General features: G+C 72.9%; 45 protein-coding genes, 2 tRNA genes, 1 rRNA gene and 1 riboswitch. Of the genes, 36 read left to right on the forward strand and 12 right to left on the reverse strand.

Annotated features, from left to right (window positions below; all coding sequences use genetic code 11):
* The 5 genes from rrf to ACFY00_RS34830 form a co-directional block, all read left to right on the forward strand.
* Positions 1–79, forward strand: a 5S ribosomal RNA gene (rrf, locus tag ACFY00_RS34810); the annotation flags it as partial.
* 133 nt (positions 80–212) lie between these two features.
* Positions 213–902: a SigE family RNA polymerase sigma factor gene (locus ACFY00_RS34815; protein ID WP_388037381.1), complete on the forward strand. Its 690-nt coding sequence runs from the start codon at positions 213–215 to the stop codon at positions 900–902.
* Positions 895–2,028, forward strand: a complete 1,134-nt coding sequence (locus ACFY00_RS34820; protein ID WP_388037383.1) for a hypothetical protein — start codon at positions 895–897, stop codon at positions 2,026–2,028. The genes ACFY00_RS34815 and ACFY00_RS34820 overlap by 8 nt, the downstream gene beginning before the upstream one ends.
* A gap of 355 nt (positions 2,029–2,383) precedes the next feature.
* A complete protein-coding gene (locus ACFY00_RS34825; RefSeq protein WP_388037464.1) occupies positions 2,384–3,232 on the forward strand; it encodes an ABC transporter ATP-binding protein in 849 nt (282 codons plus the stop codon).
* 11 nt (positions 3,233–3,243) lie between these two features.
* Entirely contained in the window at positions 3,244–3,909 is a 666-nt protein-coding gene (locus ACFY00_RS34830; protein WP_388037466.1) for an ABC transporter ATP-binding protein, read from the forward strand.
* A gap of 86 nt (positions 3,910–3,995) precedes the next feature.
* Here the strand turns inward: ACFY00_RS34830 and ACFY00_RS34835 are convergent, their stop codons facing one another.
* Complete coding sequence (locus tag ACFY00_RS34835) at positions 3,996–4,826, reverse strand: patatin-like phospholipase family protein (protein ID WP_388037386.1); 831 nt, start codon at positions 4,824–4,826, stop codon at positions 3,996–3,998.
* Between the two features lie 139 nt (positions 4,827–4,965).
* On the opposite strand from ACFY00_RS34835, the gene ACFY00_RS34840 reads away from it, so the two are divergent.
* From ACFY00_RS34840 to ACFY00_RS34855, 4 genes are all read left to right on the forward strand, one after another.
* Positions 4,966–7,590 carry an ATP-binding protein gene (locus tag ACFY00_RS34840; RefSeq protein ID WP_388037387.1) on the forward strand — a complete coding sequence of 875 codons (2,625 nt, stop codon included), beginning with the start codon at positions 4,966–4,968 and terminating at the stop codon, positions 7,588–7,590.
* Entirely contained in the window at positions 7,587–8,267 is a 681-nt protein-coding gene (locus tag ACFY00_RS34845) for a response regulator (protein ID WP_388037389.1), read from the forward strand. Before ACFY00_RS34840 ends, ACFY00_RS34845 begins: the two co-directional genes overlap by 4 nt.
* A 66-nt stretch (positions 8,268–8,333) precedes the next feature.
* Entirely contained in the window at positions 8,334–8,744 is a 411-nt protein-coding gene (locus ACFY00_RS34850) for an OB-fold nucleic acid binding domain-containing protein (protein ID WP_285737881.1), read from the forward strand.
* A complete protein-coding gene (locus tag ACFY00_RS34855; protein ID WP_388037392.1) occupies positions 8,741–9,499 on the forward strand; it encodes a DUF3159 domain-containing protein in 759 nt (252 codons plus the stop codon). The genes ACFY00_RS34850 and ACFY00_RS34855 overlap by 4 nt, the downstream gene beginning before the upstream one ends.
* Before the next feature lie 49 nt (positions 9,500–9,548).
* On the opposite strand, the gene ACFY00_RS34860 is transcribed toward ACFY00_RS34855, so the two are convergent.
* On the reverse strand, positions 9,549–10,205 hold the full coding sequence (locus ACFY00_RS34860) for a TrkA family potassium uptake protein (protein WP_285737883.1): 657 nt from the start codon (positions 10,203–10,205) through the stop codon (positions 9,549–9,551).
* The gene (locus ACFY00_RS34865) at positions 10,205–10,873 is read right to left on the reverse strand and encodes a potassium channel family protein (RefSeq protein ID WP_388037395.1); all 669 of its coding nucleotides are present in this window, start codon (positions 10,871–10,873) and stop codon (positions 10,205–10,207) included. Before ACFY00_RS34865 ends, ACFY00_RS34860 begins: the two co-directional genes overlap by 1 nt.
* Before the next feature lie 245 nt (positions 10,874–11,118).
* Here ACFY00_RS34865 and ACFY00_RS34870 point away from each other — a divergent pair, with 245 nt between their 5' ends.
* The 9 genes from ACFY00_RS34870 (at position 11,119) to ACFY00_RS34910 (ending at position 21,790) form a co-directional block, all read left to right on the forward strand.
* Positions 11,119–13,197, forward strand: coding sequence for an APC family permease (locus ACFY00_RS34870; RefSeq protein WP_388037468.1), 2,079 nt, complete (start codon positions 11,119–11,121; stop codon positions 13,195–13,197).
* Between the two features lie 467 nt (positions 13,198–13,664).
* Positions 13,665–14,996, forward strand: coding sequence for a class I SAM-dependent RNA methyltransferase (locus ACFY00_RS34875; protein ID WP_388037471.1), 1,332 nt, complete (start codon positions 13,665–13,667; stop codon positions 14,994–14,996).
* A 133-nt stretch (positions 14,997–15,129) separates the two neighbouring features.
* Complete coding sequence (locus ACFY00_RS34880; RefSeq protein ID WP_388037397.1) at positions 15,130–16,995, forward strand: TerD family protein; 1,866 nt, start codon at positions 15,130–15,132, stop codon at positions 16,993–16,995.
* Positions 16,996–17,137: 142 nt separating this feature from the next.
* Positions 17,138–17,374, forward strand: coding sequence for a toxin-antitoxin system HicB family antitoxin (locus ACFY00_RS34885; RefSeq protein ID WP_388037400.1), 237 nt, complete (start codon positions 17,138–17,140; stop codon positions 17,372–17,374).
* A complete protein-coding gene (locus tag ACFY00_RS34890) occupies positions 17,371–17,784 on the forward strand; it encodes a hypothetical protein (RefSeq protein ID WP_033216979.1) in 414 nt (137 codons plus the stop codon). Before ACFY00_RS34885 ends, ACFY00_RS34890 begins: the two co-directional genes overlap by 4 nt.
* Before the next feature lie 140 nt (positions 17,785–17,924).
* Positions 17,925–18,755: a putative RNA methyltransferase gene (locus ACFY00_RS34895; protein WP_388037403.1), complete on the forward strand. Its 831-nt coding sequence runs from the start codon at positions 17,925–17,927 to the stop codon at positions 18,753–18,755.
* A gap of 98 nt (positions 18,756–18,853) precedes the next feature.
* Positions 18,854–20,233, forward strand: a complete 1,380-nt coding sequence (locus tag ACFY00_RS34900; RefSeq protein WP_388037406.1) for an AAA family ATPase — start codon at positions 18,854–18,856, stop codon at positions 20,231–20,233.
* Positions 20,234–20,286: 53 nt separating this feature from the next.
* The gene (locus tag ACFY00_RS34905) at positions 20,287–20,658 is read left to right on the forward strand and encodes a nucleotide pyrophosphohydrolase (protein WP_388037473.1); all 372 of its coding nucleotides are present in this window, start codon (positions 20,287–20,289) and stop codon (positions 20,656–20,658) included.
* A gap of 202 nt (positions 20,659–20,860) precedes the next feature.
* Positions 20,861–21,790, forward strand: coding sequence for a DUF6099 family protein (locus ACFY00_RS34910; protein ID WP_388037409.1), 930 nt, complete (start codon positions 20,861–20,863; stop codon positions 21,788–21,790).
* A 337-nt stretch (positions 21,791–22,127) separates the two neighbouring features.
* Here ACFY00_RS34910 and dapD read toward each other — a convergent pair whose 3' ends face one another.
* The gene (gene dapD / locus ACFY00_RS34915; RefSeq protein ID WP_388037412.1) at positions 22,128–23,117 is read right to left on the reverse strand and encodes a 2,3,4,5-tetrahydropyridine-2,6-dicarboxylate N-succinyltransferase; all 990 of its coding nucleotides are present in this window, start codon (positions 23,115–23,117) and stop codon (positions 22,128–22,130) included.
* Between the two features lie 101 nt (positions 23,118–23,218).
* On the opposite strand from dapD, the gene ACFY00_RS34920 reads away from it, so the two are divergent.
* The 3 genes from ACFY00_RS34920 (at position 23,219) to argF (ending at position 28,719) form a co-directional block, all read left to right on the forward strand.
* Positions 23,219–24,934, forward strand: coding sequence for a 3' terminal RNA ribose 2'-O-methyltransferase Hen1 (locus tag ACFY00_RS34920; protein WP_388037415.1), 1,716 nt, complete (start codon positions 23,219–23,221; stop codon positions 24,932–24,934).
* Positions 24,931–27,537 (forward strand): polynucleotide kinase-phosphatase, encoded by a 2,607-nt coding sequence (locus tag ACFY00_RS34925; protein ID WP_388037417.1) that lies wholly within the window; start codon positions 24,931–24,933, stop codon positions 27,535–27,537. Before ACFY00_RS34920 ends, ACFY00_RS34925 begins: the two co-directional genes overlap by 4 nt.
* A gap of 180 nt (positions 27,538–27,717) precedes the next feature.
* Positions 27,718–28,719: an ornithine carbamoyltransferase gene (gene argF, locus ACFY00_RS34930; RefSeq protein ID WP_388037420.1), complete on the forward strand. Its 1,002-nt coding sequence runs from the start codon at positions 27,718–27,720 to the stop codon at positions 28,717–28,719.
* Between the two features lie 105 nt (positions 28,720–28,824).
* On the opposite strand, the gene ACFY00_RS34935 is transcribed toward argF, so the two are convergent.
* The 4 genes from ACFY00_RS34935 to ACFY00_RS34950 all read right to left on the reverse strand — a co-directional run bounded on the left by ACFY00_RS34935 (position 28,825) and on the right by ACFY00_RS34950 (position 31,528).
* Entirely contained in the window at positions 28,825–29,376 is a 552-nt protein-coding gene (locus ACFY00_RS34935) for a superoxide dismutase family protein (protein ID WP_388037422.1), read from the reverse strand.
* Positions 29,377–29,551: 175 nt separating this feature from the next.
* The gene (locus ACFY00_RS34940) at positions 29,552–29,953 is read right to left on the reverse strand and encodes a type II toxin-antitoxin system VapC family toxin (RefSeq protein ID WP_388037424.1); all 402 of its coding nucleotides are present in this window, start codon (positions 29,951–29,953) and stop codon (positions 29,552–29,554) included.
* A 65-nt stretch (positions 29,954–30,018) separates the two neighbouring features.
* Positions 30,019–30,933: a hypothetical protein gene (locus tag ACFY00_RS34945; protein ID WP_388037426.1), complete on the reverse strand. Its 915-nt coding sequence runs from the start codon at positions 30,931–30,933 to the stop codon at positions 30,019–30,021.
* A gap of 73 nt (positions 30,934–31,006) precedes the next feature.
* On the reverse strand, positions 31,007–31,528 hold the full coding sequence (locus ACFY00_RS34950) for a SigE family RNA polymerase sigma factor (RefSeq protein ID WP_388037428.1): 522 nt from the start codon (positions 31,526–31,528) through the stop codon (positions 31,007–31,009).
* A gap of 384 nt (positions 31,529–31,912) precedes the next feature.
* Here ACFY00_RS34950 and acnA point away from each other — a divergent pair, with 384 nt between their 5' ends.
* The 5 genes from acnA (at position 31,913) to ACFY00_RS34975 (ending at position 39,921) form a co-directional block, all read left to right on the forward strand.
* Positions 31,913–34,630 carry an aconitate hydratase AcnA gene (acnA, locus tag ACFY00_RS34955; protein WP_388037430.1) on the forward strand — a complete coding sequence of 906 codons (2,718 nt, stop codon included), beginning with the start codon at positions 31,913–31,915 and terminating at the stop codon, positions 34,628–34,630.
* 168 nt (positions 34,631–34,798) lie between these two features.
* On the forward strand, positions 34,799–36,130 hold the full coding sequence (locus ACFY00_RS34960) for a glycoside hydrolase family 18 protein (RefSeq protein ID WP_388037432.1): 1,332 nt from the start codon (positions 34,799–34,801) through the stop codon (positions 36,128–36,130).
* A gap of 369 nt (positions 36,131–36,499) precedes the next feature.
* On the forward strand, positions 36,500–37,897 hold the full coding sequence (gene ngcE / locus ACFY00_RS34965) for an N-acetylglucosamine/diacetylchitobiose ABC transporter substrate-binding protein (RefSeq protein ID WP_388037434.1): 1,398 nt from the start codon (positions 36,500–36,502) through the stop codon (positions 37,895–37,897).
* A 127-nt stretch (positions 37,898–38,024) separates the two neighbouring features.
* Positions 38,025–38,957 carry a carbohydrate ABC transporter permease gene (locus tag ACFY00_RS34970; RefSeq protein ID WP_388037436.1) on the forward strand — a complete coding sequence of 311 codons (933 nt, stop codon included), beginning with the start codon at positions 38,025–38,027 and terminating at the stop codon, positions 38,955–38,957.
* 10 nt (positions 38,958–38,967) lie between these two features.
* Entirely contained in the window at positions 38,968–39,921 is a 954-nt protein-coding gene (locus ACFY00_RS34975; protein ID WP_388037439.1) for a carbohydrate ABC transporter permease, read from the forward strand.
* 61 nt (positions 39,922–39,982) lie between these two features.
* On the opposite strand, the gene pepN is transcribed toward ACFY00_RS34975, so the two are convergent.
* Entirely contained in the window at positions 39,983–42,577 is a 2,595-nt protein-coding gene (gene pepN / locus ACFY00_RS34980) for an aminopeptidase N (RefSeq protein ID WP_388037442.1), read from the reverse strand.
* A 182-nt stretch (positions 42,578–42,759) separates the two neighbouring features.
* Here pepN and ACFY00_RS34985 point away from each other — a divergent pair, with 182 nt between their 5' ends.
* Positions 42,760–43,395: a disulfide bond formation protein DsbA gene (locus ACFY00_RS34985; protein WP_388037444.1), complete on the forward strand. Its 636-nt coding sequence runs from the start codon at positions 42,760–42,762 to the stop codon at positions 43,393–43,395.
* A 57-nt stretch (positions 43,396–43,452) separates the two neighbouring features.
* On the opposite strand, the gene ACFY00_RS34990 is transcribed toward ACFY00_RS34985, so the two are convergent.
* Positions 43,453–44,853, reverse strand: coding sequence for an amino acid permease (locus ACFY00_RS34990; protein ID WP_388037446.1), 1,401 nt, complete (start codon positions 44,851–44,853; stop codon positions 43,453–43,455).
* A gap of 277 nt (positions 44,854–45,130) precedes the next feature.
* On the opposite strand from ACFY00_RS34990, the gene ACFY00_RS34995 reads away from it, so the two are divergent.
* Positions 45,131–45,727 carry a biotin transporter BioY gene (locus ACFY00_RS34995; RefSeq protein WP_388037447.1) on the forward strand — a complete coding sequence of 199 codons (597 nt, stop codon included), beginning with the start codon at positions 45,131–45,133 and terminating at the stop codon, positions 45,725–45,727.
* A gap of 71 nt (positions 45,728–45,798) precedes the next feature.
* A complete protein-coding gene (locus tag ACFY00_RS35000) occupies positions 45,799–46,284 on the forward strand; it encodes a ribose-5-phosphate isomerase (RefSeq protein ID WP_388037450.1) in 486 nt (161 codons plus the stop codon).
* 45 nt (positions 46,285–46,329) lie between these two features.
* Here ACFY00_RS35000 and ACFY00_RS35005 read toward each other — a convergent pair whose 3' ends face one another.
* A complete protein-coding gene (locus ACFY00_RS35005) occupies positions 46,330–46,758 on the reverse strand; it encodes a GNAT family N-acetyltransferase (RefSeq protein ID WP_388037452.1) in 429 nt (142 codons plus the stop codon).
* Between the two features lie 160 nt (positions 46,759–46,918).
* On the opposite strand from ACFY00_RS35005, the gene ACFY00_RS35010 reads away from it, so the two are divergent.
* The 3 genes from ACFY00_RS35010 to ACFY00_RS35020 all read left to right on the forward strand — a co-directional run bounded on the left by ACFY00_RS35010 (position 46,919) and on the right by ACFY00_RS35020 (position 50,281).
* Positions 46,919–48,130: a PP2C family protein-serine/threonine phosphatase gene (locus ACFY00_RS35010; RefSeq protein WP_388037454.1), complete on the forward strand. Its 1,212-nt coding sequence runs from the start codon at positions 46,919–46,921 to the stop codon at positions 48,128–48,130.
* A 409-nt stretch (positions 48,131–48,539) separates the two neighbouring features.
* Positions 48,540–48,734 (forward strand): hypothetical protein, encoded by a 195-nt coding sequence (locus ACFY00_RS35015; RefSeq protein WP_285737908.1) that lies wholly within the window; start codon positions 48,540–48,542, stop codon positions 48,732–48,734.
* A gap of 402 nt (positions 48,735–49,136) precedes the next feature.
* Positions 49,137–49,256, forward strand: a riboswitch (cyclic di-AMP (ydaO/yuaA leader).
* 5 nt (positions 49,257–49,261) lie between these two features.
* Positions 49,262–50,281 carry a peptidoglycan DD-metalloendopeptidase family protein gene (locus tag ACFY00_RS35020; RefSeq protein WP_388037457.1) on the forward strand — a complete coding sequence of 340 codons (1,020 nt, stop codon included), beginning with the start codon at positions 49,262–49,264 and terminating at the stop codon, positions 50,279–50,281.
* 143 nt (positions 50,282–50,424) lie between these two features.
* Here the strand turns inward: ACFY00_RS35020 and ACFY00_RS35025 are convergent.
* Positions 50,425–50,498 (reverse strand) — tRNA-Gly (locus ACFY00_RS35025).
* 151 nt (positions 50,499–50,649) lie between these two features.
* Between ACFY00_RS35025 and ACFY00_RS35030 the strand changes: the two genes are divergently transcribed.
* The 4 genes from ACFY00_RS35030 (at position 50,650) to ACFY00_RS35045 (ending at position 53,918) form a co-directional block, all read left to right on the forward strand.
* A tRNA-Pro gene (locus tag ACFY00_RS35030) sits at positions 50,650–50,723 on the forward strand.
* Between the two features lie 211 nt (positions 50,724–50,934).
* The gene (gene tig, locus ACFY00_RS35035; RefSeq protein ID WP_388037459.1) at positions 50,935–52,335 is read left to right on the forward strand and encodes a trigger factor; all 1,401 of its coding nucleotides are present in this window, start codon (positions 50,935–50,937) and stop codon (positions 52,333–52,335) included.
* Positions 52,336–52,581: 246 nt separating this feature from the next.
* A complete protein-coding gene (locus ACFY00_RS35040) occupies positions 52,582–53,211 on the forward strand; it encodes an ATP-dependent Clp protease proteolytic subunit (RefSeq protein ID WP_285738023.1) in 630 nt (209 codons plus the stop codon).
* Positions 53,212–53,255: 44 nt separating this feature from the next.
* Positions 53,256–53,918: an ATP-dependent Clp protease proteolytic subunit gene (locus ACFY00_RS35045; protein WP_388037462.1), complete on the forward strand. Its 663-nt coding sequence runs from the start codon at positions 53,256–53,258 to the stop codon at positions 53,916–53,918.
* The last annotated feature ends 129 nt before the right edge of the window (positions 53,919–54,047 follow it).

Here is a 54,047-nt window from a genome sequence, read left to right on the forward strand (position 1 = left end):
TCCGAACCCGGAAGCTAAGCCTCACAGCGCCGATGGTACTGCAGGGGGGACCCTGTGGGAGAGTAGGACGCCGCCGAACAATCTTTCAGAGAAAGGGCTCCAGCCATACGGCTGGGGCCCTTTCCGCATTTCCGGTCCGGGCACGGCGGGGCCGGAACGAGGGGCAGTGTTGCCGGGTGGTGCGGTGCACGGCACACTGTGGCGTCATGGTCGTGGAGCAGGGCGAGGGGGCCGGCGACAGAGCCGGTCAGGGCGACGGCGACTTTCGGGCGTTCTACGAGGCGGCGTACGGGCAACTGGTGGCGCACCTGTACGCGCTGACGGGGGATCTGGGTGAGGCGCAGGACGCTGCCCAGGAGGCGTTCGTGCGGGCGTGGAACCACTGGGGGCGGCTGGTGTCGCACGAGAATCCGGTGGCCTGGGTGCGGTTGACGGGGCAGCGGATCGCGATCAGCCGGTGGCGGCGGGCCCGGACGGCGTTACAGAGCTGGATCCGGCACGGGGACGGGCAGCAGTCGCCGGTTCCGGGGCCGGGGCCGGAGACGGTGGCGTTGGTGGAGGCGTTGCGGCGGTTGCCGGAGGCGCAACGGTCGGCGTTGGTGTGGCACCACATGGGTGGGCGTTCGGTGGCGGAGATCGCTGCGGACGAGGGGGTACCGGTGGGGACGGTGAAGGCGCGGTTGCACCGGGGGCGGCAGGCGTTGGCGGTGCTGTTGGGGGAAGAGTCGGCGGCCGCGGAGGAGCCGGTGGTCGCCCCGCTGCGGCCGGTTCGGGCGGCTGCCGCGGGTGAGGTGCGGGGACGGGGGGAGTCGGCGGGCGGCAGTGCGGAACGGGGGCCGGTGGACGTGGAGTTGGCGGGGGATCGGACGCGGGTGGCGGAGGACTGCGGGTCGCATGTCTAGGCCCGAGGTTCCGGAGTTGGACGAGGCGGAGAACCGTCCGGCGATCGGTGCTGCCCGGTTGGAGGCGATGTTCGACGGGCTGCGGCGCGAGGTGGCGTCGGGGGTACCGGCACCGGACGCTGTCGAGGTGGTGCGGCGCGGGGCGCGGCGTCGGCAGCGGCGTCGGGTGGGCGCGGTGGCCGGGGTCGGGGTGTTGGGGGCTGCGGCGCTGTGGACGGTGGCGACGGTGGTGCCGTTGCAGCCGAGGCACGGGGTGGCGGGGGTACCGGTGGAGCAGTCGGCGGCGCCGGGTCCGGGGCCGTCGAAGGCGCGGGCGTCCTCTCCGGCTCCGGCGCCCTCGTTCCCGGCGGAGCCGACGCCGAGTGGCGTTGCATCGGTGTGGGTGTGGACGCTGCTGCCGTTGGAGGGGGCGGATCCGGAGGTGCGGGCGCTGGCGCTGGGGGCGCGGCGGATGCCGAGCGTGCTGGGCTGGTACGGCCCGTGGACGGCGGTGGCGTCGTCGACGGGCGCGTCCCCTTCCCTGTCCCCGTCCCCTTCCCTGTCCCCGTCCGACTCGGCGTCCCCCTCTGGCTCGGCGTCCGTGCCGTCGGGCGGGGCGACGGGCGCGGTGGCGGTGCTGCCGATCCTGTTGTCGCCGGAGGAGGAGTTCGCGGACGGCTGCGTGGCGGGGCTGGTGGCGCGGATGGGGGCCTCGCGGGCGTGGGGGGAGGCGTACACGGACGGCTCGGACGGCTCGGACGGCTCGAACGGGGAGGGCGGGAAGGACGCGGAGGAGGCGACGGCGCGCCAGTACGTGCTGGACTTCGGGACGCCGGGGGCGGCGAAGGCCGCGGCGGCCCGGTTGTTGGCGGGCGGGGGGTGCGTGGCGCCGGGGGCGGGGTGGACGGTGGAGGACCAGGGGGTCGGCGTGGTGGCGCTGGGGACGCGGCAGTCGGGGCCCGCCGCGGAGGAGGTCGCGGTGCACGTCAGCGGATCGGTGGTGGCGGTGCTGACGGTGCGGCGGAGCGGGGGCGGGGTGGTGCCGGAGGCGGGGTTGTCGGACTCGTTCCTGCGGGCGGCGGCGGAGTTCCTGACGTTGGGGCAGCCGACGCCGACGGGTTCCCCGACGAGTTCTCCGAGGGGCTGAGCGGCGGTCCGGACGGGGTGCGGACGTTCGAAAAAAGTTCGGAACCCCGTGCAACCTGTCTGTTCCGGGCGGCGTTGGAGTGTTGAGACCGTCGTCGTGTGGGCGCCGGTCGACGGGGGGAGCATCGGGCCGGTCGGCGGGGGCAGAACAGGGGACTGCCCCGGCCGGCCGGTTCGGCGCCCGCCCGGCGGGAGAGGCTGCGAGTGGCCTTGGCGAGCCGCGCGGCTCGGGCCGGAGGGGGAGTGGCGTGGGGGTCGAGGCCGTGGGCGTCGAAGGCGTGGGTACGGGGGTCGTGCCGGATCTGGAGGAGTTGCGCAGGCACGCCTCCGGGGAGGGCCCGCCGCCCGCGGAGGGCATGGTGGTGTGCGAGAACCTGGTGCGGATCCACCGGTCCGAGGGAGTCGAGGTGCAGGCCCTGCAGGGGCTGGACCTGGTGGTGGAGGACGGTGAACTGCTCGCGGTGGTCGGCGCCTCGGGGTCGGGGAAGTCGACGCTGCTGGGCATCCTGGCGGGGCTGGACGTGCCGACCGCGGGCAGTGCCCGGGTGGCGGGGCACGACCTGCTGGCGATGGGCAGGCGCGAGCGGCTGGAGTTCCGGCGCCGGACGGTCGGGTTCGTCTGGCAGCAGACGGCGCGCAACCTGCTGCCGTACCTGACGGCGGTGGAGAACGTGATGCTGCCGATGGGGTACGCGGGCGTGCCGCGGGGTGAGCGGCGGCGGCGGGCGGGGGAGTTGTTGGGGCTGCTCGGGGTCGGGCACCTGGCGGGCCGTCGTCCGGCCGAGATGTCGGGCGGTGAGCAGCAGCGGGTGGCGATCGCGGTGGCGAACGCGAACTCCCCGGCGCTGCTGCTGGCGGACGAGCCGACGGGCGAGCTGGACAGCGCGACCGGCGAGGAGATCTTCGCGGCGCTGCGTTCGGTGAACGAGGAGCTGGGGGTGACGGTGCTGATCGTCACCCATGACCTTATGGTGGCGCAGGAAGTGCGCCGGACGGTGCGGATCCGCAACGGGCGGACCTCGACGGAGGTGCTGCGTCCCGAGCGGGGCGAGCCGGGCGTGGAGTACGCGGTGCTGGACCGGGTGGGCCGGTTGCAGCTGCCGCCGGACTTCACGGAGGCGTTGCAGCTCAGCCGTCGGGTGCGGTTGGCGTTGGAAGAGGACCACATCGGGGTGTGGCGGGCCGAGGAAGAGGTGTGCGGGTGAGCGGCGACGCGATGGTGGTCGTGGAGGACGTGCACCGGACGTTCGGCGAGGGCGACCGGGCGGTGCACGCGGTGCGCGGGGTGTCGTTCACGGCGCGGGCCGGGGAGTTGACGGCGCTGCGGGGCCGGTCGGGCTCGGGCAAGACGACGCTGTTGAACCTGGTGGGCGGGCTGGACACGCCGTCCGCGGGGAAGATCAGCATCGCCGGGACGGACCTGGCGGGGCTGGACGAGGCGGGCCGGTTGGAGCTGCGGCGGGACCGGATCGGTTTCGTGTTCCAGTCCTTCGGCCTGATCTCGGTGCTGACGGCGGCGGAGAACGTCGGGGTGCCGATGCGGCTGCGCAAGGTGGCGGTCAAGGAGCGCGAGGAGCGGGTCCGGACGCTGCTGGCGATGGTGGGGCTGGCGGAGCACGCGGAGCAGCGGCCGTCCGAGATGTCGGGCGGCCAGCAGCAACGGGTGGCGGTGGCGCGGGCGTTGGCGAACGAGCCGACGCTGCTGATCGCGGACGAGCCGACCGGCCAGTTGGACTCGGACACCGGGTTGGCGATCATGCAGCTGCTGCGGGCGGTGGTGCGCAGCGAGGGCGTGACGGCGCTGGTGGCCACGCACGACCCGCAGTTGATGGAACTGGCCGACCGGGTCCTGGAGTTGCGGGACGGGAAGATCGTCGAGTAGTCGGCGGGCGGTCCGGGCGGCCGTGTGGGGCCGCCCGGGCCGATCGGCCCCGGCCGGTGGTCAGGGCCGGTGGTCAGGGCCGGTGCTCAGGGCGTCCAGAGCGCGCGGACCTGATCGGCGATCCGGTGGCCCTGGGCCCGGCCGGCTTCGGCGGAGGGGGTGCGGACGGCGCTGTCGAGCGGGTTGGGACCGGCCGCGGCGAGGGAGGCCTCGTCGGGGGTGACGGCGAGGACCTTGCCGGTGCTCTCCAGTTGGGCGAGTTCGGCGGCCAGGAACGGGTCGGTCATCGGGGCGAGGACCAGGACGGCCTGCTGCCCGGTCATCAGGTCGGCGTTGTTGGAGCTGCGGATGCCGCCGTCCATGTAGCGGCGGCCGTCGATCTCGACGGTCGGCCAGATGCCGGGGACGGCGCAGCTGGCGGCGACCGCGTCGAGCAGCGGGACGCCGCTGTGGCGGTCGAAGGTGCGGGGTTCGCCGGTGGCGGCGTCGACGGCGGTGAGGGTGAGCGGCCAGGCGGGCCAGTCGCGGCCGGGGAGGCGTCCGGCGATGACGGCGAGCCGGTCGGCGGCCGGGACGGTGTCGGCGGCGAGGGCGAGTTCGCCGATGCGGCGGCGCAGTTCGGTGGGGTCGTCGATCTCGGTGACCAGCTCGCCGATGGTCTCGAAGAGCGCGCCGAGGGTTTCGGCGGGCGGGGTGATCTCGTGGTTCTGCAGGGCGGGTTCGGTCTGGCGGCGGTAGAGCTCGGCGAGCGGGAGGCCGGAGGCGAGCTGTCCGGCGACGGTGGCGCCGGCGGAGGTGCCGAGGACGTGGTCGGCGGTGCCGGGGACGTCGAGGCCGGTTTCGGCGAGGCCGTGCAGGAGGCCGGTCTCCCAGGCGATGCCGGCGAGTCCGCCGCCGCCGAGTACGAGTCCGCGCATGGTGGTTCCCCCTCGAATCGTTCGTTCCGGGTGGCATTGTGGCCCGGGCGGCGGGGAGAGGCGTCAAGAATTCGACAATTCTTCGCCGGTGATCGTCTGATCAGCGGATGTTGCGATGAGCGGCCGTAGTCTCTGAGTCATGGTGCACACGGCCCGCGGCAGGCTGCGGATCTACCTCGGGGCGGCCCCGGGCGTCGGCAAGACCTACGCGATGCTGGCCGAGGCGCACCGCCGGAGCGCCCGCGGCGCGGAGGTGGTGGTCGGCCTCGTGGAGACCCACGGCCGGGCCCGCACCGCCGAGTTGCTGGCCGGCCTGGAGACCGTCCCGCGCCGGACGGTGACCCACCGGGGCGCCGAGTTCACCGAGTTGGACCTGGACGCGCTGCTGGCCCGGGACCCGGCGGTCGCGCTGGTCGACGAGCTCGCGCACACCAACGTCCCCGGTTCGCGCAACGCCAAGCGCTGGCAGGACGTGGAGGAGCTGCTGGCCGCCGGGATCGACGTGGTCTCCACCGTCAACGTCCAGCACCTGGAGTCGCTGGGGGACGTGGTCGAGGGCATCACCGGCGTCCGGCAGCGGGAGACCGTCCCGGACGAGGTGGTGCGCCGGGCCGAGCAGATCGAGCTGGTCGACATGTCCCCGCAGGCGCTGCGCCGCCGACTGGCGCACGGCAACGTGTACGCGCCGGAGAAGGTGGACGCGGCGCTCGCGCACTACTTCCGGCTCGGCAACCTGACCGCGCTGCGCGAGCTGGCGCTGCTGTGGACGGCAGACCGGGTCGACGAGTACCTGCAGCGCTACCGGGCCGAGCAGGGCATCCAGGGCACCTGGCAGGCCCGGGAGCGGATCGTGGTCGGCCTGACCGGCGGCCCGGAGGGCGCCACGCTGATCCGCCGGGCGGCCCGGATCGCGGCCCGCAACAGCGCGGGCGAGCTGCTGGCGGTGCACATCTCGCGCTCCGACGGCCTGTCCGGCTCCTCCCCGCAGGCGCTGATCGAGCAGCGGGCCCTGGTGGAGAGCCTCGGCGGCAGCTTCCACCCGGTGCTGGGCGAGGACCCGGCGGCCGGGCTGCTGGACTTCGCGCGCGGCGTCAACGCCACCCAGATCGTGATCGGCACCAGCCGCCGCCGGGTCTGGCAGTACGTGTACGGGCCGGGCGTGGGCTACGCGGTGACCCGGGACTCCGGGGACATCGACGTCCACATGGTCAACCACGAGCACGCGGCGCGCGGCCGCGGCCGGATCCCGATCCGCCGGGTGACCGACCTGGGCCGGACCAGGACGGTCGCGGGCTGGGTGATCGGCGTGGCCGGACCGCCGCTGCTGGCCCTGCTGCTGACCGGCTTCAGCGGGCCGGGGCTCTCCACCGACATGCTGCTGTTCCTGTCGCTGACGGTGGGCGCGGCGCTGGTCGGCGGGCTGTACCCGGCGATCGCCTCGGCGCTGGTCTCCTCCTCGGCGCTCAACTACTACTTCGCGCCCCCCGTCCACACCTTCACCATCGCCCAGCCGGAGAACATCGCCGCGGTGGCGATCTTCGCCGCGGTCGGCATCGCGGTCGCCACGGTGGTCGACCTGGCCGCCCGGCGCAGCCACCTCGCGGCCCGCGCCCAGGCCGAGGCGCAGACGCTGTCCGCGCTGGCGGGCACCGTGCTGCGCGGCGCGCCCAGCGGCGAGGGGGTGCTGACGGCGCTGCTGGAGCAGGTCCGGGAGACCTTCCAGCAGGAGGCGGTGGCGCTGCTGGAGCGCACGGGCCCCCACGGCGGGCACGGCGCCTGGCACGCCGCCGCCGCGGTCGGGCCGCGTCCGCCCGCCGGGCCGGAGCAGGCCGACGTGGACGTCCCGGTCGGCGAGCGCCTCGCGCTGGTGCTGCGCGGCCGGGTGCTGCCCGCCGCGGACCGGCGGATGCTCGGCGCCTTCGCCAACCAGGCCGCCGTCCTGCTGGAGCGCCGCCGGCTGGCCGGGGAGGCGGCCGCGGCCCGCCGGGAGGCCGAGGGCAACCGGATCCGCACCGCGCTGCTGGCCGCCGTCTCGCACGACCTGCGCACCCCGTTGGCGGGGATCAAGGCCGCGGTCTCCTCGCTGCGCGCCGAGGACGTCGAGTGGGGTCCGGAGGACGAGGCCGAACTGCTGGCCGGGATCGAGTCGGGCGCGGACCGGCTCGACCACCTGATCAACAACCTGTTGGACATGAGCCGCCTGCAGACCGGCACGGTCACCCCTCTGCTGCAGCCCACCGACCTGGACGAGGTGGTCCCGTTCGTGCTCGGCGGCGTCCCGCCCGGCAGCGTGCGGCTGGAGGTGGCGGAGTCGCTGCCGATGGTGCGGGCCGACGCCGGGCTGCTGGAGCGGGTGCTGGCCAACCTGGTGGAGAACGCCGTCAAGTACGGGCCGCCCGGTTCACCCGTCCTGGTGAAGGCGGATCTGCTGGAGCGCGCCGGACGGGTCGAACTGCGGGTGGTCGACCGCGGCCCCGGCGTCCCCGAGGAGGCCCGGGAGCGGATCTTCGCCCCGTTCCAGCGGCACGGCGACGCCCCGCGCGGCGCCGGGGTCGGCCTCGGCCTGGCGGTGGCCCGCGGCTTCGCCGAGGCGATGGACGGCACCGTCACCGCCGAGGACACCCCCGGCGGCGGGCTGACCGTGGTCGTCTCGCTGCCCGCGGTCCCGCCCGGGCGGCACCCCGACGAAGCACCCGAGAGGCCCGGGACGCCGGAGACGCCCGGGGCACCCGACGCACACGAGCGAAAGGCCGGTCCCGCATGACCCGGGTCCTGGTGGTGGACGACGAACCGCAGATCGTCCGCGCCCTGGTGATCAACCTCAAGGCCCGCAAGTACGAGGTGGACTCCGCGCCCGACGGCGCGAGCGCCCTGGAACTGGCCGCCGCCCGCCACCCCGACGTGGTCGTCCTCGACCTGGGCCTGCCCGACATGGACGGCGTCGAGGTGATCCGCGGCCTGCGCGGCTGGACCAGGGTGCCGATCATCGTGCTGTCCGCCCGGCACGCCTCCGACGAGAAGGTCGAGGCGCTGGACGCCGGGGCCGACGACTACGTCACCAAACCGTTCGGCATGGACGAGCTGCTGGCCCGGATGCGGGCCGCGGTGCGCCGGGCCGAACCGGTCACCGCCGAGGGCGAGGCGGTGGTCACCACCGAGGGCTTCACCGTCGACCTGGCCGCGAAGAAGGTCAACCGGGGCGGCGCGGACGTCCGGCTCACCCCCACCGAGTGGCACCTGCTGGAGGTGCTGGTGCGCAACCCCGGGCGGCTGGTCAGCCAGACCCAGCTGCTCCAGGAGGTGTGGGGCCCGGCCTACCGCAAGGAGACCAACTACCTGCGGGTCTACCTGGCGCAGCTGCGCCGCAAGCTGGAGGCGGACCCCTCGCACCCCCGGCACTTCGTCACCGAACCGGGCATGGGCTACCGCTTCGAGCCGTGACCCGGCCGTGACCGGGGCCACGCGCGGCCCTGCCGCCGGGCACCGGCGAACCGGTACCCTTCCGGCATGAGTGGTGACAACACCGGCGACCAGCCGCAAGGCCGTTTCCGCCGCATGCTGAACCGGCTGACCTCCTCCTCCGAGGAGCTGGAGGCCGAGGAGCTGCGGCAGGACACCGCGGAGGCGGGCTGCACCCCGATCGCCGCCTGCGGCGACCGCGAGGTCGTCACCGTCACGGGCACGCTGCGCACCGTCACGCTCCGTCCGCGCGCGGGGGTGCCCGCGCTGGAGGCCGAACTGTTCGACGGCACCGAGGCGCTGGACGTGGTGTGGCTGGGGCGGCGCTCGATCGTGGGCATCGAACCCGGCCGCCGCCTGATCGCCAGCGGCCGGATCAGCCACGCACGCGGGCGCCGCGTGCTCTTCAACCCCCGCTACGAGCTGCGTCCGGTGGGACACGGGAGCGAGTCCGCGTGAGCGACGAGGCGATCAGGGTGGGCGCGCACGGCCCGCAGGGCCCGCGGGACGACGAGCAGCCGGGCCCCGGGGTGTACGAGCCGGCCGGGCAGCCGTCGGCCGAGCCCGAGCGGGACGCCTCGAAGGAGGCCGCCGAGACGGTGCTCAAGGCGTTCGGCGGCGTGCGCGGCATGGTCGACATGACGCTGCCGGGCCTGGTGTACATCGTCGCGTTCAACATCACCCACAAGGTGCCGACGGCCGCCTGGTCGGCGCTGGCGCTGTGCGCGGTGTTCGTGGTGGTCCGGCTGGCCCGCCGGGAGACCATCCAGCACGCCTTCTCCGGCGTGTTCGGGGTGGCGATCGGCGCCTGGATCTCGATGAAGACCGGCAAGGCCGAGGACTTCTACCTGCCGGGCCTGCTGTGGAACGTCGGCTACTGCCTGGCGCTGGCGGTCTCCGCGCTGGTGCGCTGGCCGATGATCGGCCTGATGCTCGGCCCGATCACCGGCGAGATGTTCACCTGGCGCAAGCAGAACCCGGGCCGGCTGGCCGCCTACACCAGGGCGACCTGGGCCTGGGTGCTGATCATGGGCCTGAAGCCGGTGATCCTGTTCCCGCTGTACTTCACCCACAACATCAACCTGCTGGGCTGGCTGAAGGTCGCGCTCGGCATCCCGCCGCTGCTGCTGGCGATGTACGTCACCTGGCGGATCCTGCTGACCGCGCCGCCGCCGATCAAGGCGGAGCTGGACGAGGAAGAGCCGGAGGAGTGACGAAGGGCCCCGCGCGGTGCGCGGGGCCCTTCGCCGTGCGGGGGCGGGATCAGCCGGCCAGCAGCGTCTCCAGCTCCTCCTCGCGCTCCTGGGCGGCGACGAACAGCAGCTCGTCCCCGGCCTCCAGGGTGTCGTTGCCGCTCGGGACCAGCACCCGGCCCTCGCGGATGATGGTGACCAGCGCGGTGTCCACCGGCCAGGCGACGTCGCCGACCCGGGTGCCGACCAGGTCGGTGTCCGCGGCGAGGGTCAGCTCGACCAGGTTGGCGTTGCCCTGGGAGAAGCGCATCAGGCGGACCAGGTCGCCGACGCTCACCGCCTCCTCGACCAGCGCCGACATCAGGCGCGGGGTGGAGACCGCGACGTCCACGCCCCAGGACTCGTTGTACAGCCACTCGTTCTTCGGGTTGTTCACCCGGGCGACCACCCGCGGCACGCCGTACTCGGTCTTGGCGAGCAGCGACACCACCAGGTTGACCTTGTCGTCACCGGTGGCGGCGATCACCACGTGGCAGCGCTGCAGCGCCGCCTCGTCCAGCGAGGTGATCTCGCAGGCGTCGGCGAGCAGCCACTCGGCGAGCGGGACGCGCTCGACCGAGATGGAGTTCGGGTTCTTGTCGATCAGCAGGACCTCGTGGCCGTTCTCCAGGAGCTCCCCGGCGATGGAACGGCCGACGGCTCCGGCTCCGGCGATGGCGACGCGCATCAGTGACCCTCCTCCTCGGGGCCCTTGGCGAAGGCCGCCTCGACCGCGGTCAGTTCGTTGCGGCGCAGCATCACGTGCACCAGGTCGCCCTCCTGGACCACCATCTGCGGGGTGGGCAGCAGGCCCTCGCCGACCCGGGTGACGAACGCCACCCGGACCCCGGCGGCCTCCTCCAGCTCGGCGAGCCGGTGGCCGATCCAAGACGGGGCGAACGCGACCTCGGCCAACTGCACGGCGCCCGACGGGTCCTGCCAGAGCGGCTCGGCGCCGCTGGGCAGCAGCCGGCGCAGCATCTGGTCGGCCGTCCAGCGGACGGTGGCGACGGTCGGGATGCCCAGGCGCTGGTACACCTCGGCGCGGCGCGGGTCGTAGATGCGGGCCGCGACGTGCTCGACGCCGAAGTTCTCGCGGGCCACCCGGGCCGCGATGATGTTGGAGTTGTCACCGCTGGAGACGGCGGCGAAGGCGCCCGCCTCCTCGATGCCGGCTTCCTTCAGGGTGTCCTGGTCGAAGCCGACGCCGGTGACCCGGCGGCCGTTGAAGCCCGCGCCGAGCCGGCGGAAGGCCGTCGGGTCCTGGTCGATGACCGCGACCGAGTGACCTTGTTTCTCGAGCGTTCTGGCGAGGGCGGAGCCCACGCGTCCGCAGCCCATGATGACGATGTGCACGCGCCTACCTCACCCGGTCCGTTGGGGTCGTGACCTGCGTAAACATCGTTCATCGTCCTTCCGTGCCCCCGATTTGGGGGGCGTTCTGTCGACCGCGCCTGTGATCCGACGCGAGGGGCAACTCGGTGTTGCCCGCAAACCCTTCTGTCGACACGCTAGCCGGTCCGCCGAACACAGTCGCGACCAAGGTGGCCCCGCGAGGCATCCGGTGCCATCAGGAGCCCTTACGATTCCTTGCTGTGCCTATGCCTGCTGACCTACCGAAACGCATCCTGATCGGGCGTGCGCTGCGCAGCGACAAGCTGGGGGAGACCCTCCTCCCCAAGCGGATCGCGCTGCCGGTGTTCGCCTCGGACGCGCTCTCCTCCGTCGCGTACGCGCCCGAGGAGATCCTTCTGACGCTGTCGCTGGCCGGTGCCTCGGCCATCCACTTCTCGTGGCAGATCGGCGTCGTGGTCGCCATCGTGATGCTCGCGGTGGTCGCGTCGTACCGGCAGAACGTGCACGCCTATCCCAGCGGAGGCGGTGACTACGAGGTCGCGACCGTCAACCACGGGTCGAACTCCGGCCTGGTGGTGGCGAGCGCGCTGATGGTCGACTACATCCTCACCGTGGCGGTGTCGACCACCTCCGGGGTGGCCAACGTGGTCTCGGCGGTGCCCGCGCTGCGCGGGCACGAGATGACGCTGTCGGTGTTCCTGGTCATCCTGCTGATGGGCATGAACCTGCGCGGCGTGCGCGAGTCCGGCTCGGCCTTCGCCGTGCCGACGTACGCCTTCATGGTCGGCGTGATCGGCATGGTGGTCTACGGCCTGGTCCGGCACTTCGGGTTCGGGGCCGAACTGCCCGCGGAGAGCGCCTCGTACCACCTGGCGGCGACGCCCGGAAACGACTCGCTGGCCGGGTTCGCGCTGGTGTTCCTGCTGCTGAAGGCGTTCTCCTCGGGCTGTGCGGCGCTGACCGGTGTGGAGGCGATCTCCAACGGCGTGCCCGCGTTCCGCAAGCCGAAGAGCAAGAACGCGGCGACCACGCTGCTGATGATGGCCACCATCGCCGTGACGATGTTCATGGGCATCATCTACCTCGCCCACCTGACCGGCACGCAGATGGCCGAGAACCCGACCGAGCAGCTGATCGGCGCGCCCGCCGACTACCACCAGAAGACCGTGCTGGCGCAGATCTCCGAGGCGGTGTTCTCCAACTTCACGCCCGGCTTCTACTTCGTCGCCGCCACCACCGGCCTGATCCTGGTGCTGGCCGCGAACACCGCGTTCAACGGCTTCCCGGTGCTGGGATCGATCCTCGCCCAGGACCGCTACCTGCCGCGGCAGCTGCACACCCGCGGCGACCGGCTCGCCTTCTCCAACGGCATCGTGCTGCTGGCCGGCGCGGCGATCCTGTTCATCGTGGCGTTCGGCGCCGACCCGAACCGGCTGATCCAGCTGTACATCGTCGGCGTCTTCGTGGCCTTCAACATGAGCCAGTCCGGCATGATCCGGCACTGGACCAGGCTGCTGCGCACCGAGACCGACCCGAAGAAGCGCGCCCACATGCAGCGCAGCCGGGCGATCAACGCCTTCGGCCTGGTGATGACCATGGCCGTGCTGATCGTGGTGCTCGCCACCAAGATCGGCCACGCCTGGATCGCGATCGCCCTGATGGTCGTGCTGTTCGTCGTGATGAAGGCGATCCGCCGCCACTACGACCGGGTCAGCGCCGAGCTCAAGGCCGCCGAGGAGCCCGACGACGTCGCCCCGCCGACCCGGGTGCACGCCATCGTGCTGGTCTCCAAGCTGCACAAGCCCGCGCTGCGCGCCCTCGCGTACGCCCGCCTGGCCCGGGCCCAGACCCTGGAGGCCGTCACCGTCAACGTCGACCCGGCGGACACCGCGGCGCTGCGCCAGGACTGGGAGGAGCGCGGCCTCGACGTGCCGCTGAAGGTCCTCGACTCGCCCTACCGCGAGGTCACCGGGCCGGTGCTGGAGTACGTCAAGAACCTGCGCCGCTCCAGCCCGCGCGACGTGGTCGCGGTCTACATCCCCGAGTACGTGGTCGGCCACTGGTACGAGCACCTGCTGCACAACCAGAGCGCGCTGCGGCTCAAGGGGCGCCTGCTGTTCAAGCCCGGCGTGATGGTGACGTCCGTACCCTGGCAGTTGGAGTCCTCGGAGCGGCGCAAGGCACCCAAGGCGTGGTCCGCGCCCGGCGCGGTGCGCCGCGGCGAGCCGCGGCGGCGGCCGACGGCGGGCGGATCGGGCGATCCGGCCGGTTCCGGCGGCCGGGCCGACGGGTCGGGCGGGGCGGACACCGCGCCGCGCGACTGAGCGCCCGCGCTGCCCGTCCGGCCCCCGGATGGCCTTCAATGGGCCCGTGGCGGATCGTTCCCGGTCCGCCGCGGGCCGCCGTGTTCGCGCCCGCCGCACGGTGCTCCACCCGTTTGTGTCCCGCTGTCTCCCGTAAGGAAGCGACCCCCGTGACCCGCAACAACCCGCCCCGCTCCTCCGGTCGCCAGGGCCGCCCCGGCCGCACGTCCGGCGCCAAGCCGGGGCAGGTCGCGCACCCGCGCTGGAGCAGCCGACCCGCCCGGCCCGAAGCCACCGACCGGGAGGGCAACACCGCCCGCAGCCTGCCGCCGGTGCCGGGCGAGCAGCGCCCGGAGAAGCCCGCGAAGCCCGCGAAGGCCGCTCCGCAGGAGCGCGCCCCGAAGCAGCAGGCCGCCGCGCCGGGCGAGGGCGGGCGGAAGCAGGCCCGGCAGGGGCGCAAGCCCGGGGCGGTGCGGCCGCCGAAGGCGCTGCGGCCCGCGCAGCCGGTGCTGCGGCAGCCCTCCGGGGACCCGCTGGTCGGCGAGCGCTACGAGGTCGAGGTCGGGCCGGTCGCGCACGGCGGGCACTGCGTGGCCCGGCACGAGGGCCGGGTGCTGTTCGTCCGGCACGCGCTGCCCGGCGAGCGGGTGGTCGTGCAGGTCACCGACGGCACCACCACCTCGCGCTTCCTGCGGGCCGACGCGGTGGAGGTGCTGGAGGCGTCCAAGGACCGGATCGAGGCGCCCTGCCCGTTCTCCGGCCCGGGCCGCTGCGGCGGCTGCGACTGGCAGCACGTCACCCCCGGCGGGCAGCGCAAGCTCAAGGCCGCCGTCCTCACCGAGCAGCTCGCCAAGCTGGCCGGCCTCACCCCCGGGGAGGCGCACTGGGACGGCTCGGTCGAACCGGTCGGCGGCAAGCTCCCCGCGGGCGAGGTCCCGGCCTGGCGGACCCGGGTCCAGTACGCGGTGGACGAGGAGGGCGTGATCGGCCTGCGCAAGCACCGCTCGCACGACATCCAGCCGATCGACCGCTGCCTGATCGCGGCGCCCGGGGTCAGCGAGCTCGGCGTGGAGTCCCGCGACTGGACCGGGGTGGCCGCCGTCGAGGCGATCGCCGCCTCCGGCTCCTCCGACCGGCAGGTGATCCTGCGGCCGCGGCCCGGCGAGCAGCTGCCGCTGGTCGAACTGGACCGCGAGACCTCCATCGCCCGGATCGACGAGCAGGACCTGTTCCACCGCGTCCACGGCCGCACCTTCGTCCGCGAGCGCGCCGCCGGCCGCACCTGGCGGGTCTCCGAGGGCGGCTTCTGGCAGATCCACCCCGAGGCCCCCGACACCCTGGTCGACGCCGTCCTCACCGGCCTCGACCCGCAGTGGGGCGAGAGCGCGCTCGACCTGTACTGCGGCGTCGGCCTGTTCGCGGGCGCGCTCGCCGAACGGGTCGGCGAGGAGGGCGCGGTGCTCGGCATCGAGTCCGGCAAGCAGGCGGTGGCCGACGCCCGGCACAACCTGGCCGCGCTGGAGCAGGTCCGGATCGAGTGCGACAAGGTCGAGACCCTGCTGCCCCGCACCGGCATCACCTCCACCGACCTGATCGTCCTCGACCCCCCGCGCTCCGGCGCGGGCCGCGACACCGTCGCCCACCTCAGCTCCCTGGAGGCCCGCCGGATCGCCTACGTCGCCTGCGACCCGGCCGCCCTCGCCCGCGACCTGGCCTTCTTCCGCGAGGGCGGCTACCGCCCGGTCTCGCTGCGGGCCTTCGACCTGTTCCCGATGACCCAGCACTTCGAGTGCGTCGCCATCCTGGAGCCGGTCCGCTGACGGCCGACGGAGCCACTCCGCACGGGCGCGGGAGCCCTTCCCGCGCCCGTGCGGCATTTCCCGGGGGCGTTTCCCGGGGGACAAATCGGCGTTCGGCTTGAACGACGGCCGGGCTCGGCCCATCCTTGCGGCCATGCCGCTCGCTTCCCCGTCCGACGTGTCACACCCGTCCGACTACGCGCACGACTGGGCCCTGGTCGACGTCGAGACGTCGGGCCTGGTCGCCCGGCGCGACCGGGTCCTGTCGATCGCGGTGCTGACCTTCGGGCCGGACGGCGTCCAGACCGGCGAGTACGCGACCCTGCTCAACCCGGGCTGCGACCCGGGGCCGGTGCACGTCCACGGTCTGACGGCCGAGCGGCTGAGCGGCGCCCCGACCTTCGAGCAGGTGGCCGGCCGGATCGGGGCGCTCCTCCAGGACCGCGTCATGGTGGCCCACAACGCCCAGTTCGACTACGACTTCCTGGCCCACGAGTTCGCCCGCGCCCGCCTCTACCTGCCCGTCGCGCAGCGCCTGTGCACCCTGGCCCTGAACCGACGGGTGGAACCACCGGTCGCCGGCCTCAGCCTGGCCGCCCTCGCCGAGTACTACGGCGTGCCGCAGACCAGGGCGCACGACGCGCTGGACGACACCCGCGTCCTCGCGGGGATCTTCCGCTCCTCGCTGGCCGAGGCCGCCCGGCTGGGCGTTCCGCTGCCGCTGGTGGCCTGCCCGCCCCGGCAGGACGCGCAGTTCGCACCGAAGCCGCCCAAGACCCCGTGCGGCTACCGGAACCCGGGGCGCCCGGCGCCCGGCGAGCCGCTGGTGCAGGGGATGAAAATCGCGATCACCGGCGAGACCGCCACCTCCCGGGCGGAGCTGGTGTCCCGGTCCGTCGACGCCGGTCTCAACATCATGTCGTCGGTCAGCCGGCACACCGGTGTCCTGGTCACCAACGACTCGGCGTCGGGCTCGGCGAAGGCGCGGAGGGCGGCCGCGGAGGGCGTCACGATCGTCGACGAGCACACCTTCCTCCGGCTGCTGGCGGACGTGCGGCCGGGGACGCCGCACGAGGGGCCGACGGGGAGGAGGACGTCGGTGGCGGAGCGCCCTGCGGCCTCCGTCGCGCCGCCCGCGCCCGTACCTGTCGCGCCGCCCGCACCCGCTGTGCCGTCCGCGCCCGTCGAGGCGCCCCCGCGGCGGCCCGCCGCCCCGCGCGCGGCCAGGCCGTTCGGCCGTCGGCGGGTCCTGGTCCTGGGCGGTACCCACGAGGAGGCGTCCGTCGTGCGGGCCCGGGTCGTCGAACTGGGCGGGGCTGCGGCGATCAACCTCTCGGCCGGTGTCACCGACGTCGTCCTCCTCCCGGGCGCGGAGCTCGACCGCCGGATGGCCCGCGTCACCGCGCTGGGGCTGCCGGTGCATCCGCAGGGCTGGCTCGGAACGCTCGCGGCGGAACCGGACGACGTCCAGGTCGACGTCCCGGCCGTGGAGGACGCGGTGGCCGAGGTCCTGTCGCGCGGCGGGGTCATCGACCTCCCGGCCGAGGGGCAGTGGCACGTGGCCGCCTCCTGGGCGCAGCTGGCGGACTGCGAGATCGACGTCGTCGCCTTCGTGCTCGACGAGGACGAACAAGTCTCCTGCGACGAGGACTTCGTCTTCTACGGCGCGCCGGAGAGCCCCGACGGATCCGTCCGCCTCCGCTGCGACGGTCCCACCGAGCAGAGCGTCGCCGTCGACCTCGCGGCGCTCCCGCCCGCCGCCCACCGGATCGCGATCGCCGCGGCCATCGACGGGGTCGAGACCTTCGGGGACATCGGGGCGGTCCAGGTGTCGATCGCCCCGGGCGTCGACGCACCGGCCCTCGCCCAGGCCACGCTGGACGCCGCCACCAGCGAGCGCACCCTGCTCCTGGCCGAGGTCTACCGCCGGGGCCCGCGGTGGCGCTTCCGCGCCGTCGGCCAGGGCTACGACCACGACCTGGAGGCGCTGGTGCGCGGGTACGGCGTCGAGGTGGAGTAGTTCCGGGACGGTCCGGGCGTTCGTCGGCGGATCGGGACGCGTGGCCGGTTTTCGCGGGGGCGCGGGCGGACATGGTGGGGGAGCGGGGGAGCGGCCGGTTTGCGCCCTTGTTGTGCTAGCACCTTGGCGCTAGCGTTGAAGGATGGCCAAGAAGCAGCTGAACGTCAGGGTGGACGCGACCACCGCCGAGATGGCCCGTGAGCGGGCCGAGCAGCAGGGGATCAGCATGAACCAGTACATCGAACGACTGGTGCAGCAGGACATGGGTGAGGCCGGACGCAACTTCGTGGACGCCGCGGCGCAGTTCATGAAGGAGCACGAGGCGGTGTTCCTCGCCGAGTTCGGGTCGCCCGGTGAGCTCCAGGAGGCGCGCCGTTGAAACTTGAGGTCGACCTCTCGTGGCTGCTCATGACCGCCGAGCAGTACACGCCCGGTGACCCGCAGGTCACCGACTACGGGTCGCTGCTCGCGGCGATCACCAGGCACCAGGCCGAGATCTTCGACATCGCGGTCTACCCCGAACCGCAGGACCGGGCGGCGGCGCTGATGCACCAGCTGATCCGGGTGCCCGCGCTGGAGCGCAACAACGAGCTGTTCGCCACCGCCGTGGCCTACGCGTACCTGGTGGCCAGCGGCTGCCGGGTGGCGACCACGGCGCGCGAGGTGCGCAGCCTGGCCCGGGCGATCCGGGAGGGCAAGCTCGGCATCACCGGCGTGGCGGAGCGGCTGGCGATGTGGGTGGTCGACGAGTCGGAGGAGGAAGAGGTCGGCGACGACGGCGAGGAGTGAGCCGCCGCCGCGGGCGGCGTCAGGGGCCGGGAGAGCGACGAGGCGCCCGCGGGCGGGATACCCTCGACGTTCCCCCGGCCCCTGACGGCCCCCGTCGGCCCGCGGGGCACCGAACGATCTGCGCCGAGGATGCGAGCGAGTTGCTGCAGGACATCGAGCCCTACCTGGTCTGCCCGCACTGCGCCCGCCCGCTGGCGCTGGACGGCCGCACCCTGCGCTGCGCCGACGGGCACGGCTTCGACCAGGCCCGGCAGGGCTACGTGAGCCTGCTCGCGGGGGACGCCAGGGCGGGCACCGCCGACACCGCCGACATGGTCGCGGCCCGCAGCGACTTCCTGGCGGCCGGCCACTACGCCCCGCTGGAACGGGCGTTGGCCGCGGCCGCCGCCGCGACCCCGGCCGACAGCGGACTGGTCGCGGACCTCGGCGCGGGCACCGGCCACTACCTGGCCCGGGTGCTGGAGACCCGGCCGGACGCGGCGGGCGCGGCCCTCGACCTGTCCAAGTACGCGCTGCGCCGCGCCGCGAAGGCGCACCCGCGGATCGGCGCCGTGGTCTGCGACGCCTGGCGCCCGCTCCCGCTGCGGGACGCCGCCGCGGACGTGCTGCTGAACGTGTTCGCGCCGCGCAACGGCCCCGAGATGCGGCGGGTGCTGCGCCCCGGCGGACGGCTGCTGGTGGCCGCCCCGACCTCCCGGCACCTGCGCGAACTGGTCGGCGCGCTGGGCCTGCTGTCGGTCGACGAGGACAAGGACCGGCGGATCGAGCAGAAGCTCGGCCCGTGGTTCACCCCGGTCGGGCGCACCGAGGTGGAGTTCGCGCTGCGGCTGTCGCGGACGGACGCCGCCGCCGTGGTCGGCATGGGACCGAGCGCCTGGCACACCGACCGGGCCGCGCTGGCCGCCGCGCTGGCGGCGCTGCCCGAACCGGTGGAGGTCACCGGTTCGGTGCTGGTCACCGCGTACGAGTGACGCCCCGTCCGGCCGTCCGGGTCGGTTGGGACTCGAAGGGGTGAAAGGGCGTCAGGAGAGACGTTTCTGCAGCTCAGGGCGCACCTAGAGTGCTCCGGGTGACCAGCGAAGCCCCCTTGGCCCCGCCCCCGGCGGCGGCCGCCGCCCGCGAGGTGCGGCCCGTGTCCGTCCGCGACGAACGGCCCGTGTCCGTCCGCGAGGTGCGGCAGGCACCCGTCCCGACGGTGAAGCGGCCCACCGTCGAGGAACTGCGGCTGACCTCCTTCAAGTCCTACCGGCGGGCCACCCTGTCGATGTCGCCGCTGACCGTGCTGCACGGGCCGTCCGGGGCGGGCAAGTCCAACGCGCTGGACGCCCTGACCGTGCTCTCCCGGCTCGCCCTCGGCGAGGAGATCCGGCCCTCGCTGGACGGCCTCGGCGGCCCGCGCGGCCCGCTCGCCGCCCCGGTGCGCGGCGGCCTGAACGGCTGCGTCCCGCACGGGCGCAACGCGATCATCCTCGGCTGCACCGTACGCTCCGGTGTCGGGACGATCCGGCTCGAAGTCGTGGTCCGCACCGACGGACGCGTCCGGATCGCCCGGGAATCGCTCACCCTGGACGACCGCACCCTGATGGAGACCGGCGAACAGGACCTCACCCGCGGCCGGGTCAACGTCACCTGGCACAACGACTCCCGGCAGGGCGACATCCGCGCCCCGCTGCCCAGCGGCAGCCTGATCACCGCCCAACTCCCCTTGCGGGTCGCCGGATCCTCCAACGGCGAACGCAAGGTGCTGGCCGCCGCCGAACAGGTGCTCACCGCGCTGCGCGAGGTGTTCGCGCTGCACCCCGTGCCCGCCGCGATGCGCGGCTGGAACCGACCCGAACCGCAGGCCAGGCTGCTCGGCACCGCCGCCAACGTCTCCGCCGTCCTCGACCGGCTGGCGCACGAGTGCCCGCGACGCTGGGCCCGCCTGCTGCGCGCCGTCCAGGCCGCCGCCCCGCACCCGTTGCTCGGCCTCGGCGTCGCCCGCCGCGGCGACGGCGACCGGCAGCGCCTGCTCGCCGTCTTCGACGAGGGCGTGCTCGGCCGCACCGGCGCCGACCAGGCCGCCGACGGCATGCTGCGCCTGCTCGCCTTCGCCGCCGTCCTGCTCACCGGCGCCGCCGTCCTCGACGTCGACCCAGCCATCGAAGTGCCGGACGCCCACCGGCAGTTGGTCCTGCTCGCCGAGGACCTCGGCGCGGGCCTGGCGAGCGACCAGGTCGCCGCCCTGCTGGCCCTGGCCCGCGAGGTCACCGGCAAGGGCGACATCCGGCTGCTCGCCACCCTCCAGGAGCCCGGCCCGGCGCTGGGCCCGGACGGCGTCGAACTCGTCGAGTGCCGACGCGATCCGGCCACCGGGCACAGCCTGCTGCGCCGCACCGACCCCGCCGCCCGGGTGCCGGTGCAGGGGGCGGCGCGCGGCGAGGGCGCGGTGGTAGACCTGGGGGAATGAGCGACGAAGAGGAACCCGCGACCGTGGCGGACCGGGCGGACCGGGCGGATCGGCTGGGCGGGGCGGATCGGGCAGGCAGCGCGGATCGGGCGGACCTGCCCGAGGCCGGGCTGACGGTGCCCGAACTGCAGCGGCGGCTGGCCGAGTTCGCGGCCGTCCGGCACTGGCAGCAGTTCCACACCCCGAAGAACCTGGCCTCGGCGCTGACCGTCGAGGCGGGTGAACTGCTGGAGGTGTTCCAGTGGTTGACGCCCGAGCAGGCCGCGGACGTGATGTCGGACGCGGACTCGGCGCACCGGGTCCGTGACGAGGTCGCCGACGTGCTGGCCTACCTGCTGCAACTGTGCACCGTGCTGGAGGTGGACCCGCTGCGGGCGCTGGCGGAGAAGATCGAGCGCAACGAGAGCAGGTTCCCGGCACCCTGAGCGGGTTCCCGGTGCCCTGAGCGGGTTCCCAGTGGCGGGGGAAATCATCCGGAATTCCCCCCTGCGGGGGACCCCGGTTGTCCACAGGGCCGGGTTGTCCACAGGCCGGCCGAACCCGCTGGGAGCGCCCGGCGCCCGGCGGCACGCTGATCCCCGTGACCGACCGCCGAAGGACGGCGGCGGTGAGCGAGGGGAGCGCACCGTGGAGGCGCTGCGACTGATCAAGACCGTCCGGCACGCCCTGGCCGAGGCCCGGACGACCGGCGACATCCTGCACGAGGCCTGGCAGTCCGGGCTGCTCACCGAAGCGGTCGGGGCCCGGATCGCCGACCACGAGGAGGAGGCGATCGCCACCCTCGGGCAACTGCTCTGCGAGGCCGGCGCGCACACCGCGAGCTGCCTGCGCCAACCGCCCGAACCGGGCCTGGACGACCTGCCCGGCGGCCCGGTCGGCGTCTATCCGGAGTGGACCGGGCCGACACTGGTCGAGCGGTTCGGCGCGCTCGGCGAGCTGGAGCCGGTGCTGGCCGAGCTCGCCCTGCTGCTGGGGGACGCCAACGAGAGCCTGGTGGTGCTCGCCTGCGGGGCGGACACCGAGAGCCTGTACTGGAGCTGCATCGACGGGCTGGACGCGGGCTCCGAATGCCGCGACCTGGTGGCCCAGCTCCTGCGCGAGCAACGGAGGCTGACGGGCGCGCGGGCCCCGGACGACGGGCCGGGCGAGGAACCGCGGGACGGTTCGGGCGGCGGGCCGGGCGGGCCGTGGGACGGGTCGGGGGAGGGCGAGGCCGGGGAGCTGGGAGCGGCGGTCGGGGCGGGGGCTCCGGGCGCGGCCCGGCGGGAGGAGACGAGGCTCGTGATCCCGCTGGGTCCGCCGGTCCCGGCGGTGCGCGGCGCTCAGGCGCGAGGCGAGTCGTCCGCCGGGGAGTCCTGCCCACCGCGGGCGGTCGAGGAGCGCAGGTCGGAGTCGAATCCGGCCAGGTCGGTGTTGATCGAGGCGATCAGCTCCTGCATCTGCTCCAACAGCGACTTCGGAGTGGCGGACGCGCCGCCCGCGGCAGTGTCCGCGGTGGGCGGCTCGGTCCAGGGCTCGGACATGAGGGGGCCCCTTCAGCTCGGTGGTGCGGTGTGAAGCGCCAGGGTCGGCGCCGCCGGTCCAACGAGCCCCCGCCGCGCGCGGTCACCCCGGACCACCCGTTGAGGTCCAACCGGCGGGTCCGGTCAGCCGCAGGAGTGAGCCGAGTTTGCGGGGGCCGCCCCCGCTCGGCTACGGCCCCGGACCGCTACCGGGGCCGGACCGTCGGAGGCCACCGGGTCCACCGGGTCCATCGGGGTCACCGGGGCCGCTGAGGTCGCCGGGGCCGCCGGGGCCGTGCGGCAGCAGCCGGACGACAGCGGTACGACAGCCGGACGGCCGGGCTGCTGGAGAGCAGACACCGGCCGTCGGACGGACACCACCTGACAGGAGGTCAGTTGTGCGAGTGCAGGTCCGCGTTCAGACCGCCCCACGAGCCGGAGCGGGCGATCACCTCGACCGCACCGGACTGCGAGTTGCGGCGGAACAGCAGGTTGTCCTGGCCGGACAGCTCCACGGCCTTGGCCACCGAGCCGTCCGGGGCGGTGACCCGGGTGCCGGCGGTGACGTACAGACCCGCCTCGACCACGCAGTCGTTGCCCAGCGAGATGCCGATGCCCGCGTTGGCGCCCAGCAGGCAGCGCTCGCCCACCGAGACGACCTGCTTGCCGCCACCGGACAGGGTGCCCATGATCGAGGCGCCGCCGCCGATGTCGCTGTGGTCGCCGACCACCACGCCCGCGCTGATCCGGCCCTCGACCATCGAGGTGCCCAGGGTGCCCGCGTTGAAGTTGACGAAGCCCTCGTGCATCACGGTGGTGCCCTCGGCCAGGTGCGCGCCCAGGCGCACCCGGTCGGCGTGGGCGATCCGGACGCCGGACGGCGCCACGTAGTCGGTCATTCGCGGGAACTTGTCGATGCCGTACAGGGCGAGCTGCCCGCCCTCGGCGCGCACCGCCAGCCGGGCCCGCTCCACGTTGGCGACCGGGGTCGGGCCGATCGAGGTCCAGGCGACGTTCGCCAGCAGGCCGAAGATGCCGTCCAGGTTCTGGCCGTGCGGCTTCACCAGACGGGCGGAGAGCAGGTGCAGGCGCAGGTAGACGTCGTGCGCGTCCAGCGGCTTCTCGTCCAGCGAGGAGATCACGGTGCGCACCGCCACCACCTCGACGCCGCGGCGGGCGTCGGTGCGGAGCGCCTCGGCCGCGCCGGGGCCGAGCGCCAGCTCGGCCTCCTCGGCGCTCAGCCGGACGGTGCCGGACGGGCCCGGGGCGGCGGCCAGCTCGGGCGCCGGGAACCAGGTGTCGAGGACGGTGCCGTCGGCCGCGATGGTCGCCAGGCCGGCGGCCACCGCGCCGCTTGCGGGGGTGGAGGTTTCAGCAGTCACACCCCGCACCGTAACCAATCGGGCCGAGGGCTGACCAACACGCTCACCGGACGGACAAAACCTGGTGCCCCCGGACGGGCCCGCGGGACATACTCGGCCGGGTGTTCGTATCGATCTCCACTACCGGCACCGCCGAGAACCCCGCCTCCGACCTGGGCTTCCTACTGCACAAGCACCCCGACCGGGTGCAGCGGTTCGCCACCGCGCACGGCACCGCGCACGTCTTCTACCCCGAGTCCGGTGAGTGGTCCTGCACGGCCGCGCTGCTGCTGGAGGTCGATTCCGCGGCGCTGCTCCGCCAGGGCCGCGGCAAGGGCCGGTCCGGCTCCCCCGACCTCGCGCTCGCCCAGTACGTCAACGACCGCCCGTACGCCGCCTCCTCGCTGCTCGCGGTGGCGCTGCGCACGGTCTACCGGTCCGCGATGAAGGGCGAGTGCGTGCACCGGCCCGAGCTGCCCGGCCGCGCGCTGCCGCTGCGGATTTCGCTGCCCGCCGTCCCGGTGGCCGGTGCCGGCGGCCCCGGGCTGGTGGAGCGGCTGTTCGCACCGCTGGGCTGGCAGGTCGACGCGCGGCCCGTCCCGCTGGACGAGTCCTTCCCCGAGTGGGGCGACTCCCGGTACGTGCGGCTCGAACTGACCGGCACCCTGCGGCTCGCCGACGCGCTGCAGCACCTCTACGTGCTGCTGCCCGTCCTCGACGGGGCCAAGCACTACTGGGTCGCCCCCGACGAGGTCGACAAGCTGCTCGCGGCCGGTCACGGCTGGCTCGCCGACCACCCCGAACGGGCCCTGATCACCCGTCGCTACCTGGCCCGCCGCTGGTCGCTGACCAAGCTCGCGATGGAACGCCTCGCCCTGGCCCGGCTGGCCGAGGCCGACGACCGCGAGGCCGAGGAGATCGACAACGCCGTCCCGGACGCTCCGGAGGGCGCGGACGTCCCGGAGGCTTCGGGTGCCGCAGTAACCGCAGACACCGCAGGAGCAGTGGAGGTGACCGCCATCGACCCGGCCGACCCGGCTGACCCGGCTGACCCGGCCGACCCGCTCACCGCTCCGTCCGGTGCGGCCGGTCCGACCGCGGCCACCGAGCGGGGTGAGTCGCTCGCCGCGCAGCGGCGGACGGCGATCCTGGCGGCGCTGGCCCGGACGGGCGCGGCCCGGGTGCTCGACCTGGGCTGCGGGCAGGGCGAGTTGGTCGGCGCGCTGCTCAAGGAGCCGCGGGTCACCGAGGTGCTCGGGGTGGACGTGTCCTCGCGGGCGCTGACGATCGCCGCCCGTCGGCTCCACCTGGACCGGATGCCGGAGCGCCTGGCCCGCCGGGTCAAGCTGGTCCAGGGCGCCCTGACGTACACCGACGCCCGGCTGAAGGGCTACGACGCGGCGGTGCTGTGCGAGGTGGTCGAGCACCTCGACCTGCCCCGGCTGCCCGCGCTCGAGTACGCGGTGTTCGGCGCGGCCCGGCCCGCGGCGGTCGTGGTCACCACCCCGAACGCCGAGTACAACGTCCGCTGGGAGACCCTGCCCGCCGGGCGGATGCGCCACGACGACCACCGCTTCGAGTGGAGCCGGGCCGAGTTCGCGGCCTGGGCGGAGCGGGTCGCCGCCGCCTACGGCTACGGCGTCGAGCTGGAGCCGGTCGGCCCGGTCGACCCCGAGGTCGGCGCGCCCACCCAGCTCGCCCACTTCCGCCTCGCCGAACCCGACCCGACCGCAGCCACCGCCACCGCCACCAGTACGGCCACGGCCACCACCAGTACCGCCACCGCCACCGACGCCCCGTCGAACGACCTCGCCCCGGAAGGGAGCGCCCACCGATGACCACCGAAACCCCGGAGCCGACCCCTGCCCGGGCGGGCCGCCGACTGCCCGTCACCGACGTCTCGCTGGTGGTGCTGATCGGCAGCACCGGTTCCGGCAAGTCCACGTTCGCGCGCAAGCACTTCAAGCCGACCGAGGTGGTCTCCTCCGACTTCTGCCGCGGCCTGGTCGCCGACGACGAGAACGACCAGTCCGCCTCCGGCGACGCCTTCGACCTGCTGCACTACATCGTCGGTAAGCGGCTCGCGGCGGGCCGGCGCACCGTGGTCGACGCCACCAACGTCCAGGACCACGCCCGCCGGGCCCTGGTCGCGATCGCCCGGGAGCACCACGTGCTGCCGATCGCCATCGTGCTGGACGTCCCGGCCGAGGTGTGCGCCGAGCGCAACCGGGCCAGGGCCGACCGGCAGCTGCCCGCCCACGTGATCCCCCGCCACCAGCGGGACCTACGCCGTTCGCTGCGCGGGCTGGAGCGCGAGGGCTTCCGCAAGGTGCACGTGCTGCGCGGGGTCGAGGAGGTCGAGCACGCCGAGATCGTCCCGGAGAAGCGGTACAACGACCTGCGGCACCTGACCGGCCCGTTCGACGTCGTCGGCGACGTCCACGGCTGCCGCTCCGAGCTGGAGACCCTGCTCGGCCGGCTCGGCTACGCGATCACCCGCGACGAGCAGGGCCGCGCCGTCGACGCCGCGCACCCCGAGGGCCGCACCGCGGTCTTCGTCGGCGACCTGGTCGACCGCGGCCCGGACAGCCCGGGCGTGCTGCGCCTGGTGATGGGCATGGTCGAGGCCGGTCACGCCCTCTGCGTCCCCGGCAACCACGAGAACAAGCTGGGCCGCTGGATGGACGGCCGCACGGTCACCGTCTCGCACGGCCTGCAGGAGACGATCGACCAACTGTCCGCGGAGAGTGAGGAGTTCCGGGCCCGGGTGCGGGAGTTCATCCGCGGCCTGGTCAGCCACTACCTGCTGGACGGCGGCGCGCTGGTGGTCTGCCACGCCGGTCTGCCGGAGAAGTTCCACGGCCGCGCCTCCGGCCGGGTCCGCTCCCACGCGCTGTACGGCGACACCACCGGCGAGACCGACGAGTACGGCCTGCCGGTGCGCTACCCGTGGGCCGAGGAGTACCGCGGCCGCGCCCTGGTGGTCTACGGCCACACCCCGGTGCCGGTGGCGAGCTTCCTCAACAACACCATCTGCCTGGACACCGGCGTCGTGTTCGGCGGCAGCCTCACCGCGCTGCGCTACCCGGAGCGGGAGGTCGTCACCGTCCCGGCCGAGCAGGAGTGGTACGCGCCGGTCCGCCCGATGCGCACCGACGCGCCCGGCGGCCGCGAGGGCCGCCCGCTCGACCTCGCCGACGTGGTCGGCCGCCGGGTGGTGGAGACCGCGCACCTGGGCAACGTCGCCGTCCGGGAGGAGAACGCCGCCGCCGCGCTGGAGGTGATGAGCCGCTTCGCGCTCGACCCGCGGCTGCTCGGCTACCTGCCGCCGACCATGGCCCCCTCGCCGACCTCCCGGCGCGAGGGTCTGCTGGAGCACCCCGAGGAGGCGCTCCTCGCCTACCGGCAGGACGGCGTGCGCCAGGTGGTCTGCGAGGAGAAGCACATGGGTTCCCGGGCCGTCGTCCTGGTCGCCCGGGACGGGGCCGCCCTGGAGAAGCGCTTCGGCCTGCCCGGCCCCGGCGCGATCTGGACCAGGACCGGCCGCGCCTTCCTGTCCGACCAGGGACTCACCGACGCGCTCCTCGACCGGCTCCGCGCCGCCGCCGAGCACACCGGCCTGTTCGACGAACTCGACACCGGCTGGCTGCTGCTGGACGCCGAGCTGATGCCCTGGTCGCTCAAGGCGGTCGAGCTGCTGCGCCGCCAGTACGCCGCCGTCGGCGCGGCCGCCGGGGCCGCCCTGCCCGCCGCGCTCGACGCCCTCGCCCGGGCCGCCGACCGCGGGCTGGACGTGGCGGAGCTGACCGACCGCCAGCAGGGGCACGCCGCCGATGCCCGGGCCTTCACCGAGGCGTACCGGCGCTACTGCTGGCCGACCGAGGGCCTCGACGGCGTCCGGCTGGCCCCGTTCCAGCTGCTCGCCGCCGAGGGCGCCAACCTGGCGCTGCGCCCGCACACCGAGCACCTCGCCCTGATCGACCGGCTGGTGGACGCCGACCGGCTGCTCGCCGCGGGGACGGAGGGCACCGCGCCGGTGCTGCACCGCACCGGGCGGCTGCTGGTCGACACCGCGGACGACTCCTCGATCGCCGCCGCCGTCGCCTGGTGGGAGGAGCTGACCGCGGCGGGCGGCGAGGGCGTGGTGGTCAAGCCGGTCGATCCGCTGCACCGGGACGGCTCCGGTCGGCTGGTCCAGCCGGGGATGAAGGTCCGCGGCCGCGAGTACCTGCGGATCATCTACGGGCCGGACTACACCCGGCACCTGGACCGGCTGCGCCAGCGCTCGCTCGGCCACAAGCGCTCGCTCGCCCTGCGGGAGTACGCGCTCGGCCTGGAGTCGCTGGACCGGCTGGCGGCCGGTGAGCCGCTGTGGCGGGTGCACGAGGCGGTGTTCGCGGTGCTGGCCCTGGAGTCCGAACCGGTCGACCCCCGGCTCTGACCCGGTTCTGACCCCGCTCCTGATCCAGGCCCCGGCCCCGGCTGCGGCTCGCTCCCCGAGCGCCACGGCCGGGGCGCGGCCGGGGCGCGGCCCGGGGACGGCCATCGAAGTGTTGCATGAATATTCGAATCCTCGTATACACTTCCCACTTCAGTCCGTTGACCGACCCAGGAGACCGGTATGGCGTTCAACCTCCGGAACAGGCACTTCCTCAAGGAGCTCGACTTCACTCCCCAGGAGTTCCGTCACCTGGTCGACCTGGCGGCCCAGCTGAAGGCCGCCAAGTACGCGGGCACCGAGCAGCCCCGGCTGCGCGGCAAGAACATCGCGCTGATCTTCGCCAAGACCTCCACCCGCACCCGCTGCGCCTTCGAGGTGGCCGCCCACGACCAGGGCGCCTCCACCACCTACCTGGACCCGGCCGGGTCGCAGATGGGGCACAAGGAGTCGATCAAGGACACCGCCCGGGTGCTGGGCCGGATGTTCGACGGGATCGAGTACCGCGGCGACGGGCAGGAGGTCGTCGAGGAGCTGGCCGCGCACGCGGGCGTCCCGGTCTGGAACGGCCTGACCGACGAGTGGCACCCCACCCAGATGCTCGCCGACGTGCTCACCGTCCAGGAGCACTCCGCCAAGCCGCTGAACGAGACCACCCTGGTCTACCTCGGCGACGCCCGCTTCAACATGGGCAACTCGCTGCTGGTCACCGGCGCGCTGCTGGGCATGGACATCCGGATCGTCGCCCCGGCCTCGCTCTGGCCCAGCGAGGAGGTCCGCAAGGCGGCCGACTCGCTGGCCGAGGCCAGCGGCGCCCGGATCACCCTCACCGAGGACGTGGCGGCCGGCGTGGTCGGGGCGGACTTCCTCTACACCGACGTCTGGGTGTCGATGGGCGAGCCCAAGGAGGTCTGGGCCGAGCGGATCGCGCTGCTCAAGCCGTACCAGGTCTCGATGGACACGGTGCGCGCCACCGGCAACCCGGCGGTCAAGTTCCTGCACTGCCTGCCCGCGTTCCACGACCTCGGCACCGAGGTCGGGCGGCAGATGTTCGAGCTCACCGGCATGTCGGAACTGGAGTGCACCGACGAGCTGTTCGAGTCCGCGCACTCCGTGGTCTTCGACCAGGCCGAGAACCGCCTGCACACCATCAAGGCCGTGATGGTGGCGACCCTCGGGTCCTGACGGCCCCGGGCGCGGCCCCGGTCCCGGCCCCGGGCGCGGGGACGCCCGCCGGACGCAGCAGGGTCCGGCGGGCGTTCGCGCGTGGCGGGAGGGAAGCCCGCGGCCTCAGAAGTCGACGTCCACGCAGGCCGCCCGGTCGGCCGCGGCGTGCGGCCCGGTGGGGGTGCCCGCGTGCAGGACCAGCGAGTGCGCCTCGTCCGGGCGGAACTCCCACGGGACGGTCGCCGAGGCGGTGCCGGACCCGTCCGGGTCGGTGCGCAGCGTCATCCGCACCTCGTTGTCGGCCGCGTCCGACCCCGCCACCTGCTGGTAGTGCGGCCCGGAGGAGGCCGGGTCGGCGCCGCAGCGCCCGGTGTGCACGTGCGCCGGGAACTCGTGCGCCCCGGCCGCCCCGGCCAGCTCCACCGTGACGGAGGTGTGCCCGGCCGCCCGCCCGACCGTGACCCGCACCTGCGAGCCGTACGGCACCAGGTCGGGCGCGTGGGTGACCGCCCGGGCCGGGACGAAGCCGTCCGCCCGGTCGAACCGGGCGTCCACCACCCGACCGGCCCCCGGACCGGCCGGGGCGTCCGTCGGGCGGCCCAGGGCACCGGGCGGCCCGATCGGCAGCAGGGCGAGCGGCACCAACAGCGCACCGGCAGCGGGGGACAGGGGCATCGCGGACCTTCCGACGGGCCGTCAGGGACAACACCCGACACGGTGGCCGCCCCCGCCCCGCCGCGCACGCCGCCGTGCCGCACCGCCACCCGCAGTCACCCGTACGGGAACCGGGCTCGAACCGGGACGCGAACGGGGACGCGAACGGAGACGCGCGCCCGACGCGGACCGGCGGTCAGTCCGCCGTGATGCCGCGGATCTCGCAGCGCGGCCCGCTGGCGCGCATCAGGCGCAGGTCGGCGGTGACCAGCGGGGCGCCGTGGAGTTCGGCGACCGCGACGTAGGCGGCGTCGTCCGGGGTCAGGTTGTCCTTGAGCTCCCAGATCCGACCGAGCAGCGGGGCGACCTCCACCTTGCGGATGGCCAGGCCGGGGAGCCGGAGGGTGAGTCCGGCGACCTCCTCGGCGGTCAACTGCTTGGCCAGGTACAGCCCGCGCAGCGACTGCATCACCTCGATCACCACGTGCTCGGGCGCCACCCACTCGGGGTCGGCGGCCAGAGCGGCCCGGGCGGCATCGCCCCGGGGCCCCCGGTCGGAGAGCGACAGCACCAGCGCGGAAGCGTCCACCACGATCACCCGCCCACCGTAGTCCGCCCGCCCCCGCCGCCCGGCCCGGGGGTGCCGGGTGCGGACCCGTACCGCTACGGGCGGGCACCGCCCGCCGCGGCGGGCGCGCCGCTGCCGGGGACGGTGGTGAGGGAGGGGTCGGGGGAGGAGGGCGGGCTGGTGGCGGCCGCGGCCGCCTGCTTCTTCGCGAGTTCCTGGGCCGCCTGCCCGTCGCGGTCGGCGGACAGCCGCTGGTGCAGGTCCACCGCGACCTTGCCCATGACGGTCCGGTCGAGCGGTGGGGTGCCGCCCGCCGGCCCGGTGGCGGACAGGACGAACCGGAAGCCGCGCTGGTCCGTCAGCTCCGCCCGGTAGACGGTCCGGCCCCGGTCGTCGGAGAGGGCGAGGACCACGCCGTCGGCACCCTCGTCGCGGAGGGGGGCGCAGGACTGGACGGCCGGGTTCTCGCGGCAGTCGTCGTTCCGGTCCCGGTCCGGCGCGGACTCGTCGACCCGCTGCATGCGCACCTCGATCGTCCCGGCGTCCTCGCCGGGACCCCGGTGGAACCTGGCCAGGACGGAGGCCGTCGGGCCGTCCCAGGCCGTGTCGGTGCCCTCCCAGCCGCTGAGGACCAGCCCGCGCGGGACGAACGGCAGCAGCCGGTCGAGCACCGCCGGCCGGGCCGGGACGGACGGCGAGGCGGTGGCGGCGCCCCCGCCAGCGACCCCGCCGCCGCCCCCGCCAGCGGTCGCGCCCGCGCCAGGGCCCGCGCCAGGGCCGGTGCCCGGGGCGGCGGCCGACACCGCGGGCGGGGCCGCGGCGGGGCGCAGCAGCAGCCCGCCGCCCACGGCCAGCGCGGCGACGGCGGCGACCGCCCCGGCGAACGCGAGCCGCCGCCGCAGCCGGATGCTCCGCCCCTCGGCAGTGGCCCCGGCGACCAGCAGGCCGAGGTCGGGCGCGCTGCTGCCGACCGCCCGCGCGAAGACGTCGCTCAGCTCCTGCTCGGACATCGGAGGGTTCTCGCTTTCTGGCGGTCGTCACGGTCACGGTCACGGACGGGCACGAGTCACGGGCAGGGGCGCGTCACGGCACCAGGCTGTCCAGGTGCGGGGCGAGTTGGCGGCGCAGCCTGGTCAGGGCCCGCAGGGAGCGGACCCGGACGGTGCCGGGGGAGAGCTGGAGTTCGGCGGCGGTCTCGTCGACGCTCCGGTCCTCCCAGTAGCGCAGCACGAGCACGGCCCGGTCCTTGGGCGGCAGTTCGGCGAGCGCGGCGAGCAGGGCGACCCGCAGCGCGGGGTCGTGGTCGGGGGCGGCCTGCTCGGGGAGGCCGTCGAGCACCGGCAGTTCGGCGCTGCGGCGCAGTCTGCGGTGCGAGAGGTAGCAGCGGACCAGCACGGTGCGGGCGTACGCGGCGGGGCTCTCGGCCTGCGCGACCCGGTGCCAGGAGGCGTAGATCCGGGCGAGGGCGGTCTGGGTGAGGTCCTCGGCGAGGTGCCAGTCGCCGCACAGCAGCAGGGCGGTGCGGAACAGCGCGGCGCCCCGGCTGTGCGCGAACTCCTCGAACTCGCGCCGCTCCTCGGCGCCCCTGCGTCGTCCCACCACCATCCGCGCGCCCCTGTCCTCGTCCTCGTCCGCCGTCCCGGTCCGTCGCCCCCGCGGAACCCGGCGGCCCCGCGAGACCCGCGGCCCTCGCGGCCCCGTCAAGGAACAGACGCGCGGAGCGGCCGGTACGTTGCGCCCCGGTCGTGTTCCGGGGGCGGGGAGGTGCACCCTGGTGGGGAACCGCGGTGGGGCGAGCCGGTGGAGTGCGGGCGGACCCCATGCACTATGGTTTATCTCGACATCGAGATACATTCCGCGTTACGCTTTATCTTGACGTCAAGATACTTGCCGAGAGGCGCAGGCCTTCCATCATCGGCTCGGTAAGCGGCGGCAGTCAGGTTAGCTGAGGCTTACCTTATCACCGGGTGGACCAAGAAGGAGTCAGTCGTGTCCGCGAACAGCTTCGACGCCCGCAGCTCGCTGCAGGTGGGCGACGAGTCGTACGAGATCTTCAAGCTCTCCGCCGTCGAGGGTTCCGAGCGGCTGCCGTACAGCCTCAAGGTCCTGCTGGAGAACCTGCTCCGCACCGAGGACGGCGCCAACATCACCGCCGACCACATCCGCGCCCTCGGCGGCTGGGACCCGACGGCCGAGCCGTCCGAGGAGATCCAGTTCACCCCGGCGCGCGTGATCATGCAGGACTTCACCGGCGTGCCCTGCGTGGTCGACCTGGCCACCATGCGCGAGGCCGTGAAGGAGCTGGGCGGCGACCCGTCCAAGATCAACCCGCTGGCGCCGGCCGAGCTGGTCATCGACCACTCCGTCATCGCCGACAAGTTCGGCACCCCGGACGCCTTCGTCCAGAACGTCGAGATCGAGTACGGCCGCAACAAGGAGCGCTACCAGTTCCTGCGCTGGGGCCAGACCGCGTTCGACGAGTTCAAGGTCGTCCCGCCCGGCACCGGCATCGTCCACCAGGTCAACATCGAGCACCTGGCCCGCACCGTCATGGTCCGCAACGGCCAGGCGTACCCCGACACCTGCGTCGGCACCGACTCGCACACCACGATGGTCAACGGCCTGGGCGTGCTGGGCTGGGGCGTCGGCGGCATCGAGGCCGAGGCCGCGATGCTCGGCCAGCCGGTCTCGATGCTGATCCCGCGCGTGGTCGGCTTCAAGCTGAACGGCCAGCTCCCGGCCGGCACCACCGCCACCGACCTGGTGCTCACCATCACCGAGATGCTGCGCAAGCACGGCGTGGTCGGCAAGTTCGTCGAGTTCTACGGCGAGGGCGTCACCTCGATCCCGCTGGCGAACCGCGCCACCATCGGCAACATGTCGCCGGAGTTCGGCTCGACCTGCGCGATCTTCCCGATCGACGCCGAGACCATCAACTACCTCAAGCTCACCGGCCGCAGCGAGCAGCAGCTCGCCCTGGTCGAGGCGTACGCCAAGGAGCAGGGCCTCTGGCACGACCCGTCGGTCGAGCCGGTCTACTCCGAGTACCTGGAGCTGGACGTCTCCACCGTCGTCCCGTCGATCTCCGGCCCGAAGCGCCCGCAGGACCGCGTGGTGCTGGCCGAGGCCGCCGAGCGCTTCCGCACCGCCGTGCGCGACTACGTCGGCGTCGACGAGGCCGGCGAGGAGTCCTTCCCCGCCTCCGACGCCCCGGCGTTCAGCAACGGCATCCACCGGCCGACCCTGGTCACCGCCCCCGACGGCTCGTCCTACGAGATCGACAACGGCGCGGTCGTGATCGCCTCGATCACCTCCTGCACCAACACCTCCAACCCCTCCGTCATGCTGGGCGCCGCCCTGCTGGCGAAGAAGGCCGTGGAGAAGGGCCTGTCGGTCAAGCCCTGGGTCAAGACCACCCTGGCGCCCGGCTCCAAGGTCGTCATGGACTACTACGAGAAGGCCGGCCTGCTCCCGTACATGGAGAAGCTGGGCTTCAACCTGGTCGGCTACGGCTGCGTGACCTGCATCGGCAACTCGGGCCCGCTGCCCGAGGAGGTGTCGAAGGCGGTCAACGACAACGACCTCGCGGTCGTCTCGGTGCTCTCCGGCAACCGCAACTTCGAGGGCCGGATCAACCCGGACGTCAAGATGAACTACCTGGCCTCCCCGCCGCTGGTGGTCGCCTACGCGATCGCGGGCAACATGGGCGTGGACATCACCAAGGACGCCCTGGGCCAGGACGCCGACGGCAACGACGTCTTCCTCGCCGACATCTGGCCGTCGGAGCAGGAGGTGGCCGAGGTGGTCGCCAGCTCCATCGACCAGGACATGTTCACCAAGGACTACGCGGACGTCTTCGCGGGCGACCACCGCTGGCAGTCGCTGCCCGTCCCGACCGGCGACACCTTCGAGTGGGACGCCGAGTCCACCTACGTCCGCAAGCCCCCGTACTTCGAGGGCATGGCCAAGACCCCGAGCCCGGTGACCGACATCTCCGGCGCCCGCGTGCTGGCCAAGCTGGGCGACTCGGTCACCACCGACCACATCTCCCCGGCCGGCAACATCAAGCCCGGCACCCCGGCGGCGCAGTACCTGACCGCCAACGGCGTGGAGAAGCGCGACTTCAACTCGTACGGCTCGCGCCGCGGCAACCACGAGGTGATGATCCGCGGCACCTTCGCCAACATCCGCCTGCGCAACCAGATCGCGCCGGGCACCGAGGGCGGCTACACCCGCGACTTCACCCAGGCCGACGCCCCGGTGTCGTTCATCTACGACGCCTCGCAGAACTACCAGGCCGCGGGCATCCCGCTGGTGGTCCTGGCGGGCAAGGAGTACGGCTCCGGCTCGTCCCGCGACTGGGCGGCCAAGGGCACCGCGCTGCTCGGCGTCAAGGCCGTCATCGCCGAGTCCTACGAGCGCATCCACCGCTCCAACCTGATCGGCATGGGCGTCCTGCCGCTGCAGTTCCCGGCCGGCCAGAACGCCGAGTCGCTGGGCCTGACCGGCCAGGAGACCTTCGAGATCACCGGTGTCACCGAGCTGAACGAGGGCCGCACCCCGAAGACCGTCAAGGTCAAGGCGGTCGGCGCGGCGGGCGAGACCGTCGAGTTCGACGCGGTGGTGCGCATCGACACCCCCGGCGAGGCGGACTACTACCGCAACGGCGGCATCCTGCAGTACGTGCTGCGCAGCCTGATCGGCTGATCCGAGCAGTGCCGGAAGGCCGCACCGCCCCGCGAGGGGCGGTGCGGCCTTCGCCGTTCCCCGGCACGGATCCTGCCGTTCCCCTTGTGCGGGCACCGCCGAGTGGACTAAACCTCTCCACAGCACATGGTCCATACCAATTGACGCTGAATCGGAGAGATTCACGGAATGACCAGACGCAGCTCCGCCGCACTCCTCGTCGCGGCCACGCTCGGCGCCCTGCTCGTCTCCCCGGCGGCCGCCCAGGCCCACGGGGACGACGACCGCGGCGGCCGCCACCGGCTGGAGGGCCAGCGGGTCGGCTACTTCACCCAGTGGGGCATCTACGGCGGCTTCTCCGCCAAGAACGTCCAGACCAGCGGTCAGGCCGGCAAGCTGACCGTGATCAACTACGCCTTCGGCAACGTCTCCGCCGACGGCACCTGCTTCGAGGCCAACGCGGCCGGGGTGGGCGACGCCTGGGCCGACTACCAGCGCCCGGTGGGCGCCGAGGAGTCGGTGGACGGCGTGGCCGACACCGCCGACCAGGCGCTCAAGGGCAACTTCAACCAGATCCGCAAGCTCAAGGCGGCCAACCCGCAACTGCGCGCGGTGATCTCGCTGGGCGGCTGGAGCTGGTCCAAGTACTTCTCGGACGCGGCGCTCACCGACGAGTCGCGGAAGAAGTTCGTCTCCTCCTGCATCGACCTGTACCTCAAGGGCGACCTGCCGCAGCTGGGCTCCGCCGAGGGCGGCGCGGGCGCGGGCGCCGGGGTGTTCGACGGCATCGACATCGACTGGGAGTACCCGGGCGGCGGCGGTGACGGGGGCAACGTGGTGCGCCCCGAGGACGGGAGGAACTACACCCTGCTGATGCAGGAGTTCCGCCGCCAACTGGACGCGCTGTCCGGCAGGAAGGGCCCGCACTACCTGCTCACCGCGGCGGTCCCGGCCGGCGAGGCGAAGATCGACCAGATCGAGGTCAAGAAGGTCGCCAAGTCGGTGGACTGGCTCAACCTGATGACCTACGACCTGCACGGCCCGTGGGAGGCCCAGGGGCCGACCAACCACGACGCCAACCTCTACACCGACCGGGCCGACGCCTCCGGGCTGCGGCTCAGCGTCGACCGGGTGGTGCGCACCTACCTGGACCGCGGCCTGCCCGCGAAGAAGGCCGTGGTGGGCGTCCCGTTCTACGGCTACGGCTGGACGGGCGTGCCGGCCGGCCCGAAGAAGGACGGCCTGTACCAGTCCGCCACCGGCCTGGCCCGGGGCGGGAACCTGCCGTACAACCAGATCAAGGACCTGCCGGGCACGGTCTTCACCGACCGCGCGCACGGGGCGACCTGGAAGTACGACGGCACCGAGTTCTGGACGTACGACACCCCGGACCTGCTGACCCGCAAGGCCCGGTACGTCGAGGAGAACGAGCTGGGCGGCGTGATGGCCTGGTCGCTCGACAACGACGACGCCCGGGGCAGCCTGGTCGCCGCCCTGGACAAGGGCCTCCAGGACCGCTGACCCCGGGTCGGGCGGTCCCGCGCGCAGCTTCGCGCAGCACGGTGCTCGAACCGTGCTGCGCGAAGCTGCGCATTTCTATGTCCTCGCGCGCACGAACGCGCTAGATTCCCGTCCAGGCCCGGTGCGGGCGCGCAATTCGCAGGGTCCCTGCACATTGCACATGCTGCATCGCCGACAACGGTTCGACTGTCAGGTTTGTTATCAGACCCGCTGACTATTGCCGCTGAGTGAACAGTGGACTATACCTTTGCAGCATCATCACACCGCCTCTGACCGGCACCTTCGCCGCTGGGCACCTTCCGGGCTAGGGGAGTTGACGCTGCGTCGGCTCCGGTCCGCTTCTTCTGGAACTGAGGGGTTAGGGCACTCATGGGCTCTGCAACTGAGTACAACCGTCGCGACCTGTTCAAGCGGGCGGCCGCGATCACCGTCCTCGCGGCGGGCGGCACCTCGCTGCTCGCGGCCTGCGCCGGTGGTTCCGGCAGCAGTGACAACAAGTCGGGCGCCTCCCCGACGCTCGGTGGCGACAGCAAGAACCCGTTCGGCGTGAAGGCCAGCGACGCGCTGGACGTCGTGATCTTCAAGGGCGGCTACGGCGACGACTACGCCAAGGTCTTCGAGGACGCCTACAAGAAGGCCTACGCGGGCGCGAACGTCTCCCACCTGGGCACCCAGGAGATCAGCGGCAAGCTGCAGCCGCGCTTCAACGCGGGCAGCCCGCCGGACGTGTTCGACAACTCCGGCGCCCAGGCCATGAAGGCGGACGTCCTGGTCAGCGCCGGTCAGCTGACCGACCTGACGGTGCTGCTGGAGGCCCCGTACCTGGACGACCCGTCCAAGAAGATCAAGGACGTCCTGCTGCCCGGCACCGTCGAGCAGGGCACCATCGACGGCAAGATGTACTCGCTGAACTACGTCTACACCGTGTTCGGCCTCTGGTACTCCGCCAAGCTCTTCAAGGACAAGGGCTGGACCGCGCCGAAGACCTGGGACGAGTTCATCACCCTCTGCGGCACCATCAAGGCCGCGGGCATCGCCCCGTTCGCGCACCAGGGCAAGTACCCCTACTACGCGAACTACATCATCTTCAGCCTGATCGCCAAGCAGGGCGGCCTGGACCTGGTCAAGAAGATCAACGCCTGTGACACGGCGGCCTGGGACGACCCGGCGGTGCTGGCCGGCGTCAAGGCGTTCTACAAGATCATGGAGGGCGACTTCCTCCTTCCCGGCACCAACGGCATGACCCACACCGAGTCGCAGACCGCCTGGTGCCAGGGCAAGGCCGCCTTCATCCCGTCCGGCTCCTGGCTGGAGAACGAGATGCTGGCCTCCACCCCGGCCGACTTCGACATGGCCTTCCTGCCGGTCCCGTCGCTGCCGAACGACAAGCTGCCCGCCACCGCCCTGTGGGCCGGCGCCGGCGAGCCGTTCATGGTCCCGAGCAAGGCCAAGAACAAGGCCGGCGGCCTCGAGTTCCTGCGCATGATGCTGACCAAGGACGGCTCCTCCAAGTTCGTGGCCACCGCGAACTCGCTCACCGTCCTGAAGGACGGCGTCAACGCGGACGTCCCGCTCAAGCCGGGCACCAAGTCCTCGGCCGCCGCGGTCAAGGCGGCCGGCGACGTCACCTTCAACTTCAGCTTCCAGGACCTGCAGACCGCGTTCGACGCCGAGGTCGAGAACGCCACCAACGAGCTGGTCAACAAGCGCATCACCCCGGAGGAGTGGGTCTCCCGCGGCAAGGCCGCCACCTCCAAGAAGGTCTGACCCACCAGCAGGCCGACGGCTTGTCACCGCAAGGCCGGGGCCCGCTCGCGGGCCCCGGCCGTTCCACGCGATACCGCAGTTCCAGGCCTGTCTGACCACAGGCTGTCGGCGGACAGGAGCAGCTCCCATGCGTCACCGTAAAACACCCTTCATCCTCGGGTTCCTCGTGGTTCCCGTGGCGCTGTACATCGCCCTGGTCATCTGGCCCTACCTGCAGACCTTCGGCTACTCGCTGACCGACTGGTCCGGCGCCTCGTCCGAGATGAACTTCATCGGGCTGGACAACTACACCGCGCTGTTCAAGGACGGCGCCTTCCTCGGCGCGCTGCGGCACAACCTGCTGCTGCTGATCGTGCTGCCGCTGGCCACCATCCTGCTGGCGCTGTTCTTCGCCTTCATGCTCAACGTGGGCGGCAGGAGCGGCACCGGCGGCGTGCAGGGCGTGCGCGGCTCGGCCTTCTACAAGGTCGTCTTCTTCTTCCCGCAGGTGCTCTCGGTCGCCATCCTGTCGGTGCTGTTCCAGGGCGTGTACCGGACCGACAAGGGCGGCCTGCTCAACGGCGTCCTGATCACGCTCGGCATCGTCGACGAGAAGCACCCCTGGGACTTCGCGTCCAACCCGACCTTCGGCCTGTGGTGCGTCATGGGCGTGATCGTCTGGTCCGGCGTCGGCTTCTACCTGGTGCTGTTCTCGGCCGCCATGCAGAGCATCCCGAAGGACATCTACGAGGCCGCCCTGCTGGACGGCGCCCAGCGCGGCACCACCTTCTTCAAGATCACGCTGCCGCTGCTCTGGGAGAGCATCCAGACCGCCTGGGTCTACCTCGCGATCGCCGCGATGGACGCCTTCGCCCTGGTCTCCACCATGACCCCCGGCGCGTACTACGGCGGTGGCCCGGACCACCACAGCGAGATCATGGCGACCTTGCTGATGCGCAACTTCATCACCTACGGCAAGGCCGGCTACGCCTGCGCCATGGGTGTGGTGATCTTCTTCATCACCCTGGTCCTGTCCGTCGTCTCGCTCCGGGTCACCCGGCGCGAGAAGATCGAGTTCTGAGGTTCCCGGCATGAGCACCAACACCGACGCGACCACCGGAATCCCGGCCCAGCGCAGCGGAGGGAACGACAAGCCGCGCAAGCCCGGCAAGGAGCAGCGCTTCGCCGACGGCGGGGGGATCCTCAACGTCTTCTCGCACGGCTTCCTGGCCCTGTGGGCCGTGCTGATCATCGTCCCGCTGATCTGGATCGTCCTCGGCTCGTTCAAGAACAACACCGAGATCGGCGACAGCGCCTGGAGCTGGCCCTCGCACTGGGGCTTCGACGCCTTCACCCGCGCCTGGGACAAGGGCATCGGCGACTTCTTCGTCAGCACCGTGATCGTGCTGGCCGGTTCGCTCACCCTGACCATGCTGCTGGGCTCGATGGCCGCCTACGTGCTGGCCCGCTACGAGTTCCGCGGCAACCGGGTCATCTACTACTTCTTCGTGGCCGGTGCGATGTTCCCGGTCTACCTGGCGCTCGTCCCGCTGTTCTTCATGATGAAGAACCTCGGTGCGGCGATCCCCTGGCTCGGCCTGAACCAGTACGCCGGCCTGATCCTGGTCTACACGGCCTACTCGCTGCCGTTCACCGTGTTCTTCCTGCACTCGTTCTTCCGGTCGCTGCCCAGCGCCGTCCACGAGGCCGCGATGATCGACGGCTGCTCGCACACCCGGGCGTTCTTCCAGGTCATGGTGCCGATGGCGAAGTCCGGCCTGATCAGCGTGTTCATCTTCAACGTGCTCGGCCAGTGGAACCAGTACCTGCTGCCGCTGACCCTGATGCAGCAGCAGAGCAGTGGCGACCCGGACCGCTCGATGCTGGCCCAGGGCCTGATGAACCTGGCCCAGCAGTCCGGCTACGCCAGCGACTTCCCCGGCCTGTTCGCGGGCATGACGATCGCGATGCTGCCGGTGCTGGTGGTGTACCTGTCCTTCCAGCGGCAGGTCCAGGCGGGTCTGACCTCGGCCACCCTGAAGTAACCGCGCCACTCCCGCACACGGGGCAACCCCCTCCCCGGAGGAGGGAGTTGCCCCGTCGGCGTCACCGGGCGTCGCACTCCTGGGCGCGCAGCGCCCGGGCCAGGTCGTCCCGGCACTCCAGCACCAGCCGGCGCAGCGCCGGGGCGGCGTCCGGGTGGGCGTCCAGCCAGGCGTCGGTGGCGGCCAGGGTCCGCGGGGTGGTCTGGTACCGCGGGAAGAAGCCGCCGACGATCCGCATCGCGATCTCGATCGAGCGCTCCGCCCAGACCGACTCCAGCAGCTCGAAGTACGGCGCGGCGTACGGGGCGGTCAGCTCCCGCTGCCCGGCCCGGTTGAAGCCCGCGATCTGGGCCTCCACCAGGGCGTTGGGCAGCTCGTCGGAGTCGACCACCGCGGCCCAGGCGGCGGCCTTGGCGTCCGGGACGGGCAGCGCGGCCAGGCACTGGGTCTGCTGGCGGCGGCCGCTGGCGGTGTGGTCGCGGGCCAGTTCGGCGGCCAGCTCCTCGGCGGTGGCGGCCCCGTGCGCGGCCAGCGCCAGCCAGAAGCTCCAGCGCAGCTCCTGGTCGACGTCCAGGCCGTCGATCCGGCCGGTGCCGTCGAGCAGCCCGCGCAGCAGCCGCAGGTGGTCGGCGCGCTCGGCGGTGTCGGCCAGGAACCGGGCCCAGGCGAGCTGGTGGTCGCTGCCGGGGGCGGCCTGCGACAGCTCGCGCAGCGCGCACTCGGCGAGCGCGGCGCCGTACTCGGCGCGGTGGGCCGGGTCGGCGTACACCGCCAGCGCGGTGGCGGCCTGCTGGTGCAGGGACTGCAGGACGCCGACGTCGGACTCCCGGCCGGCGAAGCGCAGCACCAGGTCGAGGTAGTCGCGGGTGGGCATCAGACCGTCCCGGGTCAGGTTCCACACCGCGGACCAGGCCAGCGCCCGGGCCAGGCTCGGAGTGCTGCCGCCGTCCGGGCCGGTGCCGTCGGCCAGGTCGCCGAGGCCGGTGCGCAGGGTCTCCAGCGAGTGCTCGTCGAAGCGGACCTTGCAGTACGTCAGGTCGTCGTCGTTGACCAGCACCAGCGCGGGCAGCTCCCGCCCGGCCGCCCCGGCGACCACGGTGCGCTCCCCGGCGACGTCCAGCTCGTAGCGGTCGGTGCGGACCAGCGCGCCGTCCGCGCCCCGGTCGTACAGGCCGACCGCGATCCGGTGCGGCCGCAGCGGCGCGCCGTCCTGGCGGACCGCCAGCTCGGTGATCCGGCCCTCGGCGTCGCAGGTCACCTCGGGGGTCAGGGTGTTGACGCCGGAGGTCTGCAGCCAGGCGGCGGCCCAGGCGCGCAGGTCGCGGCCGCCGGTCTCCTCCAGGGCGTCCAGCAGGTCCTCCAGGACGGTGTTCCCGAAGGCGTGCTTCCTGAAGTAGGCGCGGGCGCCCTCGAAGAAGGCCTCCGGGCCGACGTAGGCGACCAGTTGCTTGAGGACGGAGGCGCCCTTGGCGTAGGTGATGCCGTCGAAGTTGAGCTTGGCGTCCTCCAGGTCCCGGATGTCCGCGGTGATCGGGTGGGTGGTGGGGAACTGGTCCTGCCGGTACGCCCAGGCCTTGCGGCGGTTGGCGAAGGTGATCCAGGCGGAGCGGTACTCCGTGCCCGCGGCGATCTGCGCGTAGGAGCCCATGAAGTCGGCGAACGACTCCTTCAGCCACAGGTCGTCCCACCACTTCATGGTGACCAGGTCGCCGAACCACATGTGGGCCATCTCGTGCAGGATCACGTTGGCCCGGGACTCGTACGCGGCCTCGGTGACCTTCGAGCGGAAGACGAACTCCTCGCGGAAGGTCACGCAGCCCGGGTTCTCCATCGCGCCGATGTTGTACTCGGGGACGAAGCACTGGTCGTACTTGCCGAACGGGTACGGGTAGTCGAACTCCTGGTGGAAGTAGTCCAGGCCCTGCTTGGTGACGGTGAGGATCTCGTCGGCGTCGAAGTGCGGGGCGAGCGAGCGGCGGCAGGTGGCGGCCAGCGGGATCTCCAGCAGCGTGCCGTCGGGCAGTTCGCGCGTGTAGTGGTCGCGCACCACGTGGTACGGGCCGGCCACCACGGCGGTCAGGTAGGTGGAGATCGGCCGGGTCGGCGCGAACTCCCAGGTGCGGGCGGCGCCTTCCTCGGTGATCCGCTCGTGCACCGCGTTGGCGTACACGTCCCAGGCGGCGGGGGCGGTCACGGTGAAGGTGAACGGGGCCTTCAGGTCCGGCTGTTCGAAGTTCGCGAAGACCCGGCGGGCGTCGGCCGGCTCGTAGTGGGTGTACAGGTAGGTCTCGCCGTCCACCGGGTCGACGAAGCGGTGCAGGCCCTCGCCGGTGCGGCTGTACGCGCACTCGGCGACCACGGTCAGCCGGTTGTGCGCGGCCAGCACCGGCAGCGTCACCCGGGCGCCGTCGAACACCTCGGCCACGTCCAGCGCGATGCCGTTCAGCTCGACCGAGACCACCTCGGGGGCCAGCAGGTCGGCGAAGCCGGTCGCGCCCGGCTCGGCGCAGTCGAAGGAGATCCGGGTGGTGGAACGGAAGGTGGGCCGGCCGGGGTCGGCCGCCGCACTGACGTCCAGGTGCACGCGGTAGCTCTCCACCCGGATGATCGCGGCCCGGTCGCGGGCCTCCTCACGGCTCAGGTTCTTGCCCGGCACGTCGGCACTCCTCTGTACGGAACACACGGTTTGGGAGTGTTCATGGCACCCCTCCGGGGGCATCCTTTCACGCCGTCCCACCTGTGCCATTGCACTGGGGAGGAATCATCGCGGCCGGTCCGGAGTTGCACCCCGGAGGGGAACCCCCGAACCGCCGAACCGCCGACCGAAGGGCGCCGTCAGTGACGACCGCAGACTCCCGCAAGATCGCCGACTTCTGGTTCGACCCGATCTGCCCGTGGGCCTGGATGACCTCCCGCTGGATGCTGGAGGTCGAGAAGCTCCGCCCGGTGGACACCCGTTGGCACGTGATGAGCCTGTCCGTCCTCAACGAGAACCGGGACGACCTGCCCGAGCAGTACCGCGACCTGCTGGCCGCCGGCTGGGGTCCGGTCCGGGTCCTGATCGCCGCCGCCCAGGCCCACGGCGAGAAGGTGCTGGGCCCGCTCTACACCGAGCTCGGCACCCGCTTCCACAACCAGGGCCTGCCCAACAACCGCGAGACGATCGTCGCCGCGCTGCGCGCCGCCGACCTGCCGGAGGAACTGGCCGACGCCGCCGACACCGACGCGTACGACGAGGCGCTGCGCGCCTCGCACGCCGAGGGCATCGGCCTGGTCGGCGAGGACGTCGGCACCCCGGTGATCGCCGTCGACGGCCCGGACGGCGACCGCGTCGCCTTCTTCGGCCCGGTCGTCACGCCCACCCCGCGCGGCGAGGCCGCCGCCCGGCTCTGGGACGGCACGATCCTGGTCGCCTCCACCCCCGGCTTCTACGAGATCAAGCGCACCCGCACCGCGGGCCCGTCCTTCGAGTAGCCGCCGACGCGCCGGAGCCCCGCACCCCACCGGGGGTGCGGGGCTCCGGCGCGTCGATCAGGGGGCGACCGCCCGGCGGCGGCGGTCGCGCAGCGCGCCCACCACGGCCAGCGCCAGCGTCAGCCCCGCCGTGAAGTAGAGCTGCAGGCGGTTGGCGGAGTCCAGCGTCATCAGCACCAGCACCGCCAGGATCGCGGCCAGCGCCAGGTAGGTCAGGTACGGGAAGGCCCACATCCGGACCGGCAGCTGATCGGCCGACAGGTGGCGCCGCATCCGCAACTGGGCCACGCAGATGAACGCCCAGACCACCAGGACCGCGGCCCCGACCATGTTCAGCAGCCAGGAGAACACCGTCTCCGGCCACCAGTAGGAGAGCAGCACCGCCAGGAACCCGAACCCGCAGGAGGCCAGCACCGCGCGCCGCGGCACCCCGCCGGAGATCCGGGACAGCCCGGCCGGGCCGTGGCCGCGGGCGATCAGCGAGTGCGCCATCCGCGAGGCGCCGTAGATGTTGGCGTTCATCGCGGACAGCAGCGCGATCAGCACCACCACGTTCATCAGCTGCGCGGCGCCCGGGATGCCCAGCGTGTCCAGCACGGCGACGTACGGGCCGGGCTTGACCACCGCCGGGTCGTCCCACGGGACGAGGGTGACGATCACCGCCATCGAGCCGACGTAGAACAGCGCGATCCGCCACATCGCGGTGCGCACCGCGACCGCCACGCTGCGCCGCGGGTCCGCCGACTCGGCGGCGGCGATGGTGACGGTCTCCAGGCCGCCGTACGCGAAGACCGAGGCGAGCAGACCGGTGATCAGGCCGCCGGCCCCGTTCGGGAGGAAGCCGCCGTGGCCGGTCAGGTTGCTCAGCCCCGGGGCCGGGGCGTCGGGCAGCAGGCCGCAGATCGCCAGCACGCCGATCACCAGGAAGGCGCTGATGGCCAGCACCTTGACCGCGGCGAACCAGAACTCGAACTCGCCGAAGTTGCGGACGGCGGCCAGGTTGGTCAGGCAGAAGAAGGCCATGAAGACCGCGACCCAGGCCCAGGACGGCACGCCGGGCAGCCAGCCGGAGACGATGCCCGCCGCGCCGATCGCCTCCACCGCGACGCCCACGCACAGCAGCACCCAGAACAGCCAGCCGACGGTGAACCCGGCCCACGGGGCGATCTCCCGCTCGGCGTGCACCGAGAAGGAGCCGGAGGCGGGACGGGCCGCGGACATCTCGCCGAGCATCCGCATCACCAGCATCACCAGCAGCCCGGAGGCGGCGAAGGCCAGCACCACGGCCGGCCCGGCCGCGGCGATCCCGGCGCCCGAGCCGACGAACAGCCCGGCGCCGATCACGCCGCCGAGCGCGATCATCGACAGGTGGCGCTGCTTGAGCCCGTGGGACAGGCCCGCGTCCTCGGCGGCCGGCTCCCGGGCGGGGGCGGTCTCGGGAGTGGGGGTGCGGGTCATGCGACGATTCCAGACTGTTCGACGGAGTTGGCCGTGTTCACGGGGGTCTGTCCACTATTCGACAAGGGATGTGGACATCCCAGGCGGTACCGCCATCCGGACGGAAGACTGACACAGGGTGACCGTTCGGACGCGTGGAGCGAGGGTGAGGGCCCGGTCACAGGCCGGATCCGACAAGCCGGAGCGGTCGGCTTTTGTCACGGCCGACGCGGCGCGAAGCACCTGACAGCGCGTAGGTTCGCAGGTGATCACCCGCACCGGAGCCCAGGGAGCAGCCATGGCCATCGCCGCGCCGACACCGTCCACCGCCGTCCTCGCCGACCTGCTGCCGCAGGCCTCCACCCGGCTCGGTGCCCGCGCCCGCGACCTGGCGCTGGTGACCGGCGGCGCCGCGCTGACCGGCCTGGCCGCCCAGCTCTCGGTGCCCGTCCCCGGCTCGCCGGTGCCGGTCACCGGGCAGACCTTCGCCGCGCTGCTGGTCGGCACCGCGCTCGGCGCCCGCCGCGGCGCCGCCGCCCTCGGCCTCTACCTGGCGGCGGGCATGGCGGGCCTGCCCTGGTTCGCCCAGGGCACCTCGGGCGCCGGCCTGGCCACCCTCGGCTACGTGATCGGCTTCGTGGTCGCCGCCGCGCTGACCGGCGCGCTGGCCCGCCGCGGCGCCGACCGCAGCCCGCTGCGCACCGCGGGCGCGATGGCGCTGGGCAGCCTGGCCATCTACGCCGTCGGCGTCCCCTACCTGGCCTTCGCCCTGGACGTCCCGCTGGCGAAGGCCGCCCACCTCGGCCTGTACCCGTACCTGGTCGGCGACGTGCTCAAGATGGTGCTCGCGATGGGCGCCCTGCCGCTCACCTGGAAGCTGCTCGGCCGCCGCTGACGCAGCGTCACCGCCGCCGGGTCCGCGCCCCCGTCGGGGAGCGGACCCGGCGGCATGTCACACTCGTGGGCATGCGCGTCTACCTGGGCTCCGACCACGCCGGATACGAACTGAAGAACCACCTCGTCGAGTGGCTGAAGGGGGCCGGTCACGAACCGGTCGACTGCGGCCCGCACGTCTACGACGCCGAGGACGACTACCCGCCGTTCTGCCTCCGGGCGGCCGAGCGCACCGCCGCCGACCCCGAGTCGCTGGGCGTGGTGATCGGCGGCTCCGGCAACGGCGAGGCGATCGCCGCCAACAAGGTCAAGGGCGTCCGGGCCGCCCTCGCCTGGAGCGAGCAGACCGCCGCCCTCGGCCGCGAGCACAACAACGCCAACGTGATCTCGATCGGCGGCCGGATGCACTCCGTCGAGGAGTCCACCAAGTTCGTCGAGATCTTCCTCAACACCCCGTACAGCGGCGAGCCGCGGCACACCCGCCGGATCGAGATGCTCTCCGACTACGAGACCACCGGCGAGCTCCCGCCGATTCCGGCCCACCACCCGCAGGGCTGAGCCGACGGGGGACGCCCGCCCGGGCGTCCCCCGCGCAGCCGTCCCTCAGATGCCGTGCGGCCGCCAGGGCTCGAGACCCGAGCGGAACGCCGCCGAGGCCGGCTCCAGCGCCCCCGGCCGCAGCTCCCGCGCCAGGCCCGCCGCGGCCAGCGCCGCCGGCGAACCGCCGCCCAGGTACACCGAGCCCAACTCGCGCACGTCCAGCGCCAGTTCGGCCGCTCCGTCGGTCCGCACGCAGGAGGCCGGGCCGCGCGGCGCCACCAGCCGGAAGTCGAACGACGTCGTCCCGCCCACGACCCGCCCGTCCGCGCAGGCCACCAGCGTGCGCTCCGCGTCGATCAGCCGCCGCCACAACTCCCGGGCCCCGGGCGCCTCCTCGTCACCGCCGAAGGCCACCTCCACGTTCCGGTGCCAGGTCTCCCACTCCTCGGCGCGCAGCGGACGTACGGTCAACTCGGGGTGTCGAATCGCCACGAACCCCCCCTACCAGCCGTCTCCGGCCCCGACGAGCGAATAACCGGACGCCGCCGTCCGGGCCCGGGCGGCCGAAACCCGCCGGGCGTGGCACTCCCGCTGCACCCGGTGCCACCCACCCCGTCGACGCGGGCACCGGCGGTGGATAAGGTCGGTCCCCATGGCCGGCAGCGCGCGTCCCAGTGCGACGGGCCGGGACGGCCGACCGTCCCGCGAACCCGTGACGGCCCGGCTGCGCGCGGCGCTGTACCGGGCCCGGCGCAGGCTGCGCCGCACCGGCGTCGACTACTTCCGCGGCGACGGCGCCGACTGGTGGGCCTTCGCCGCGCTCGCCCTGGCCGTCCCGCTGCTGGTGCTGCTCAACGTCCTCGTCCCCGACTGGGCCCCGCCCACCGCCCTGGTCCTGCCGATCCTGGCGGGCGCGCTGCTGCTGCGCCCCGGCACCCTGGTGCTGCTGTACGCCGTCGCGGCGGGCGGCCTGGTCACCGAGTCCGTGGTGCACACCGGGGAGCGGGTGGCCAGCCAGCGCCCCGAGGCGTACACCCACGGCGTCACCCCCGGCGCCGCCCTGGTGGTCGGCGCGGTCGGCGTCGCCGGGCTGCTGGTCGCCCAGTTCCGCCGCCGGATCGGCGTCCCCTGGCGCGGCGGCTCCACCATGCTGTTCGACCTGCGCGAGCGGATCCGGGTGCAGGGCCGCGTCCCGCGGCTGCCCGACGGCTGGCACACCGACACCGCGCTGCGCCCGGCCGGTGGTCAGTCCTTCTCCGGCGACTTCATGGTCGCCGCCCGCACCGGCCCCGGCGGCCGGGTGCTGGAGGTCGTCCTCGCCGACGTCTCCGGCAAGGGCATGGACGCGGGCAGCCGCGCCCTGCTGCTCTCCGGCGCCTTCGGCGGACTGCTCGGCTCGCTGCCCGCCCACGACTTCCTCCCCGCCGCCAACGGCTACCTGCTGCGCCAGGACTGGGCCGAGGGCTTCGCCACCGCCGTCCACCTCGTCCTCGACCTGGACACCGGCGAGTACGAACTCCTCTCCGCCGGGCACCTGCCCGGCATGCACCGGCTCGCCGGGGCCGGGTACTGGGAGGTCAAGGAGGCCGAGGGCCCGCTGCTCGGCGTCTACGACGGCGCCAAGTTCGAAGGCGTGCGCGGTACGTTGGGCCCCGGCGACGTGCTGATGCTGTGCACCGACGGCATGGTGGAGATCCCCGGCCGGGACCTGGGCGAGGGCATGGACCGGCTGATGGGCGAGGCCGACCGGCTGGTCGCCACCACCCCGGTGGCCGGGCGCTCCGGGGCCGCGGTCCGGCTGATCGACAGCGTGGCCAAGCACGTCAACGACGACCGCGCCGTGCTGCTGGTCTGGCGCCGCTGACCCCCGTCGACCGCCGCCGACCGCACAGCCCGGCGCGGAGGAACGGTGTGCACGAGGTGCCCACGGAGTGTCAAACCCGGACGTTGATCTTCGGCCAATTCCCCTGGCATACCCGGCCCGTGGCCGGGTAACCGGTCTGCCTGCCGCTTTGCCGCCGCCACCGCGGCGGACCGCCTCCCGCCGACGGGCCGTCAGAACCCGTCCGCTATCGTCACGGTCGGCGAAAATCAGCCCTGCCGCGCGGGTTGGGGCCCCGGGGGACGGGGCAAGTCCTTTACGCACTCCGCACGAGCGACCACACTGAGTCCGGATGGAGTGGTGGGGACACGGGGGGCACGGGCCGGTTTCCGCCCGGAGCCGTCGCCGGTTCCGACCCGAATCCCCGCCACGAATCGAGGAAGTGAGTCCGGTGGCCTTCTCCGTCTCCGCCCTGGTCCTGTTCGGCATCATCGTTGCGATCTTCATCCGCAACAAGCAACTGAAGCCCGGCCACGCCGTCATCGCGGCCCTGTTCGGCTTCATGCTCAACCAGTCGAACATGGCCGCCCCGATCAGCCAGTTCCTGGAGTCCGTCTCCAAGGCCATCTCCGGCATCGCGGGCTGACCGGCCCGACCCCGGAGAACGCCCTCCGGAGGACGGAAGTCCCCCTCCGGCCGACCGGAAGTCCCATACGCGGGTGACCAGGGTCACCCGAACCGTCACGCCAGGTCAGCGCCCGGGCGCGCACGGTGGCCGAAGTCGCCCACCGTACGCCGTTCGTGGGCGCACCGTCATGATCCCGTACGCACTGCGCAGCCCGGTGGCGGCACAGCGTGACCTGGCGGACCGTCAGCCCCCTCCCGATCCCGGGGACGGGGCCTTTCGGCGCTTGCCAGCTCCGCGAGCCGTGGGTTTTGCTTCCTCCGCAACCCGGACATCGGCCGGGTGGGCCACCGAGCGGAACGCCTAGTCCTGCCGCCGTCCGGTGCCGACCAGACACCACGCCACGGCAGGAGCGGGGGAACCACAGGTAGTACGCCGGATCCGGAACGCACGGGACCGGCTCGGGGTGAAGCCGCGGAGAACGCGGCCGGGCAACTCTCGCCCGAACCCGACAGCTCACCTCGTAGGCGTCGGAGAGGAACAGCTTCATGTCCGCTCAGGGCAAGCACCGCAAGCCGCGCCTGGCCACCGTCGCCCGCATCGCCATCGCCGCCGGAGTCGTCGGCGCCGCGGTCGGCCTCCCGGTCAGCGCCGCCTCCGCGCACGGCACCGCCGACCACCAGGACGGCGGCCGCCAGTGGGCCAACGTCTCGGTCGACGCCACCCCGGTCGCCGACACCACCGCCACCACCGCCGGGCAGGCCGCCCCGGCCGCCGCGCAGACCTACAAGGTCGCGTCCGGCGACACCCTCTCCAAGATCGCCACCGCGAAGAACGTGGACGGCGGCTGGGAGAAGCTCTACCAGGACAACCGCTCGGTCATCGGCGGCAACCCGAACCTGATCTACCCGGGCCAGCAGCTGACCGTCAACGGCGTGGCCGCCGCGACGACCCCGTCCTCCTCGGACGCCGCGGCCACCACCGCGGCCCCGAAGACCTCGACCAAGTCGAGCGGCACCACCACCGCGAAGACCCGGACGCAGGCCCAGACGCAGACGCAGAAGTCGACCACCTCGTCGTCCTCCTCGTCCTCGTCCGCCGCGAAGTCGTCGACCGCCACCACCGCCACCACCTCGGGCAGCAGCTCCGCCGCGAGCTCCTCCTCCGGCTACGTCGCCCCCGCGCCGGGCAGCGTCACCACCGGTTACAAGGTGGCCGGCTCCAACTGGTCCAGCGGCTACCACACCGGCATCGACTTCCCGGTCGCCACCGGCACCAGCCTCAAGGCCGTCGCCAACGGCACCGTGGTCTCGGCCGGCAACGGCGGCGCCTACGGCAACCAGGTCGTCATCAAGCTCGCCGACGGCAAGTACGCCCAGTACGCGCACCTGTCCTCGATCTCCGTCTCGGCCGGCCAGTCCGTGACCGCCGGCCAGCAGATCGGCCTCTCCGGTGCCACCGGCAACGTGACCGGCCCGCACCTGCACTTCGAGATCCGCACCACCCCGGACTACGGCTCCGACATCGACCCCGTCGCCTACCTGGCGGCCCACGGCGTCAACGTCTGACCCCCGGCACCACCCGAAGGCCCCGCGATCCGCTGCGCGGGGCCTTCGGGCTTTCCGGGGACGCGCGGGGAACGGCGGGGGAGCCGCGCCCGCGGCCCGGGAACGGCGAAGGCCCCGACCGCACTGCGGTCGGGGCCTTCTCGTGGAGCGGGTGACGAGAATCGAACTCGCGTGACCAGTTTGGAAGACTGGGGCTCTACCATTGAGCTACACCCGCAACGCAACGTCCGCCGCCACCCTGCGGGCGGTGCGGACGGGCCCAGCGTACCTGGTCGGGTCGGTGGATTGCACACTCCTTCCGCCGTTGTCGCTCGCCGATATCGCCCCGGCCGGGGGCGGGTCGACGTGTACTCTTCTGCTCGGCAGCACGGGGTGTGGCGCAGGTTGGTAGCGCGTCCGCTTTGGGAGCGGAAGGCCGTCGGTTCGAATCCGGTCACCCCGACCGTGTGCGGCAGGGTCTCGTCAGCGGGCGGGGCCCTGTTGTCGTTGCGGCGGGGCCGGAGCGGCAGTCGCTCCCCGTCCTCCGTCCACCCAGGTGCCGGGCACAGTCGCTTTCGTGGTACCGGTAGGATGGATCGCTGGCGGTAGTACGGACAGCAATGCAGCCCCAACCGCCTATCGCCCTGACCGCAAGCCCCCTAGGAGACCCAACCGTGAAGAGCGCCGTCGAGACTCTGAACCCCACTCGGGTTCGACTCACCGTCGAGGTGCCCTTCGAGGAGCTCAAGCCCAGCCTCGACGCGGCGTACAAGAAGATCAACCAGCAGGTCACCGTTCCGGGCTTCCGCAAGGGCAAGATCCCGAACAAGGTGATCGACCAGCGCTTCGGTCGTGGCGCGGTGCTGGAGGAGGCCGTCAACGACGCGCTTCCGCGCTTCTACACGCAGGCCGTCGACGAGGGCCAGATCGACGTTCTGGGCCAGCCCGACATCACCGAGATCGAGGGTGTCGAGAACCTGGCCGACGGCGGGGACCTCAAGTTCACCGCCGAGGTCGACGTGCGCCCCGAGGTCACCCTGCCCGAGTTCTCCGAGATCGAGGTCGTGGTCGACCCGATCGAGGTCAGCGACGAGGACGTCGAGAAGTCCCTGGAGCAGCTGCGCGAGCGCTTCGCCTCCGTCAAGGACGTCGAGCGCGCCGCCGCCGAGGGCGACATCGTCGTGATCGACCTGGAGGCCAAGGTCGACGGTGAGGTGCCGGAGGACGGCACCGCCACCGGCGTGAGCTACGAGATCGGCTCCGGCCGCCTGCTGGACGGCATCGACGAGGCCGTCATCGGCCTGTCGGCCGGCGAGTCCAAGACCTTCACCACCACCCTCAAGGGCGGCACCCAGGTCGGCAAGGACTCCGAGGTCACCGTCACCGTGACCACCGTCCAGGAGAAGGAACTCCCCGAGCTGGACGACGAGTTCGCGCAGCTGGCGAGCGAGTTCGACACCCTGGAGGAGCTCCGCGCCGATTCCGTCAAGCGCCTGGAGCGCATGAAGGAGTTCGACCAGGCCACCCAGGCCCAGGAGAAGGTCCTCGACGAGCTGCTCGCGCGCGTCGAGATGGAGTACCCGGCGAAGCTGCTCGCGGACGAGATCGGCACCCGCAAGCACAACCTGGAGCACCACCAGCTGGAGCCGATGGGCCTGACCCTCGACACCTACCTCGCCTCCCAGGACAAGTCCCGCGAGGACTACGAGAAGGAGACCGAGGAGCAGGCGAAGAAGGGCATCAAGACCCAGTTCGTGCTGGACCAGATCGTCAAGAACGAGGAGCTGGGCGTCAACCAGGAGGAGCTCACCGAGCACCTCATCCGTCGCGCCGCCGGCTCCGGCCTGACCCCGGACCAGTTCGCCCAGCAGGTCGTCCAGGGCGGCCAGGTGCAGCTCCTGGTCGGCGAGGTCGCCCGCGGCAAGGCGCTGGCCCTGGTGGTCGAGGCCGCCAAGGTCACCGACACCAACGGCGAGACCGTCTCCTTCGAGGACGACGAGGAGGAGACCACCGAGGCCGCCGAGTCCACCGAGGCCGCCGCGGAGGAGACCTCCGAGGAGTCCGCCGAGGCCTGAGCCTCATGACCGCCGGTCCACCGGCGGGCCACCGACTCCGGGAACGGGCCCGGACACCGCACGGTGTCCGGGCCCGTTCGGCTTGTCCCGGCACCGGCGGTGCGCGCCCGTGCCGCTCACCCTGCGCTCACAGCGAACAGTTCTGCGTGGGGGATTCAGCGACGGGGCCTGCGCGTTAGGGTCGTTGAACAGCGACACACACAGATCGACTGAGCAGGTGGCTAAGTGACGTTCCCGCAGATGCAGATGCCTGGCCTGATGGCACCGCACGCCGCCGGCGGCGACGTGGGTGGCGGCCTGGGCGACCAGGTCTACAACCGGCTGCTCAACGAGCGCATCATCTTCCTCGGCCAGCAGGTCGACGACGACATCGCCAACAAGATCACCGCCCAGCTGCTGCTGCTCGCGGCGGACCCGGACAAGGACATCTACCTCTACATCAACTCCCCGGGTGGATCCATCTCGGCCGGCATGGCGATCTACGACACCATGCAGTACATCAAGAACGACGTGGTGACCATCGCGATGGGCATGGCGGCGTCGATGGGCCAGTTCCTGCTGACCGCGGGCGCCAAGGGCAAGCGCTTCTCGCTGCCGAACGCCAACATCCTGATGCACCAGCCCTCCGCTGGCCTCGGCGGCTCCGCCACCGACATCCGGATCCAGGCCGAGCAGCTGCTGCGCACCAAGAAGCGGATGTCGGAGCTCATCGCCTTCCACAGCGGCCAGTCCTTCGACCAGATCACCGCGGACTCCGACCGCGACCGCTGGTTCACCCCGGAGGAGGCCAAGGCGTACGGCCTGATCGACGAGATCATGCACAGCGCCGCGGACGTCCCGGGCGGCGGCGGCACCGGCGCCGGCCTGGCCGGCTGACCGGCAACGCATTCCTGACCGCACGCTTCGGAGGACCAGAAACCATGAACATCCCCAGCCTGTCGGGCGCCAAGGCCCGCCTGGAGGACATGCGAGCCGAGGGCCGCTACATCGTCCCGCGCTTCGTCGAGCGCACCTCGCAGGGCATCCGCGAGTACGACCCGTACGCCAAGCTGTTCGAGGAGCGCATCATCTTCCTCGGCTCGCAGGTGGACGACGTCTCGGCGAACGACATCATGGCGCAGCTGATCTGCCTGGAGTCGATGGACCCGGACCGGGACATCTCGCTCTACATCAACTCGCCCGGCGGCTCGTTCACCGCGCTGACCGCGATCTACGACACCATGCAGTTCGTGAAGCCGGACATCCAGACGGTCTGCATGGGCCAGGCCGCCTCGGCCGCCGCGGTGATCCTGGCCGCGGGCACCCCCGGCAAGCGCCTCGCGCTGCCGAACGCCCGGGTGCTGATCCACCAGCCGTACACCGAGACCGGCCGCGGCCAGGTGTCGGACCTGGAGATCCAGGCCCGGGAGATCTTCCGGATGCGCGAGCAGCTGGAGACCATGCTGGCCAAGCACTCGACCAAGTCGGTCGACCAGGTCCGCGAGGACATCGAGCGCGACAAGATCCTCACCGCCGAGGAGTCGCTGGAGTACGGGCTGATCGACCAGATCGTCTCGACCCGGAAGAACTCGTACACCGACTGACCCACCGCCCCGGGGGGGGGGGGGGGGGGGGTGGAGGCCAACCCCCCGCGCGGGCGGGCCGGGGGGCCCCGGCGCGGGGGCCGGCGCGGGGGGGGGGGGCCCCCGCCGGCGCTCGGGGGGGGGATCACG

The organism is Kitasatospora sp. NPDC001540 (assembly GCF_042894345.1).
In the GTDB taxonomy this organism is placed as follows: domain Bacteria; phylum Actinomycetota; class Actinomycetes; order Streptomycetales; family Streptomycetaceae; genus Kitasatospora; species Kitasatospora phosalacinea_C.

Bases quoted from the DNA above. Each gene is read 5' to 3' on its own strand.
- ACFY00_RS34840 (WP_388037387.1), top strand. From the start codon at position 4,966: ATGGTGCACACGGCCCGCGGCAGGCTGCGGATCTACCTCGGGGCGGCC.
- ACFY00_RS35010 (WP_388037454.1), top strand. From the start codon at position 46,919: ATGGCCGGCAGCGCGCGTCCCAGTGCGACGGGCCGGGACGGCCGACCG.
- ACFY00_RS34825 (WP_388037464.1), top strand. From the start codon at position 2,384: ATGGTGGTGTGCGAGAACCTGGTGCGGATCCACCGGTCCGAGGGAGTC.
- ACFY00_RS34830 (WP_388037466.1), top strand. From the start codon at position 3,244: ATGGTGGTCGTGGAGGACGTGCACCGGACGTTCGGCGAGGGCGACCGG.
- ACFY00_RS34975 (WP_388037439.1), top strand. From the start codon at position 38,968: ATGAGCACCAACACCGACGCGACCACCGGAATCCCGGCCCAGCGCAGC.
- ACFY00_RS34995 (WP_388037447.1), top strand. From the start codon at position 45,131: ATGGCCATCGCCGCGCCGACACCGTCCACCGCCGTCCTCGCCGACCTG.
- ACFY00_RS35040 (WP_285738023.1), top strand. From the start codon at position 52,582: ATGCCTGGCCTGATGGCACCGCACGCCGCCGGCGGCGACGTGGGTGGC.
- ACFY00_RS34880 (WP_388037397.1), top strand. From the start codon at position 15,130: ATGCCGCTCGCTTCCCCGTCCGACGTGTCACACCCGTCCGACTACGCG.
- ACFY00_RS34870 (WP_388037468.1), top strand. From the start codon at position 11,119: ATGCCTGCTGACCTACCGAAACGCATCCTGATCGGGCGTGCGCTGCGC.
- ACFY00_RS34835 (WP_388037386.1), bottom strand. From the start codon at position 4,826: ATGCGCGGACTCGTACTCGGCGGCGGCGGACTCGCCGGCATCGCCTGG.
- ACFY00_RS34850 (WP_285737881.1), top strand. From the start codon at position 8,334: ATGAGTGGTGACAACACCGGCGACCAGCCGCAAGGCCGTTTCCGCCGC.
- ACFY00_RS34885 (WP_388037400.1), top strand. From the start codon at position 17,138: ATGGCCAAGAAGCAGCTGAACGTCAGGGTGGACGCGACCACCGCCGAG.
- ACFY00_RS34925 (WP_388037417.1), top strand. From the start codon at position 24,931: ATGACCACCGAAACCCCGGAGCCGACCCCTGCCCGGGCGGGCCGCCGA.
- ACFY00_RS35000 (WP_388037450.1), top strand. From the start codon at position 45,799: ATGCGCGTCTACCTGGGCTCCGACCACGCCGGATACGAACTGAAGAAC.
- ACFY00_RS35045 (WP_388037462.1), top strand. From the start codon at position 53,256: ATGAACATCCCCAGCCTGTCGGGCGCCAAGGCCCGCCTGGAGGACATG.
- ACFY00_RS34860 (WP_285737883.1), bottom strand. From the start codon at position 10,205: ATGCGCGTCGCCATCGCCGGAGCCGGAGCCGTCGGCCGTTCCATCGCC.
- ACFY00_RS34945 (WP_388037426.1), bottom strand. From the start codon at position 30,933: ATGTCCGAGCAGGAGCTGAGCGACGTCTTCGCGCGGGCGGTCGGCAGC.
- ACFY00_RS34845 (WP_388037389.1), top strand. From the start codon at position 7,587: ATGACCCGGGTCCTGGTGGTGGACGACGAACCGCAGATCGTCCGCGCC.
- ACFY00_RS34950 (WP_388037428.1), bottom strand. From the start codon at position 31,528: ATGGTGGTGGGACGACGCAGGGGCGCCGAGGAGCGGCGCGAGTTCGAG.
- ACFY00_RS34935 (WP_388037422.1), bottom strand. From the start codon at position 29,376: ATGCCCCTGTCCCCCGCTGCCGGTGCGCTGTTGGTGCCGCTCGCCCTG.
- ACFY00_RS34960 (WP_388037432.1), top strand. From the start codon at position 34,799: ATGACCAGACGCAGCTCCGCCGCACTCCTCGTCGCGGCCACGCTCGGC.
- ACFY00_RS34820 (WP_388037383.1), top strand. From the start codon at position 895: ATGTCTAGGCCCGAGGTTCCGGAGTTGGACGAGGCGGAGAACCGTCCG.
- argF (WP_388037420.1), top strand. From the start codon at position 27,718: ATGGCGTTCAACCTCCGGAACAGGCACTTCCTCAAGGAGCTCGACTTC.
- ACFY00_RS35020 (WP_388037457.1), top strand. From the start codon at position 49,262: ATGTCCGCTCAGGGCAAGCACCGCAAGCCGCGCCTGGCCACCGTCGCC.
- ACFY00_RS34990 (WP_388037446.1), bottom strand. From the start codon at position 44,853: ATGACCCGCACCCCCACTCCCGAGACCGCCCCCGCCCGGGAGCCGGCC.
- ngcE (WP_388037434.1), top strand. From the start codon at position 36,500: ATGGGCTCTGCAACTGAGTACAACCGTCGCGACCTGTTCAAGCGGGCG.
- ACFY00_RS34970 (WP_388037436.1), top strand. From the start codon at position 38,025: ATGCGTCACCGTAAAACACCCTTCATCCTCGGGTTCCTCGTGGTTCCC.